Consider the following 57,671-nt stretch of genomic DNA (forward strand, 5'->3'; position numbering starts at 1 on the left):
TTGCGCGCGCGAAGGTGGATCAGGCTCAGGCACGCTATGACGCCGAACATTATTCCGATCCGGCCAAGGCCGCCATTTCCGGTCGCCAACTGGCCGAAGCGCAGGAGAGCCTGGAACGTGCGGAACTACGGCTGGCCAGGCTGACAGGCTACGCCGGAGATGATGGCGCACTGGTCGTCGCCACTGCGCAGGACATGCCAGGCCATTACTACAAGCAGGGTGAGCTACTCGGTTACGTGCTGCAGGAGCGCGAGCTGATCGTTCGTGCCGTCGTCCAGCAAGACGACATCGACCTGGTGCGCGGCCGTTTCTCCGGCGCACGATTGCATCTGGCCGGCTCGCTCGGCGATGCATGGACGACCAAGGTGATCCGCACCTTTCCCGGTGCTGTCGACGAGTTGCCCACTGCAGCGCTCGGCCTTACTGCGGGCGGCATCATTGCGACAAATCCCAACGACACGAACGGCGTCAAGACGATCCAGCGTGTCTTCATCGTTGATCTGGCCTTGCCCCCCGACGCCAGACCACGTTTCGGCGAACGGGCGCAGGTCCGCTTCGAGCACGGGAGCGAGCCACTTGCCATGCAGGGATGGCGGCGGCTCAGGCAGGTCTTCCTGAGTCATTTCGATGTCTGATGTACGCGCCGTGCTTGCCGCACGCCACATCGAGCTTGGTGATGGCCCGTATCTGGAGCGCGTTGATGCCAAGCGCTCGGTGTGGGAGGAGCGCCTGCGCACTTGGCTGGCGCGCGTGCCCCGCTTCAACCAGCGCGCCACGCACCGCTTCGTCGATGCGACCAATGCAAACGAAGGCGTCGCCAAAGCGCTTGACGACGACGCCTTGAGAGCACAACTGGCTGCCGAAGCACACCGCATGCGGCACGAGGGCTTTACCGACGAGCGACTGGCGATTTCCTTTGCGCTGATCCGCGAGGCTTCGCGACGCACCCTTGGCATGCGTCACCACGATGTACAGCTGATGGCTGGACGTGCCTTGCTACAGGGGCGCCTTGCAGAAATGTCGACGGGCGAAGGCAAGACGCTGGCGGCGACCCTGGCGGCATGCTCTGCTGCCGTCACCGGGGCTGCGACGCATGTAGTGACTGTCAACGACTATCTCGCCGAACGCGATGCCGAGCACAACACCGCGTTATTCGATTTTCTTGGCCTGTCGGTCGGCGTGGTATTGCAGGACATGTCGATTCCTGATCGACGCACCGCATACGCCTGCAATATCACGTATGTATCCAATAAAGAACTGACATTCGATTACCTCAAGGACATGATCGCACTTGGGGATGCCTCGCGCACCCAACAATGCCTGCGCGAGTTCGCCGGTGGCCGGGTGGCGGAAGCGCCGATTCTGCGCGGACTGCATATTGCCATCATCGACGAGGCGGACAGCGTCCTGATTGACGAGGCCAGCACACCGCTGATCATCTCCGAGACCCTCCCCGACGATCTCGATCCGACCGTGTATACCCGCGCCATCGAACTGGCACGTTCGCTGGAAGAGAACGTCCATTTCCGTCGCTCGCAACATCGTGATTTCTGGCTCACCCCGGCCGGGAAAACATATGCAAGGGAACTCGCATCTGAATGGGACGGGCTGTGGCGTTCGCCAATGTGGCGGGAAGAGTTCATCCAGAAGGCACTCTCGGCCATTCATGGTTTTCAGCGTGACCAGCATTACATCCTGGCCGAGGGAAAGGTGCAGATTGTGGATGAATCCACCGGCCGGGTGATGACCGACCGAACATGGGAACGTGGATTGCATCAGATGATCGAATGTAAGGAAAACTGCGAGATTACCGGCCAACGGCGCACACTTGCGCAGATCACCTATCAGCGTTTCTTCGGTCGCTATCTCATGCTGTGCGGCATGACCGGCACCGCGCAGGAAGTCGCCAGCGAAGTCAAAGGAAGCTACGACCTTTCGATAACGCGCATTCCTACGCACAAACCAACCCGGCGTCGTCGGCTTGCCGATACGCTTTGTCGCCATTCGGAAGAACGCTGGCAGGCAGTTGCATCTCGGGCAGTTGAAATGGCCTCGTTGGGACGCGCTGTTCTAGTTGGCACGCGCTCGGTGGAAGCGTCTGAAAAGCTGTCTGCTGTCTTTGAAGCCCAGGGCATCGCCCATGCTGTCTTGAATGCCAGACAGGACGAAGGCGAGGCAGATGCAGTCGCTGCGGCTGGTGCGGCTGGGCGAATCACGGTCGCCACCAACATGGCCGGCCGCGGTACGGACATCAAGCTGAGCAAGGAGGCCGAGGCCGCCGGTGGACTGCATGTCATCCTTACTGAATTCCACGAATCTGCCCGGGTGGATCGACAGTTGTTCGGGCGTTGCGCGCGCCAGGGAGATCCCGGAAGCACCGAGGCCATCGTCAGCGTGGAAGACGATCTGTTCCGACGTTTTGCCCCTGCCGCGCATCAACTCCTGCTCGGTCGCCTGGTACCTGCCCGGCTGGCAAACGAACAAGTCGTGCGCCGCTACGTCACCTGGTTACAGGATCGCGCCGAACGACATTATCGCCAGCAACGCGTTATGACGCAGAAGCGCGATGCGGAGTGGGTCAAATCGCTGGCCTTTGTGGGCAAGAGTCGGCGCTAATTTCCCTTAAGCTCCACCATCGCGGCCTGACCAAGAACACCGCGCAGGCGCTACCCCTATTTGCGTTATCGAACCTGTGGCTGAGGCGAAATCAGTGACTGCCTGCTGCGGGAAGCGGGCGCCTGTACCCGGGGTTTCCCAGCGAAAACGCTAGAAATGGCGCAAAATCCTGAAGATGCAGACGCGATTCACCGGAACGATCCCACATCCGGCGCTCTTAGACTTCGTTGCTCAGACCTTCCCTTAAAACATGCCTCAAGTTGCTTGATCGCAGACTGCGATCTGCGATGAAGTGGGCGCTTCCGCGGGTGCATTAACGAATTTTGCTTAAATGCAATCAATAAACGCCTCAACCCGCGATGGTAAAGACAGATCCCGAATCCACACGGATCCCGGCACCGTTGATAAAGCTGGCGCGCTCGGAGCACAGGAAGGCAACTGCCGAGGCCACTTCCTCGGGGCGGCCGCGTCGCTTGAGCACCATGCCGGGACGCTCTTCGTCCAGGAACGATTCGATCGCCTGCTCGAACGTGGTTCCGTTTTCGCTTGCGCGTTTGTGCATCATCTTGTCGGTCATCGGGGTTGCGATGAAGGCGGGCGACACCGTATTGACCAGCACGTTGTCCGCTCCGTAGGCCTTGGACAGGCCCTTGGCCAGGCTCAGGATTCCTGCCTTCGATGCGCAGTAGGCCAGCTCGTCCACGTAGGGCTGCACCGCGTCTTCCGACGCGAACAGCACGATCCGTCCCCATTGATTGCGGCGCATCGCGGGAATAGCCTGGCGGCACATGCGCACTGCGCCCATCAGGTTGATGTCCAGCGTTTCGAGCCAGCCGGCGTCGCTGACCTCCAGGAAGTCGCCGGTTGCGCCAGTCACGCCCGCTGCGTTGATGTAGATGTCGGGGTCGCCCAGTTGTTCGCGCACCTGTGCCCAGATGGCGGTGACGTCCTGCTCGCGGGTGACATCGCCCTCGATGGCGATGATCTGTCCCAGGCCCGACAGCTCCGCCACTGCCTGGTCGAGCGTGCCGTCCGGAAGATCGGTGATCGCCACGCGCACGCCGGCTTCGAGCAGCTGCCGCGCAGTCTCCTTGCCCATTCCCGAGTCGCCACCACTGATGAGGGCGATCCGATTGTTGATTCCGAGATCCATGCTGAACTCCTGGTGGTAGAGAGAGGTGGTGGTATGCGCGCAACTAGCGGGCGAGAAATCGCTCCGCCGTGCGCAGGCCAAGTGCCATCTGCGTCAGCGCGGGATTGGCTGCCAGTGCACTTGGAAAAATCGAGTTGTCGCAGATGTAGAGGTTGGCGATATCGAATGCGCGGCCGTCCGGGTCCACCACGGCCTGCTCCGGATCCGTGCCCATGCGGCAGGTGCCCAGCGTGTGTGCAGAGCGGGCGGTAGCGAAGATGCGTTGGGCGCCTGCCGCCTCCCAGATTGCGTGCAGCGATGTGCGCGCGTGGGCATCGATCGCGCGTTCGTTGGGCCCGTAGCTGAAGTCGATGCGCGCCTTGCGCTGGCCGAATGCATCGCGCTCGTCGGACAGGCTCAGCCGGTTGGCGTCCTGCGGCAGGCATTCGCCATTGATGCCGATGCCTGCCAGGCGGTTGTAGCGCGCCATGGTCGATACGAGTTCCCTGCCCCACATGCCCGCGCCACGCGCCAGGGTGTTGGCCAGGGTGATCGGCTGCACGCCCAGGCTCTGCACCAGGTAGCCCCCGATGAAATCGGCATTGGAAGGGCGCAGCATGTCCTCGGTGATCAGCGACGAGGGGTAGCCACGGTTCATGCGCATGTCAGCATCGAACTCCCCCCACACCTGGGTGGCTACATGCGCCATGAAATTGCGCCCCACCTGGCCGCTGGAGTTGGCCAGCCCCAGGTTGAGCAGCAAGCGCGGTGTTTCCACGCCGCCTGCGCACAGGAACACGCTTGTGCAACGCTGGCGCAGTTCGCGTCCGTCCTGCTGGTAGACCACCGCGCTGACCATGCCACGCGCATCGCGCTCGATATCGATGACCCGGCAACCGGGTCGCAATTGGGCACCGTGCGCGCGCGCCAGCGGCAGCCAGGTGGTATCGACGCTCACCTTGGCGCCATTGCTGCAACCTTGATGACAGGCGCCGCAGTTGTTGCAGGCCGCGCGCATGCCGTAGTGCGGCTGCGCGTGCGCCCTGGTCACCAATGCGGCAGGCGCATCGGTGGCGGTGATGCCGAGCGTGCGGCAACCGCGCTCCATCGCGTTGGCCGATGCATTGCGCTGCGGCGGCGGATAGGCGTAGCTGCGCTCGGGATCCCACGGATAGTGCACCGGCCCAGAGACACCGATGAAGTCCTCGACGCGGCGGATATAGGACAGCAATTCTTCATGCGCGATCGGCCAGTCCATGCCGCGCTGCCCGGTGTGCGTCGATATGTTCAGATCGCGCTTGTCCGGACGCGGGCAGAAGGCGCCCCAGTGCAAGGTGGAACCGCCCAATCCCGAGCCGGAATTGTTGGCGCCAAATGCGGTGGGCGTCTGCCCGCCGCTCAGGCGCTCTTCCATCCAGTAGATGCCGGTCGTCAGCTCATCGGGCAGATGGGACGCGGGGCTGAAAGCCTCACCTGCCTCAAGCACCACCACCGAGAGACCTCGCTGCGCGAGCCGTGCAGCCAATGGACCGCCGCCTGCCCCGCTCCCTACCACGACCACATCCACTGGAGCGTCGGGAGTGACCAGGCTCATCGAAGCCCCTTGGCAGGAAGCTGCCAGGCTTCCTGTTGATCGGCTGCAGTCTGTTGATAGCCCGCGCTGTCGATACCGGCACCGCCAACCGCGAAGCCGTCGTATCCCATTGCCGCCATCGTGGCGGGAAGGCTGATCCAGATCCGCGCGGCTTCGGCGCGGACGTCTTCGAACCAGTGCGCCAGCTGCGCTGCATCCAGCCCCTGCGCCGAGGGATCAACGGCTGTCGATTGCGACACCTCGCGCAGCCAACGATCCTGAGTCCCTGCGGGTAATCCAGCGAAGCCATTGCTCAGCGCGTCGAGCGTGTCGAGCCCCAGCGGCACTGCAAGCCGATCGGGTGGCAATGCGGCATGGCGCCAACCATCGCCCGCGCCTTCGGCAAGCTGGATATCGATCCGCCGTGCAATCTCGCGCGCATCGCTGGCCCCATCCAATACACGCGTAACGACTGCGCTGAGTAGTTCCAGTTGATGTTGGCTCAGCACGCCTTGCGCAGTCGCGGGCGGGCCCGCATGCCGGCTGAGCAACAGCTTGCGCATGCGCGGGGCGACCCTGTCTGCATTGAGCAACCTGACGAAGTCATCGGGCAGGCACTTGTCCACGCTGCGATCCACATGCGCCGCGATCAGCTGCGCGAGGTGTTCCGGCTGCTCATACGGAATCAAGTGCGCGGCATCGGCCACGACGGCGATACGCGCATCGTGATAATGCGGCGCGTTCAGCGTTGTCTGCGCGGCTTCGCCGAGGTCGCCATCTTCACTGCCGGCGATGATCAACGCCGGCACGTGCATGCAGCCGGCTTGCGCGCTGTAGTCCTCACGACTGGCGTGCGCAAGCCAGGCGATCCACGCTTTTGCACTGGTTCGCAGCACGTCGTTTACAGCCGCGTCCCTCAAAGGTGCAGGTAACCTCGCCGCACAGTTGTCGTCGATGAACTGCTCGGCCTCTTGCCGGATGGGATGGCCCTTTTCGAACCAGGCCAGCATGGTCTGTCGCCGTGACTCCTCCATCGGCTCGGGCGCCGGCGGCGACGCCGCGACCAGGATCACGCCGGCCAGGCCGGCAAGCCCGGCCACGCCATCGCGCGCCTGCGCCGCTGCCAAGGTGGCGATCTTTCCGCCCATGCTATGTCCGATCGCAAACCAGCAGGTCGGTTGCCGCCGAATCACCTGTTCAACAAACCAGGCAACCAGTGCGGCGGTGTCGACATGCTGCAGCGGCGGCGCGTCTCCGAAGCCTGGAATATCGAGCGCCACACAATCGAAACGCGCCTCCAATCGCTGGATCACACCAAACCACTCGTTGCTGCTGGACCCGAGGGCGTGCAGGAAAAACAGCGTCGGCTTCGCCATGTAACACCTCTATCCACCAGGCGCGCATGATGACCGGCGCGTCGTCCACGCATCGTGCAGATGAGTCCGACATCTTGTGATCCGGACACGCCGAGCCGGATCAAGGCCAGCGCGTTGTACTCGCCCATGTCGTAGTCTCGGCTGCGCAATGGAGGACTTGCCGCACCCCGTTAAACATTCGAGCGCGCGAGGCGGCTCTACCGATACTTATGACAGCGTGGTGCGCTGGCCGCTACGCAGCCTAGCCCGCACAAGCGGGACGCAGCGCCCTATCCCTTCAACACCAGCGACACATCCGGGTATCTGTCGCACATGAAGTCCACGAAGGCGCGCACCTTGGGTGCGGCCAGACGCCTGGAGGTGTGCAACACCCACAGCGCCGGCTCTGCGCCCGCGATCGTGCCCCACTGCACCAGTTCGCCGCGCGCGAGCTGGTTCCATGCGATCGACTGCGGAAGCAGCGCCACGCCACCGCCTGCAATCGCCGCGTCGCGGACCATCAGGAAGGAGGAAAACCGCAGCCGTGGAATGGGTTCCAGGACCAGGCGCCCGTCATCGAGATTCCATGTGGTCGGCTGGAAGCTCGACATCACCACAGCGGGAACTGACGCGACTGCGCCGCTGGTCGGCATGGCGATGCCGGGCGCAGCCACGACCACCAGCCGATCCTTGGCAAAACACCGCCCGACTAGGCTGCTGTCCGGGCTTGGGTTGATGCGGATGGCCACATCGAACTGCTCTTCCACCAGATCGACCGTGCGGTCCTCTGCCACCACCTCGAGCATGATCTCCGGATAGGCCGCGCAGAACTCCGCGCCAATACGTCCCATCGCCAGTTGCGAGAACAGCACCGGAGACGCCACTCGCAAGCGTCCGCGTGGTGTTGAGAGCCCTTCGCGTGCGGCGGCCATGGCCTCGGCCACCTCGCTCAACGGCACTTCGGTGCGGTCCATCAGCAACTGCCCGGCTTCGGTGAGCCTGAGGCCACGGGCGCTGCGCTCGACCAGTCGCACGCCCAACTGTTCCTCGAGATCGGCGATGCGACGCGACAAGGTCGCCTTGGATCTGCCACTGGCACGGCTCGCCTTTCCCAGGCCCTGATTCGCTGCGACCAGTGCGAAATCGATCAATGCATTGAGATCCATGGTGTTCCAGATTTGAAACCAGGCGTCCACATCTTGGCGTCTTCGTATTGACGATGCAACGGCATATCGTCTGGTCACCGCAACGTCAGTCGTGGCAGCGATGTCGCACTGACGCCTCTTCCATCCATAGCAGGAGATTCACATGAGCATTCTCGTCACCGGTGCCACCGGCACCATCGGTTCTCTCATCACCCAGGGCCTTGCCGATGCAGGCGCAGAGGTGAAGGCATTGGTTCGCCAACCCGGCAAGCGCGTTTTCCCGGCGGGTGTGACTGAAGTTGTCGCAGACCTCACCGATGTTGCATCGATGCGTGCCGCGTTGTCGTCGGCGCGCACGCTGTTCCTGTTGAATGCGGTCACTCCCGACGAAGTGACGCAGGCGCTGATCGCACTGAATCTGGCCAAGGAGGCAGGCATCGAGCGCATCGTGTACCTGTCGGTCATCCATGCCGATAAGTTCACCAACGTGCCCCACTTCACCGGCAAGCACACGGTGGAGCGCATGATCGAAAGCCTGAATATTCCTGCAACGATTCTGCGTCCTACGTACTTCATGCAGAACGAAGCGATGATCCAGCAGACGATTCAGGACTACGGTGTCTACCCGATGCCGATCGGCTCTGCAGGTGTGGCCATGATCGATGCGCGCGATATCGCAGACATCGCGGTTGTCGAGTTGCTGCGACGCGACCGTGCACCTGCCGCGCTTAAGCGTGTCACGCTCGAACTGGTTGGCCCGCATGCCGTCACGGGCAGCTCCGTTGCGAAGGTCTGGAGTGCAGCGCTTGGGCGCGAGATCGCCTACGCGGGCGACGACGTGGCCGCGTTCGAAGCGCAGATGGCGGCCTACGGCCCATCCTGGTTGGCCTACGACATGCGCCTGATGATGGCCAGTATCCAGAGATTCGGCATGCAGGCAGCCGACGGCACGGTGGAAAAATTGCAGGCCATGCTGGGGCGCCCGCTGCGTACCTATGAAGACTTCGTGCGCGAGGCGACGGCGCGGGCTTGATCGCATGCGACGCAACAAGCGTGGGAAACCCCGCTTGCTGCGTACAATCCTCTGCTGGAGGCGAACTGACCAGTGGTATCAGCATTCTCACGCACATAATCATTACGCTGCCAGTCGGTTTTTTCCTGACGTACGTGAACGAAAATGCAAGCTAAATGCAGCCTGGAGCGCGCGGTTCAAGTTTCCGATTTTCGCGTCGTTATCACGTTGCCGAGGCACTCACACGAACATCACGCGGCCTGCTAGCCGGTGCCACTTACTGGACATCAGGACGATTCGCATGACTGCCTATTTGCAACGCTATAACGTCGGTCGCCGTCTCGGCGTCGCTTTTGGAATTTTGATTCTATTGTCGAGCCTGCTGCTGGCGACCGGCTTGATCACCATGGCCAACGCACGACAACAGTTCGATTTCATCGTGCTCGATCGCATGGCCAAGATCCAGATCGGCAACGGCATGCTGGATGCCAATTCATCGATCCTGATCGCGCTGGGCACGTATGCCATGGCCACCAGCGATGAACTCAACAACGAAGCGCTCTCCACCATCAAGGCGCAACGTCAGCGTTACAACGAGTTGCGGGCCAAGCTGGACACATTGCCCAGCTCCGAGGAAGGCCGCAAGATTCGTGCAGAGATGGATGCGCGACGCGCCATCTCGGGAAAAATCAACGACCAGGTCATGGCGCTCGCGGCTCAAAACGACAACACGCCGGCGCAGGCGTTGCTCAGCGAAAAGGCGCGCCCGGCGACGATTGCATGGCAGGACAAAATCCGCGAGCTGGTGACGCGTCAGGAAGGTCAGAGCCAGCAAGCCTATGCCGATGCAGTGGCGTCGATGAATCGCGGCAAGCTATTGATCATCTCCGGTGGCATTGCCGTGGTGGTGATCAGCAGCTTGCTTGCCTGGCTCATCACCCGCAGCCTGACCCAGCCGCTCGCACGTGCAACGCAGGCTGCAGAGGCAATTGCCAACGGGCAGCTGGACAACAACGTGGAAAGCGACGCCAAGGATGAAACCGGCCGCCTGCTGCGTGCCATGCGTGGCATGCAGACGCAGCTGCAATCCTTGCTCACTGCACAAAGCGACATGGCCAAGCGCCACGATGATGGCCAGGTCAGTTTCCGTATCGATGCCACCGCGTTTCCCGGCGACTACGGCCGCATGGCCAAGGACACCAATACGCTGGTGGCCTCGCATCTGGCCGTGCAGACAAACCTGGCGCGCATCATGGGCCGCTATGCCATCGGCGACCTCAGCGAGAGCATGGACCGCCTACCAGGCGAGAAGGCGGTGCTGACGCAGACCATGGACGAGGTGAAGGCCAACCTGTCTGCAATGAACCACGAGATCAAACAGCTGGCGCAATCTGCGGCCAATGGCGACTTCACCGCACGCGGCGACGCCGACCGTTTCCAATACGATTTCCATGTGATGGTCGATAGCCTCAACCAGCTTATGGCCACGGCCGATGGCAACCTGCAATCGCTGTCGTCGCTGCTGCAATCCATCGCCGCAGGCGACCTGACCGCGCGGATGAGTGGCGAGTTCAAGGGCGTGTTCGCGCAGATGCGTGACGACGCCAATGCCACTGCTGCGCAACTTGCGGAGATTGTCGGCCGCATCCAGCACTCGGCGATCTCGATCAACTCGGCCGCCAGCGAAATCGCCGCCGGCAATCAGGACCTGTCGCAGCGTACCGAGCAACAAGCGGCCAACTTGGAAGAAACCGCCGCTTCGATGGAAGAGCTGACCTCCACCGTGCGCCAGAATGCCGAGCACGCCCGTCAAGCCAACCAGTTGGCGATCGGTGCGGCAAGCGTTGCGTCGCAGGGCGGTGAGATCGTGAGCAAGGTCGTGGGCACCATGTCTGGTATCGAGGCCTCGTCCAAGAAGATTGCCGACATCATCTCGGTCATCGACGGTATCTCGTTCCAGACCAATATCCTCGCGTTGAACGCGGCGGTGGAAGCGGCGCGTGCCGGCGAACAAGGCCGCGGCTTTGCGGTGGTGGCGTCGGAAGTGCGCACCCTCGCCCAGCGTTCCACTGCTGCGGCGAAGGAGATCAAGAGTCTGATCGACGATTCGGTCGAGCGGGTTGCCGAAGGCTCGACGCTGGTGCATACAGCGGGCTCCACGATGGCGGAAATCGTTGCCAGCGTGCAGCGCGTGACCGACATAATGGGCGAGATTTCTGCGGCATCGCAGGAACAGTCGGCCGGTATCGAACAAGTCAACACCACCGTGACGCAGATGGACGAAACCACCCAGCAAAACGCAGCACTGGTGGAAGAAGCCACCGCCGCCGCACGCTCGATGGAAGAACAGGCTGTGCAGCTGACGCAGGCAGTGTCCGTGTTCAAGATCAGCGACGACAGCACGCGCACCCCGCGTTCGACGACACCGGTTGCTGCAAAGCTCGGTGTGATTGCTGGACGAACTGTTGCCGCTGCCAAAAGCCCGGTACGCCCGGCGGCTGCACCGAAGCGCGCCGTGGCCGCAGGCGCCTCGCACGATGCAAGCGACTGGCAGGAGTTCTGATCTTGCGCGTCGCAAACGGCCCGGCTTGTCCGGGCCGTTTGCGTTTGAGAGGTGATCGAATCTGCAGATGGCCAACACGTTGAAGCGATCCGCAACGGCGCATACGCGCGTATGCACGATGCCTTAACTCGACCGGCCTATGCTGCGCCGGGCTGGACTGCTCGCGGCGCCCTGTTTCGCCAAGCCTTGATCGCCGCTGGCGTCCATGCACCCCGGAAGATCTAAAGACATCGCAAAGGAGATTGTATGAAAAAGCTGCACGCTCTTATGGTTGTTGCTGGCTTGTTGGGTATGAGTTCGCCGGCATTTGCCGAGGTCGCCAATCTGACCAACAGCGCCGACGGCGCCAATCGCGATGCTGGCATCGCGGCAGTCAAGAAGAAATTGCAGGATGCCTGCACGGGACGTCAGGGCAAGCCGGATCTGGATTCGTTCGAGGTGGTGTTCGAAAAGACCAGCAAGAATCCGGAGGTTCCCAAGCCTTATTACGTGGACGCGAAACTCAAGTGCGATCTTCCGTAAGGCTGACAGCGGCTGCTACGCCCTTGTGCGATTGGCGGCGATAACACCGCGATAGAGCCCCGCGCATGCGGGGCTTTTTGTGTCTGTTGCATCGTGCGCTAGCTCGCACTGCGACACGTTGTTGCACCACCACCACGCCATGCCTGGATGGGCAACGCCATAACGCCAGCGCGCTGCTGATATAGTGCGGCGAACGCGGTGGGCGCAACACCCATCATCAATATCTCGTCACCAATTACAGGGAGTTGTCATGGGTCTTTTGCAGGCGGTAGCAGGTGCGGTCGGTGGCGTGCTTGCTGATCAGTGGAAGGACTTCTACACCGTGCCGGCTGGCCTGCCATCCACCGCCGCGCTGTTCGCTGCGGTGCCGAGTGGAAGCAACGCCGGGCGCGGCGCCAACACCAACGCGTCTTCGAACATCATCAGCAACGGCTCGAAGATCATCGTGCCCGAGGGTTACGGGCTGCTGTTGTTGCAGGACGGTGCGATCACCGGGTTTGTCGCCGAGCCGGGTGGTTACGAGTGGCGCTCCGACGATGTCAATGCGCAGTCGATCTTCGCTGGCGATGGCCTGGTGACGCCGCTGATCCGGCAGAGCTGGGAGCGCTTCAAGTTCGGTGGCCAGCCGGGCGCGCAGCAGGCCGCGTTCTTCGTGTCACTGAAAGAGCTGCCAGATAACCGATTCGGCACGCAGTCGGAGATCTATTGGGACGATGGGTTTCTTGGGACGCAGGTCGGCGCAATCACGCGTGGCTCGTATACGTTGAAGATTGTCGACCCCATTTTGTTCGTGAAGAACTTCGTGCCTGCGCGCTACCTGCAGCCGGGCCAGGTGTTCGATTTCACCGACCTGGACAACGCTGCGGCCAGCCAACTGTTCAACGAGGTGGTGAGTGCGCTTGCGCCGGCCTTCAGCCTGTACACAAACGATCCGGGAAAAGGCAACCGCATCGCGTGGCTGCAGCAGGATTCGCTGGGCTTTGCCAAGAGTCTGTCCGATGCGGTCGAGCAGGCGTATCAGTGGAACTCCGAGCGTGGTCTGGCCATCGTCAAGACGGCCATCGTGTCGATCGAATACGACGCGAACACGCGGGAACTGCTCAAGACCGTACAGCGCGCCGACGCACTGGCGGGCGCACGCGGCAACTCCAATTTGCAGGCGAGCGTGGCGCAAGGCATCCAATCTGCGGGCGAACATGGCGGCGCTGCAGGTTTGGTGGGCGTGGGCATGGCGACCGGCATGGTGGGTGGCGTTGGCGGTCTGCAACAGCCGGTCGCGCCAGCTGCACCCGCTGCCGACGATGTAGTCGCCAAATTGAAGAAGGCCAAGGAAATGCTGGACCTCGGCCTGATCACGCAGGACGACTACAACGCGGCAAAAGCCAAGGCGTTGGGCCTGTAAGCGAGGCGCGCCGCCATCATGTCCGACTCTCGCATCCCGCCGCCATTGCCGGCGACACCTCCGCCGTTGCCGCCGCTGTCCGCAGCGCCTGCGACCGGCCCCGGGTCGCCGCAGGACGTACCGCCGTTGCCAGGTAGTTTCAAGCTCGACCCGGCCACCCTTCCCGCTCCGATCCGCAACGAGCTGCAGGCGCCCGACCCGCTGGCCATCGACACGGCGGCCGCCGAGCTCAAGGACGGCCTCAATCGCTGCCCCAAATGCGGCGCCAGCGATATCCGGCCCAAGCTCGGCACCGATCTGCTGGTGTGCCAGTTCTGTCGTCACGAATGGCACGGCGCGCGGGTTGAAGAGGTGTTCGGATTCGGCGAAGGCATCGGCCAATTGCGCGGCACGGTCATCGCTTCGGGCGCGCAGGATATCGCTGCAGACGCCGCCAGCCTGATGAGCTTCAAGTGCACAGGTTGCGGCGCCGAGGTGACCATCAACACGCAGAGCACGATGACGGCGCGGTGCCATTGGTGCCGGCATGTGTTCGGCGTCAACGAGCAGGTGGCCAACGGTGCGGTACCCGACGCAGTGCTGCCCTTCCACATCAACAAAGACGATGCCGTGGCGCGTATCCGTCAGTTCGTGGACAAGCGGCGCCTGTTTGCGCTCAAGGCCTTCAAGCAGCAGTTCACGCCCGAGAACGTGGTGGGCGTCTACCTGCCTTACATGATCGTCGATGGCAGCGCGAGCGCCAGCGTGAGCGGCACGGGCGAAATCAAGACGCGGCAGTACACGCAAGGCACCGAAAAGAACAAGCGCACCTATTACGACGCTGACGTGTACCAGGTGCAGCGGCAGGTGGAGTTCACGGTGGACGATCTGCCACTGGAATCGTCTGCCGAGCGCGGCAACCTGGATAGCCGGGTCAACACCAACAACATCATCAACACGATCCTGCCATTCGACACCAAGAATGCAGTGAAGTGGAACGCGTCGTATCTGGCGGGGTTCACCTCGGAAAAGCGCGACCGCGATGTCGAACAGCTGAGGCCGCGTCTGGAAGACCAGCTGCTGTCGATCGCCCGCGTACAAGTGGAAAGCTCGGTGCGCCGCTACGACCGCGGCGTGCGTTGGGAGGTGGAGCGGCTGGATGTCCATGGCACGCGCTGGGTGTCGATGTATCTGCCGGTGTGGCTGTACTCGTACCACCAGCCCGGACGTGGCGGCGGCATGCTGCACTACATCGCGGTGAATGGCCGTACCGGCGAGACCATGGGCAGCGTGCCGGTGCAGCAGTGGAAACTGTTGCTGGCCGCACTCACCGCCGGCACCGTCATCGAAGCAATTGCCCTCTGGATCGTGGCGGTGACCGCATGAGCGACAACAACGGACTGTGGTTACTGCTGGCCGGCCCGGTCGGTGCGTCTGCGCTGTATTGGGTGCTGTATCAGTACTACCGCAATACCGACCAGTCGCACGCCTTCGAACGGGAAACGACGGTCGATGCCAAGCCAGTGACCGGCTCGGACCGCAAGGTCGATACCATCACCGGCACGCAGGCCAAGCACATCGACGGCGAAAATGTGGCGGCCTACCGAACGCGCGTACGCCGGGATGCAGATTAAGAGCGGCTGTTTGAGGTCCTAAGCTGTGGTGCCAACGCCCAACTGCGCGCGCGCCACATCCAGGGTGGTCATGATCTGGACCACTTCGTCGAGTGGATGCAGTGGCGATTCCTTGCGCCCTTCGCCGATGTAGCGTGCGGCGGCGGTGGCTTGCCAGGACAGTCCGTCGTAGCTATTGATGCCGGTCGGGTCTTCCCATAGTGCTGGTGTGCTGGCGTAGTCGTTGCCGACCAGGCACAGGGTTGTGGGGTTATGGAAGTCGCCTGCAAGGTCGATGCGTCCTTTGGTGCCTGTGACATAGGCGACCGAGCTGCTGCGGGCCACGATGGAGCTGATCAGGGTGGATTGCGCCATTCCTGCATGCGACAGCACCAAGGTCGAAAACGCATCCACGCCGGTGTCGGTGAGCGCACCGGTTGCGGTGATGGCGGTGGGTGCGGCCAGGATCATGGACGAGAACTGCACGGTATACACACCCAGATCCAGCAACGCTCCGCCACCGAGCTCCGGTCGGCGTTGCCGATGCATTGGATCGCTGGGGCCGATTTGACTGAGGTCCGCAAAGACATGCCTGACCTCGCCGATCGCGCCATCGGCCAGCAGTTTGCGCAGCACCGAGGTGTGAGGCAGATACCGGCTCCACATGGCTTCCATCAGGAAAAGGCCGCGCGCGTGTGCTTCCTGCACCAGCATGCGTGCGTCGTCCGCGCAGGTGGTCATGGGTTTTTCGATCAACACATGTTTGCCGGCGCGCAGCGCCAACAGGCCATGTTCCAGATGCTCGCTGTGGGGCGTGGCAACGTAGACGATGTCGATCTCGGGGTCGTCGACCAATGCCTGGTAGCTGTCGTACGCACGCTCCATTGCCCAGGTTTTTGCGAAGGTGTCGGCACGCGCACGATTGCGTGAGGCGACCGCGAACGGCTGCTGCCTGGTGTGCTTGCGTAGCGCGCTGACGAATGCCGAAGCGATCAGCCCTGGACCCAAGATGCCCCATCGCAGCGATGGCTCGCCCTGCCCTGGCAAGAACAGGTCGGGCTCGGGAAATGTGGTTGGCGCCATGCTGTGGCCTTCGCAGTTTCAGGTGCTTGCATGCTAGCAAACGGCGCATGTCCATCAGGGTGGCAAGGCTCACACCAGATCGCGATAGTCCTGCAGGATCACCATCACCAGTTGACTGCGCGAGCGCACATCCAGTTTGTTGAACAGTTGCTGGAAGGTGGCCTTGATGGCGCTTTCCGAGCTGCCGAGTTGGCGGGCGATCAACTTGTTGGATTGGCCGCGCAACAGACCACGCAGCACTTCGCGCTCGCGTTCGGTAAAGCTGGGGCGGCTTTCCTGGGTGTCCTGGGCGACCAGCGATTGCAGGTAGCGCTGGTCGATCAACACACGGCCCATCGCAACCGCATGGATGCTGTCGATCAGCTCGTCGGTGGAGACGTCCTTGCGGCAGATGCCCGACACGCCCAGGCGTATCAATGCCAGCGCATCGCGCTCGGGAAGCCCGGCGGTGACCACCAGGGTTGCCGGGCGCTTGGCCTGGTCGGCCTGCCGGCGCATGTAGTCCAGCGCGTTGTATTCGCCGATGTCGTAATCGAGGATGACCACGTCCGGTGCCAGCGATGCGATCTGCACGATCGCCTGCGCCAGGTTGCCGGATTGCCCGACCACATCGAACCGTGCGTCGGCACCGAGCAGGCGCAGCAGGCCTTCACGGAACAGCGTGTGGTCATCGAGCAGATACAGACGCACCGGATTACGCCGCGACTCATCCATCCAGCGTCTCCGCCAGTGGTGCATGGGCCAGCGGCATGTGCAGCTCGAAGCAGGCGCCCTCGCCTCCCGGTGCGTAGCGCAGCGCGCCCTCCTGATTGCTCATCAAGGCGCGCGAGATGTAGAGCCCCAATCCAGACCCATCGCTATCGCTGCGAAACGGCTGGAACAAGCGCCCGGGCTCGGCGATGCCCGGGCCGGTATCACGCACGCTCAATACGGCACTGCCCTGCTCCATGCGAGCACTGACGATCAGCTGGCGCCGCGGCTGCGGCAACGGCTGCACCGCACGCAGCGCGTTGCGTGCCAGGTTGAGCAGCACCTGTAACAGCGCATGACGGTCGCCGTGCACCGCCGGGAAGTCCGCCGGGATCTGGATGACCAGCTGGCCATCGATGTCGTCCCAGTCCGAGCGGATGATCACGTCCAACTCGCTGCACAGGGTCTGCAGGCGGGTCTCGTGCGCCGCATGCGGGGTCTGCCGACGCAGGTTGAACGAGGCCAGTTCCATCAATGCGGCGACCAGGCTTTGCAATGCGGCCAGGTCCGGATCGGCGCGGATGGCCGGATGACGGGCAAGATTGGAGGTCACCACGCCCGCGGCCGAGCACAGGTTGCGGATCTCATGCGAGACGGCGCCGGCGAGTAAGCGATTGTTCTTGAGCAGGTCATCGAAGTGCGCCGATTCGCGCGCGCGCACTTCTTCGCTGGTGTCGACCAGGATCGCGGCCAGATGGCGCTCCTCGCTGTCTTCGTAGACCGAGAACCAGGTGGTTGCAGGAAAGGTACTGCCATCGTCGCGCCGGCCCCAGGTGCTGGCCGAGGTGCGCATGCCGTCGAGGTTGGCGCTCATGCTGAGCGCGTCGTCGAGCAGGGGCAGGAAGTCACGCACGGCGCGCCCTTGCAGCCCGCCCTCCTCGGCCATGTCGAGAATTTCGTGGGCGGCGCGGTTTGCCGCGACGATACGGCCATCGCCGGCCACGGTCAGCAGCGCGGCGGGGCTGCTCTCGGCAAGCAGGCGCAGTTGCCGCTCCAGCCGCCGGCGCAGGCGTTGTTCGGCACGCAGCTGCACGTAGTGCGAGAGGATCACCCGGCGGGTGCGGCTGATCTCGGCCACCAGCAGGCCGCAGCCGGCGTAGGCAATGGTCGCCATGAAGAAGCGCAAGGCCTGCTCGACCAACGATTCTTCGGTGACGAACAGACCGCGTAGCGCCGCACAGGCGACGGCGGCAATGACGATGTTTCGCCGCGACAGCACGGTTGCGGCCAGCACCACCGGCAGGATGTACAGCAGCCCGAGCGACACGCCCAGGTGTGAGTACCACTCGGCCAGCACCAGCAGCGCCAGCATGGCCAGCGACGCCCACAGCGTGGGAGCGCGATTGAGCCTGACCACCTGCCCGCGCCATTTGAACGGCAATCTCAGTCTGTCCATCGCTTCACCACGTTCCCAATCATCGACCAGCGTTGCGCATGTCACAGCATTGCGGCGGCGCCCGCTTATTGCATCCTATCGAAAGATAGCTGGACGGCATCGTTGGACGGCGCAGTGCCCGTCCAACGCTGGCGCAAGGATGGCAGACACATCCGTGGAGGCTGGGTGTAATGGCGGCACCCACGTCGATGCCGCCTCCCATGATTCTTCGCGATACGTTTCCGCTGCGCCGTATCTGGCCAAAGACCTACAAGCGCTTGCTGGTGCTGCTGGCCTTCGATTGCGCGGTGGCCGGGCTCTACACCTTTGTCGATTGGCATTGGCTGTCGATCGAGGCGTTGCCGCTTGCACAACTGGGATCGGCGCTGACGATCTTCCTCGCGTTCCGCGCCAATGCCGCGTATGGCCGTTGGTGGGAGGCGCGTCAGCTGTGGGGGTCGCTGGTGAACACTTCGCGTGCGATCGCCCGGCAGGCGCTGACCGCACTGGATGTGGACACAGCCGATCCAGATCAGGTCACACTGCGCGACGACATCGTGGTGCATCAGGTAGCCTTCGTCCATGCGCTGCGCTGCCATCTGCGCAAGCAGAATCCGTTTCCGGAACTGGCCGGCCTGCTCGGCGCAGAGCAGGCCGACGCACTCCGTGTCTATGCCAACATCCCCAATGCCCTGACCTTGCGCCTGGGGCAACAGCTGCAGCAGGCGCGTGCCTCGGGCATGCTCGACAGCCTGCGCTGGTCGTCGCTGGATGCGAACCTGACCACGCTTGCCAATATCCAGGGTGCCTGCGAGCGCATCAAGAACACGCCGCTGCCACGCCAGTTCTCGTCGCTGCCGCGCGCCCTGGTGAACCTGTATTGCTGGCTGGTGCCGCTCGGCCTGATCGCCGGCATGGGCCTGGCGATGCCGATCGCCTCGGTGCTGATCAGCTTCACGTTGATCGCGATCGACAGCGCCAGCAGCGCGATCGAGGACCCGTTCGAAAACACCGTGCACGACACCCCGATGACCGCGTTGTCGCGCGGGATCGAATTGACCTTGCGCGAAATGCTTGGCCAGCGCGTGCCGCTGCGCGAGGTGCGCGCCATCGACGGTTTCATCTACTGACCAGGGACACAGCCATGCAGACCACGCCCACCCAGCTGATCTTTGCCACCAACTTTTCCGAGACCTGCCATGCCGCGATCCCGACGGTGGCGCAATTGGTCGACCGCCTGCGTGCACGCCTGACCATCCTGCATGTGCATGCCAAGGGCAAGCGTGCGCAGGCGCAACAATCGCTGGACTCCTTCTTTGCCGAAGCGTCCAACTACCCGGGCTGCGAACGTGCGCTGAGCAGCGGCCCGGCCGCCGCCGGTATCGTCTCGTTCTGCCGCAGCCGCAACGATGCGCTGCTGATCATGCCGCCCTCCGAACGCACCGGCCTGCCGCGGCCGTTGCATGTCTCCCTGCGTGCGCGGGTGCTGCAGCGCGTGGCCACGCCGATGCTGACCCTGCCCTACGCCGAGGCGCTGCCGCGCGATGGTGCAGTGGGTGGGCATGTGGCCTGCTGGATCACCGGCCGCGAAACCAGCCTGGACTCCTTGCGCGATGCGGCAGCGCTGGCTCGTCGTCGCGGCGCAGACCTGCACCTGCTGCATGTGATGCCAGACATCAGCGAGGGCTTGCTGATGGACAGCCTGTTCAACGACCAACCCTTGACCGAATCGGCAGCCAGCCATTGGCTGAGCGAGCTTGCCGCGCAGTTGCAGGACGACGACTTACGCGTGCGCATCCACGTGGCGGTCGGCAACCCACGGCGCGAAATCGCCAGCTTGCTCAAACGTGCCCGCGCCGATGTGCTGGTGGTCGAACACGATGCCGTGGTGCGTCGCGGTGTCTGGCGCTCCTCGCTGCATGCCGCATTGGCGAAGACGCCGTGCGTGTTGATCTGCCTGCCACCCGGCCGGCTGCGCGCTCCGGCATTGCGGGTCACGGTGGGGCCGTCGCTTGAGGGACAAGCGACCGGTCTGGCGAGCCGGCTGCTTGCGCGCGTGCAGCGTCTTCAGCTGCATGGGTGAGGATCGCAACAGGCCAGCTGTTTTGTTGTTCCAGACACGCAAACGCCCGGCTCCTTGCGGAACCGGGCATTGGCAGTGAGTCGCTGTGTCGCTTAGTTTGGTGAAGCGGGCGCCGCAGCGGGCGCCGCCTCAGGTGCGGGATTCGGCACGGCGTTGGGCGCGGCATCGGGCGTGACCCGCCAGATGGTATTGGCCAGGTCGTCAGCAACGATCAGCGCACCACGTGGGTCGACGGTGACGCCGACCGGACGGCCGCGAGTCAGGCCATCGTCGCCATGGAAGCCGGAGACGAAGTCGATCGCATCGCCTGCCGGGCGACCATCGCGGAAGGGGACGAACACCACTTTGTAGCCAACCGGCGGGTCGCGGTTCCAGCTGCCGTGTTCGCCAACGAACACACCGTCGGCAAACTGCGTCCCCATCGCTGCAGATGAAAATGCAACGCCGAGTGCAGCGACATGCGAGCCCAACGCGTAGTCAGGAGTGATGGCCGATGCGACCTTTTGCGGATCCTGCGGCATCACCCGTGTGTCCACATGCTTGCCCCAATAGCTGTAAGGCCAGCCGTAGAAGCCGCCTTCGCGCACCGAAGTCAGATAATCGGGAACTAGGTTCGGGCCGATTTCATCGCGCTCGTTCACCACGGCCCACAACACACCGCTGCCCGGCTGGATCGCCAGTGCGGTGGGGTTGCGGATGCCGGTGGCGTAAGGCTTGTGCGCACCGGTTGCCGGATCCACCTGCCAGATCTGCGCGCGATCGATCTCCACCGCCATGCCGCGCTCGGTGATGTTGCTGTTGGAGCCGATCGCCACATACAGGTAACGCCCGTCTGCACTGGCGGTCAGCGCCTTGGTCCAGTGATGGTTGATGGCCGAGGGCAAGTCGGTGACCTTGGCTGGCGCGCCGCTCGCCTTGGTCTGCCCTTCGCGATAGTCGAAGCGCACCAACGCATCCTGGTTGGCGACATAGAGCGCGTCGCCGATCAGCGCGAGCCCGTAAGGCGCGTTGAGGTTTTCGGCGAACACGGTCTTCAGTTCATAGGTGCCGTCGCCATTGGCATCGCGCAACAAGGTCAGCCGGTTGCCGCTTTTTACCGATGTATTGCCCTTGGCCTTGATCGCGCCGGCAATCACGTCCTTGGGCTTGAGATTGGGCGCGCCGCCACCGCGACCTTCGGCCACCAGAATGTCGCCATTGGGCAACACCAGGGTCTGGCGCGGAATGCCCAGGTCGGTGGCGATCGCAGCGATGCGGTAGCCGGATGGCACGGTCGGACGCCGGTCGCCCCACGCGGTGGGCTTGGCGATGGTCATGTCGGGCATCAGGCCGCGGTCGGGCTCCGGCAGCTCCGGAGTGGCGCCACGCTGATTGAGCTCGGGCGCCTTGTTGCAGGCGGCCAGTGCTGCAGCGAGTACGGACACTGCAATGATCGTGATGGTTTGACGCTTCATCGTGCACCTCCTACGCGCAGGCCGGACAATCCCGCCCAGGTTGCGACCAACGCAAACGCGGTTGCGATCGCTGAAAACACCAGTGCCGCCGGCATCACTGCCCAGGCGTCACGCGCATGATGCAAGGCATCGAAAAAGCCCACGATCCACGCCGCGCCGAGCGCGATGATGTAGATGACGTTGCGGCTTCCACGCGCGAATCCGACGATCGCGCACACCAGCGCAATGCTGGTCAGCACCATCGCCGCGACCAGCAGCCAGGAAGCAAAGTTGCTCCACTGGATCTGGTAAGTGCTCCAGTAAGTGTAGTCGCTCAGTAGCGCGCCGAGAAACAGTGGCCACACGCCACCGAGCACGGCGGCATGGAATGGATGGATCGCCCAGGACCGGGCGGGAAGCGCAGTTGAATTCATGGCGGACTCATTTAGGACGAGGTCTGGACGTGGCTTGATGCTGCCAGCAGGCATGTGATGAGAAGCGCAATGTGGATGCTAGCGGCTGGCGTCTTTGTTGGTCTGGGCACGCGCAAGCGCGCTTGCCGCTGCGATGAGCTCTGGCAGTTCCTGCCGGAAGGAATCCGCGTATCCGGGCAACAGAGTCGCCTTGAAGCTGGCGTGGTCGAACACCGGCTTGTCCTGCAGGTATGCGATCTCCCGGCCTTGCAGGACAAAGTTGAAGCAGGCACGCCAGCGCGGATCCGGGCTGCTGGACAGATGCACTTCGATAAGACTGCTGGCATCGCTCGCGGTGTTCTTGGGTGCAGCGGAAAATGCGCGCACCGAGATCTGGCTACTGCTGTTCATGCGCGCCATGATCGTCTGTGGACCGTCGCGGTGTTGTGAGTCGATGGCAGCTCACGCTTTGCGTGCCGGTTGGGTGGCGTCAGGCTTGCACCTAGCTGGCTCTGCAAGTTTCAAGGGTTTGATGCCAGCCATCTCACAGAACGTGCACACGCCTCAAATCCGGATTCACGTCAGCAATGATGCGTAGTGAGTAGTTTTTGTTGATCGAGGTCCGCTGCGTGTTGCGATTTTATTTGCGGTGGATTGCTTTCGGAACACCATTTGATTGATCAATTTCTAATCGCCACCGCTGGCTGTATCGAGTAACAAGCCCGGCAATGAAATCGTTCCGCTGCTTTATGAATCCTTTTATCTAAGAGCGACCTGTGCAGCATGCGATCTGCCGTGTTTAAAGCTTCATTGCAAATAGCAGCAATGAATCCCGTTGATTCCTTGCAAGTTGCAAAATTATCGCCCAATCTGGAATCGACAACTTCTTGCTGGGCAAGCCTTACTGGTTCAAGCCGCTCAATGCAGGCACTGAGGTGTGTATGGGGCTCACCATGATCCGGAACATCGGTCACTACCGATTGACGGCGCACACGGCGCCGGCAGGTGCCTTGTACGCTCCGGAAATTCTTGTTTCTTTCGAAGATGGCATCACCCTGCGCGGTTATAAACCGCCGGATGTCAGATTCGATACCCAACTTGCTGCGAGGCATTACGCCAGGCAATGGATGGGCAGATGCAAGCTCTCGGCGTTGGGCATTCTTGAAGACAGCTGACATGGGTGCGCCGTTCGAGGCGCCGTGTCGATCGATGAAGACCTACCCAAGCTCGATTCTGCAGATGTACGGGAGTCTTGTCCGGTAGCGATGCCTCAACCTGGCCAGAACAGTCGAACTGCAGGGAACCCCAATGTGAAGCACGCGCCCTGCCCGGGCCCGGATGCCACATCGATGAACCCATTGGCCTGTCTCACTGCGCCGTCGACTTGCGCCAAGCCCAAGCCGGTGCCCTTCCCCGCCGGCTTCGTTGTGAAGTAGGCGTCGAACAAATGCTCACGTACCTCGGGCGTAATGCCGCTGCCGTTGTCGCTGACAGCGATGGTGACGTAGTCGCCACTGCGGCGAGCGCTTATCTTGTCGGCATCGGCAAGCGTGCACTGTGCCACGGCAATACCGACCTTGCCGTGCTCGCCACAGACATCGCGTGCATTGATTATCAGATTCAAAAGCGCGCGTTCCAATGTGTGCGGATCGACCAACACCACGCTCCTGGTCGCTGCCGGTGTCCACTCGATAGACACCTTGTTACCCGCTGCCTGTTGCAGCAAGGGCAGCAGCCGTGCGACCAGCTCATTCAGATCCACCTCTTCGGGTGCGTACGGGTGATTGCGCGCGAACACCAGCAGCCGCTGCGCCATGATCGAGCCCTGCTGCAAAGCGCAATCGGCCATGCGCAGAATCTTCCTGTCTTCGGCGATAACAGCGCCGCGAGACTGAACCACTTCGATGGCAGCGCCCGCGGTTTGCAGCACGTTATTGAGGTCGTGGACCACCCCTGCCAGCAATTGCCCAACGGCCTCTCCCTCCTGCGCCCGCTCGGCAACGGTCTCGGCCAGTCGCTGGGCTGCGCGCGCAATATCGAGTTCACCTTCCACATCGCGCCCGCTACTGTCGTTGCTGTTGAGCTCGTAGCCAATGGCGTTGGACAGTTCGCTTTGCCTGATCAACGGGTCGTTGCGTGCGCTCAGCGTCTGGTTGAGTGTGCGTAGCGCTTGCTGCGATTGCCGGCGCTCGGTGATGTCGCGATTGACCGCCAGCACGCCTTCGATGTTGCCGTATGCATCGCGCAGCGGGCTGGTGGACACCAGCCAGAACTGGCGTTGGCCATCGGCGCCGGTGCACTCGGTTTCGAATTGCTGGGACAATCCTTGACCAGCAGCTGCAAGCGCATCTTCCACGCGCTGTCTGAATTCTTCCGGCCACAACGACGACCAGCGCTCGCCCACGATGGACCTGGCATGCTCTGCCGCCACACGTGCCAGACCATGCGCATTGACGAATTTTACGCGCCCATCCAGCGAAATTTCCTTGATGGAATCCAGCGAGAGTTCCACCACTTGCCGGTAACGATGATCGGGGAAATCTTGCGTCGTGTTCATCGTGCTCAAATCGATCACATGCCTTTCGCGTGGGAAACGTAGTGTGGTGCGGGCATCCTCAGAACACCTGCTTTATGGAATTCAAGAACGAAAAACTGATCCTCGTGGTCGACGACGATGTTGACACCCTTGAGGTCGCTGCGCTGTTGCTGTCGGATATTGGATATGCGGTTGTGACTGCTGTAGACGCCCAGGAAGCACTCGAACACATCGACAACCATCCGGGCATCGACCTGCTCTTTACCGACCTTCAGATGCCGGGCCTGCTGGACGGCTATGGTCTCATCTCTTACCTGCGCTCCAATGGCAACAATGTGCCTGCCATCCTCACCTCCGGTCTGGGCCGCTCGCCCAACGGGCTGCCCGAGCGCACCATCTTCCTGAGCAAACCCTACACGCGCCGTGGTCTGGTGCAACAGATTGAGGCGTTCGTCGGTCACTAGAAACAGAGCGGCTGCAGCGCGGCCCCCAATTGCACGGCCCGCTTCACAGCGATGTCATCGGTTGAGCGCCTCACACGCTTTGCACCACTCGCTGCTTAGCTTCCTTGCGATGAGCGCACGCATCACATCCAACGATTCAGTTTTTTCATCGCCTGACGATCTCGCCGCAAAGAACGGACTCAACCAATCAATGCTGCAACGCTGGTTGCGCGATCACCCTGTGCTTCCTCTGCCGGGGCGCGGCCGAACTGCCGAACGCTGGCAGCTGCTCGCCGATATCGCTGCGGAAGACCTGTGTGGCGCCAAATTTCTGGAAGCGCATTACGACGCGCAGGCCATCTGCGCCGATCTGGCTGTCGAACTGATCGAACCGGGGCAGCGCTGGGCTGTGTGGGCGGCGGAGCCACCTGGTTCGGACATGCGATTTACCGGCAGTACGCTCGAAGGAACCAAGGCGTGGTGCTCTGGTGCAGCCCATGTCACGCACGCGTTGGTGACCACGCAGCATGCCGGTGCCAGCTGTCTGTTTGCGGTGGCGTTGAATCAACCCGGTATGCAGATCGATGCAAGTGGCTGGCAGGCGATCGGCATGCGCGACATCGAGACCGCCAATGTCACCTTCACCAAGGTTCCCGCGCAGCAGGTTGGAGCGAGCGATGCGTATCTGACACGGCCAGGGTTCTGGCATGGTGGTGCCGGCATCGCCGCATGCTGGTTTGGCGCAACCATCGCTGTTGCCGATGTGCTACGCACAGCGTCTCGCGTACGCCGCGATCCGCACGCCGCCGCGCACCTGGGCGCCATCGACGCAGGCCTGGCCGCTGCTGGTGCGTTGTTGCGTCAGCTCGCGCAACAGATTGACGCACAACCGCAGGATCCGCAGATGCGCGGCGTGCTGCAGGTACGCAGTGTTGTCGAGGCAGTGGCGCGCGACACGCTCGATCGGGTCAGCCGTGCCCTGGGCCCGGGTCCACTTTGCGGCGACCGCGTGCATGCACAGCGCTGCGCCGACTTGTCGGTCTTCATCCGACAACACCACGGCGAACGCGATCTGCAAGCCTTGGGTGAGCTCTGCCATCAACAGGATCTCGCATGGAAGATTTGACCGGCCAGCCAATCGAAGGCGCAGGCACACCCGAGTCGGTGTGGCGCGATGCAGCGTGTCTGAGTGGTATGCCGCGCAGCTCGCTATCGCAACTGCTGCAAGGCAGCGGTAGGCTGGTCGTGGTCGCGCCCCACCCCGACGATGAAGTGCTTGGCTGCGGTGGGCTCATCGCAGCTGCACGCGCGGCTGGTGTACCTGTGCTGATCATTGTGCTCACCGATGGCGAGCTGGCGTATCCCGACGAACCGGGCTGGGCGCCGCATGTGCTTGGCCCTGCGCGTCGGCTGGAGCTCGACACAGCCGTTCAACATCTGGGTCTGTTGCCAGGCGCGTTGATCCATCTTGCGTTGGGTGACGGCGCACTGGCTGCGTGCGAGGTGCGGATCGCTGAGGCTGTGGGCGGCTTGCTCGATGCAAACGATACGGTGCTGGTGACCTGGCAACGCGACGGCCATCCCGATCACGAAGCCGCATCGCGCGCCACCAAGGCTGCCTGCGACACCTGCGGTGCGCGCTTGCTGCAATACCCGGTCTGGGCCTGGCATTGGTCGCAACCGGACGACGGCGTCTTTACCGACGAGCGCGCGACCCGATTCGAGTTGTCTCCTACGGTGATGGAGGCGAAGCGGCAGGCCATCCAGTGTTTCGCAACGCAGATCGGTCAGTGCACGCCGGCGGTTGCGGCGCCGATTCTGCCGCTGCATGTGTTGGAACGGTTCGATCGCTCTTTTGAGGTGTTCATCCGATGACGGCCTTGAGCGTCGCGCATTTCGAGCAGCTGTATGCCGATGACGACCCGTTCGGCTATCGCTCGCGTTGGTACGAGCAGCGCAAACGCGAGATCCTGCTCGGCACCCTGCCCTATCGGCGCTTTGCAAAAGGCTGGGAATTTGGATGTTCCAACGGAGAACTCACTGCAGCACTTGGGCAACGTTGCGACGCGTTGCTAGCCACCGATCTCTCTCAGCAGGCGGTCGATCTGGCGAGTGCGCGCGTCGACCAGATGCGCCATGTGACCCTGCAACAAGCGGCGCATCCTGCGGATTGGCCGGATGGCAGCTTCGATCTGATCGTGTTTAGCGAGGTCGGCTATTACCTGGAAGATGCCGCATTCGAAAAAACCGCTGCACTGTTTGCGCAATCGCTCAGCGAGCGCGGTTGCCTTGTCGCCTGTCACTGGCGTCACGACTTCCAGGGCGCGCTGCGCACTGCAGAGCGGGTACATGAAGGACTGAACGATGCATTGGCGCTGGAAACGCTGTGCACGTATCAAGACCCTGATTTCGTGCTGCAGGCGTGGATGGCCGGCCCATCGATTGCGCAACAAGAGCGCCTGCGATGATTGCGGTGACCATTCCGGCGCACAACGAAGCAGCGCTGATCGGGCAATGCCTGCAGTCCATTCTGGTTGCAGCCCGGCATCCGCAGTTGTATGGCGAGCGCGTGGAAATCCATGTCGCGCTCGACCGCTGCACCGACCTCACTGGCAGCATTGCCCGTTCGCATGGCGCCATGACGCTCAAGACCAGCGGCGGCGTCGGCATTGCGCGTGCGGCAGCGGCTTCTGCGGCAATCTCCCGCGGTGCGCGCTGGCTTGCCTTCACCGATGCCGACACCCGCGTGCCACCGGACTGGCTGTCGGCACAGCTCGGCTGCGCGGCCGATGTGTTCTGCGGCGTCGTGGAGGTCGGCGATTGGCGCGACTTTCGGCCGGAGACGCGCAAAGCCTTCATGGACACGGAAATCCGCTGTGACGGCCATCCGCATGTGCACGGCGCCAATCTGGGGATGAGCGCAGCCGCCTATCTGGCCGCCGGCGGTTTTTCCACGCGCACCTCCAGCGAAGACGTCGCCCTGGTCTGCGCACTGGAAGATGCCGGCATGCACATCGCGCGCCTGATCACCCCGGTCGTCAATACCAGCGCCCGCCGCGACGCCCGCGCCACCGGCGGATTCAGCGATTACCTGATCCGTCTGGAAGCCGCCGTCATGGCGATGAGCCCTGTGCCCAGCAAGAACGCGTAGCAAAACAGCCATCGGTTCAACGGCGACACGTGATCAAGCAACGACAGATCGAACATGCAGGCACAGGTCTTGCGGTCTCCACCATCGTCATTCATGACAGGCGGTTGCCAATCGTCAGTGGGTGTAAAATGCACCCATTGGACGCAAGGCACTGCCCTGATGAAGAAAACCGAAGACACGCCTGAAGGTGCACGACTGCGTGAGCTGCATGGCGCGCTGCTTGAGATCGTTGGCGTCATGAACCAACCGCAGCGCGATGTAGCGATGATTCTGGAGGCTGGGATCACCCTGGAGCGCGCGCAATTTCCGTTGCTGGTATTGGTGGAACGGTTCGGGCCGATCGGCGTGGTCGAACTTGCCGATCGCGTGGGTCGCGACTACACCACCGTCAGCCGGCAAGTTGCAAAGCTGGAAGAACAAGGCCTGGTCAGCCGACGCGAGAGCGCTGCCGACCGTCGCGTGCGCGAAGCGGTGATCACCAGGAAGGGAAAGACGATGACCGACAAGGTCGATGAAGCGCGCAAGAAGATCGGGTTCTCCATCTTTTCCGAATGGAAAGAGCGCGACCTCGATGCACTGGTGCGGCTGATGCGCAAGTTTGCGGACGACCTCAAACGCGGCGTTCCATAAGACGCCCAGTCATCTCTGCGACCTGAAGGACAAGTGCGCGGGAGCTTCACACTTGTCGATTCGAATGATCACATCAACTCGAATTCGGCATGCTCTGTCGCAACAACACCCGTCGTGTGCAGGTAGTCGGTGATGCGCTGCGTTGCCTCGATGCGGCCGGTGAGGGCAACGTAGCCGTCCGGTCGCACCAGCACCAGATCGCCCGCTACCAGCCCATAGGCGCGTTCGATCTGCTGGCCCGGATCCTGCAGATCGCCGTTGCTACCGATCGAATAGCTGCGAACACCCGGATAACACGGCAGCGTGTGTGCAGCGATCTGGTAAGCCAACAACGTCCAGTGCGGTCCCTTGAACAGCTCGAACAGGCGCGTTGCCTGCCCTGCCGCGCCAAGCAAGGGTGCATCCGGTGCGCGCCAACCGGAGGCGATGGCGGTCGTAGAGGTGGTCGGCCACACCAATGCAGAGGCGTCGTAGTGCAGGTCCAGTTGCTGCGTCTGCCGACCGCGGCGCAAGTCGCCCTGTTTGGCAGCATCGAGCAACTTGACCGACAGTCCCAGCATTGCGGCAGCGATTGGCCGGCGTTCCTGCTCGTAGCTGTCGAGCAGGCTCTCGGACGCACCGCGCACCACCGCAGCCAGTTTCCAACCCAGGTTGTAGGCATCCTGCACGCTGGTATTGAGCCCCTGCCCGCCGGTCGGTGGATGGATATGTGCGGCGTCGCCAGCCAGCAAAATACGTCCAACGCGATAACGGTCTGCCAGTCGCGCGTTCATCGCATATGCCGATGCCCAGAACACCTGCTCGACACGGATGGCGGTGTCGCCGATGCGCTCGGCGATCATCGCGTTGAGGCCGCCGACCGACAGATCGATTTCGCCTTCCAGCGGCACCGGTGCCTGGATCTGGAACCAATCGGTCCCGGCCAGCGGGCAGAACGAAATCTGGATTTGCATCGACGCCTGGCTGAAGCGGTGCCAATACGCTCGATCCAGACCACGGATGACCACGTCGGCCACGATTGCGCGCACGCCCAGCGTCTTGCCGGGAAACTCGATGGCAAGTGCGTGTCGCACAACGCTGCGGCCGCCATCGGTTGCCACCAGGTAGCGGCTGCGGATCATTTGCGCGCCGCCGCCATCGCGCAGCTGCACGCTCACGCCGGCGGCGTCCTGCTCCAGTCCGACCAGCTCGCATCCATAGTGCGGGGCATGCCCAAACTCGGCGAGACGCTCGCGTAACACGCGCTCGGTCAGGAATTGCGGAGCCATCAATGGCTGCGCAAACGGCTCGGTCATGGTCGGCTCCGCACGATCGGGTTCGGCGTCCGTGTAGCTGCCGTCCTGAGCATAACTGCGTTCAGGCGGATACGGGCCGCCCACGGTTACCAGTCGGTTTGCGATGCCCAGGTCTTCGAAAATCTCCAGCGTTCTCGGTTGGATGCCCTTGCCGCGCGAGCCACCGAACGGCTCGCTGATCTTGTCGATCAAGCGGAACTTCACGCCCCGGCGCGCCAGCTCCAGCGCCAGGGTCAGGCCGGCGGCACCGGCGCCGCAGATCAGCACATCGAGGTCTCTGTCGTCGTTCATGGCCATCCATATATGTGCAATATGCACTTAATTTGACGGCAGCTTAGGCCCATCGAAAAAAGAGTGCAAGTAGCACATATTCAGCCGGCGCTGCCGGCTTGGCCCGGCCGGTGCGCAAGGCCGCGCTCTGCATCCTTTTCAGTCGCGTTCGCCGCGCAGAACCGACTGCAGAAACCTGACGACCTGGGCGGAATGACCTCGCGCGGCGAGTTCGGCTGCCGTCTTACCTCCCAGCTCGCGAATCGGGTCGTGATGAAACCAGGCGGCCGCTTCGGCAACAGGAACAATCTTCAGCGCCAACGTCAGGATCGTCGCCTCATCTCGCATACGGCGGTATCGGCGATGAAGACGACAGGCAACTACAGAAAGCGGTCATGGCGAACTCCATAGGCGAAGCAGCGTGGTGGCAAGCAAGACGGCGTAGGACGCAGTGCGATTGCGCTGCACGTTGCCACGCCGATGTCGGTGGAACGTCGCAAGCACCACTGCTGCACTGCCGACATTTGGCCGACATGCATGACGCACGCTGTTGCCGCGCCATCGCTCCCTGCTCGACCGCGGGTCGGCACAGCGGCGGCGCTGCCCTCTCCCACTGAAGCCTCCCCATGACGCATTCCCGTTTCTTCCTCGCCACCCTGTTGGCACTCCCCTCTCTCGCCGCAGCGCAGACCACACCGCAAGCGGACCCATCGCTGGCCGAACAATCGCCTTATCGCTGGGGCCTGGGCCTGGGCGCGATTGCCTCGGATAGCCCGTTCGCCGGTGAGGGCACGCGGATCAACCCGGTGCCATTGATCCTGTTCGAGGGCGAGCGGGTGTTCTTGCGCGGTATCACCGGCGGATACCACATCGTCAAAAGCGAGACCTTCAGCCTGGATGCGATTGCCGCGCTACGCATGGATGGCGTGGCGGCAGACGATCTGGGTAGCGAGGAATTGGCGCGCAACGGCATCGATCGCACGTTGCTGGAAGATCGCGACGACAGTCTGGACCTGGGTCTGGTCGGTACATGGGAAGGCGCGGCAGGCGAATTCGAATTCACGGCCAAAGCCGACGTGACCGGCACCAGCGAAGGCTACGAATTGACTGCGCGTTACGGCTATCCCATCACTGTGGGACGCGGCCGGTTGACGCCCAGCGTCAGCATCAGCCATCTCTCCAAGGACATGGCCAATTACTACTACGGCACGCTGGACGAAGAAGTCGCGCGCGGTGTGGTGGATTACAAGCCGGATTCGGCCACCGTGCCGACCGTGGGTGTCAGTTACGTACGACCGATCGGCAAGCGCTGGCAGTTCATGACGCGCCTGCAATACAGCGTGTTGCCTAGCAAGCTCAGCGATAGCCCGCTGCTCGAACCCGATACCGACGGCGTCGGCACGGTGTTGATCGGTTTTTCCAGGGGCTTTTGATGACACCGGGCCATACCGCCGCCATGCAGCGGCAATGTAAGCGATGCCTGGGCGCGAGCGCAGCATGATCGCCTGGACCTTGCTGTGCCTGGTGGCGAGCTGGATCGCAGCGATGACCTACGTCTACCGGTATCGCGGTCGAGCGCGCTATGCCAGCCTGAAGCAATACCTGCGCAAGAGCTGGCCGGTGTTCGCCCTGCCGAACGTGATTCTCTACACCTTCACCAAACGCGCAGCGCGTGGCCCGTTCGTCGCGCTGGACGCCTATCCAACGCTGGCATCGCTCGCGCAACACTGGGAAGTGATGCGCGACGAGGCACTGGCGATCCAGGCCGGCGGCAGTTTTGAGGAGGCGCGCCGGGAAGGCTCGGTGGCGTCGTTCGATGTGGGATTTCGCACGTTCTACAAATATGGCTGGAGCCGCTATTACCTGCGCTGGTATGGCTACACGCATGCATCGGCGCGTGCCAGCTGCCCGCAGACGCTGCGGATCCTGGCGCAGTATCCGCAGATCAAGGCCGCCATGTTCGCGATCCTGCCGCCGCATTCGGGGCTCACACCGCATGCCGATCCGCTGGGCTGCTCGTTGCGCTACCACCTGGGCCTGGCCACGCCCAATGCCGCGCAATGCTTCATCGACGTCGATGGCCAGACGCGTGCCTGGCACGACGGCCAGGCGTTCATCTTCGATGAAACCTATCTGCATTTCGTCCGCAACGACACCGATGCTGCGCGCCTGATCCTCATGTGCGACGTCGCCAGGCCGATGCGCTGGCCGGGAAGGCTGTTCAACCTGCTGTACTGCCAGCTCGCACGTGCCGCGATGACACCCAACGACACGCGCGACAAGCGCGGCCCGGCGAGCGCCTTGTTCACCTGGATCAGCCCGCTGATGGCGCGTGGAAAGCAGCTGCGTGCGCGGCATCGGCCGACCTACAACGCCATCAAGTGGGCGATCAATCTGCTGTTGCTCAGCGTTGCGCTGGCAAGCCTTGCCGGCGTGATCGGTGCCGGGCGCTGGCTACTGCATGTTTGAGCATTTCCCTGCCCTGCTGGCATCGATCGGCCGCCTGTTGCGCGAGCTGGTCGAGTGCATGGAGACGATGCTGCGTATGATGTTTCCCACCCTGAAAAACACCGATGCGATGACCTCCAGCTCGATCCAGCCTGCGCAGGTATTGCAGGTGCTCATCATCGAAGACAACCGTGCGCTGGCGGCCAATATCTTCGATTATCTGGAGGCATGCGGACATCAACCCGACGCTGCGCCCGACGGCAACTCCGGCCTGAATCTGGCGATCAGCAATCGCTACGACGCCATCATTCTGGATTGGATGCTGCCGCGCATGGATGGCATGAGCGTGCTGCGCACGTTGCGCGAAGACCATGGCTGCCGCACGCCGATCATCATGCTCACTGCCAAGGATCAGCTGGAGGGCAAGCTGCTCGGGTTCGAAAACGGCGCCGACGATTATCTGGTCAAACCGGTCGCGCTGCCGGAGCTGGAAATGCGCTTGCGCGTGATGGTGGGCAGAGCCAGCGCGAATGCAGCAACAGCGAGTCACTTGCTGCAGGTCGACGATTTGCGCTTCGACCTGGATAGCCTGAAGGTCTCGCGCGGCGAGCGCAGCGTGGTGCTCTCCAGCACCTTGCGCAACGTGCTGGAATTGCTGATGCGCGAATCCCCGAGAATCGTGCGTCGCGATCGACTGGAAAGCCTGATCTGGGGCGACGCCTTGCCCGAGGGCGATCTGCTGCGTTCCCACATGCATGTGTTGCGGCGCGCCCTGGACCAGGGCGGCGAACACAAACTGCTGCACACCGTCACCGGTGTCGGCTATCGCCTGGGTGGTGGGACGCGATGAGATTGGGCGGGCGCCTGGGAAGTCTGCAGTGGCTGATCAGCAGCAGCCTGATCGTGTCCGGCGCGATGCTTGCCCTGGGGTTGGCGGTTCAAGGGTTTTTGAGCCAGGAGTTGATCGAAGCTCCGATCTGGAAACAGCTGCTCACCTCGAGCACGCAAAGCATTGCGCACCTGCCTGTGGCCGAGTTGCAAAGCGCGCTTCCTACCGATGGCCCGGTGCAGGGCTGGCTAGTGTCAGATCCTGCCCGACTCCCCGCAGGAATGCCGGCCTTCTTCGCCGCGCTGGCGCCTGGCTACTACGGCGAAGGTGATCTTGAAGCCGCCAAGGGAGCCCCGTTCCTGACCAGGAAGTTCATCAACATCCTGCAACCGCATTGGGGGCCGTTCGCTGAACCCCCGGGCCAGACACGGCCCGATCGCAGTTACTCGGTGTTGATCACCACGTTGCCGCAAGGGCGGTTGGTCATGAGCATCGACATGACCGAGCTCGAAGACAAGCAGAACGAAAGCGTTCAAGTGAGCGTGCTGTTCATGCTGTTGAATCTGGCGATGATCGCGTTGGTGATCTGGTGGCTCTTTATCAGTCTGACCCGGCCGGTCACCGACCTGGCACGGCGCATGCGGCAGCTGGACCCGCTGCAACCCGCGCAACGGCTGCCCACCGACTACCGCAAGAGCGAGCTCAATACGATTGCGCGTGAGGTGAACGCGCACCTGGAACGTGTAGCGCGCGCGATCGAACGCGAGCGCAGTCTGCTGGACCAGGCCAGCCACGAATTCCGCACGCCGCTGGCCGTCATCTCCGGCGCGGCCGATGTGCTGCACAAGCAACAGTTGCCGGAGCGCGCGCAGCGGCCGTTGCATCGCATCGACGAAGCCGTGGGCAACCTCAAGCAGATCATGGAAGCGCTGCTGTATCTTTCGCGCGAACCAACCCCTGCCGAGCGCGAGGAGATCACCGTCCTGCACGGCCTGCTTCCCGATCTGGTCCAGGACCATCTGTATCTGGTTTCGGCAAAGCCGGTGCAGTTCCACATCGATGCGCTAGAGCCGCTGATCTTGCATGCATCCGAATCGATGGTGCGTATTGCCGTGGGCAACCTGCTGCGCAATGCGGCCGACCATACCTATGCCGGCGATATCCGCGTCTCGCTGATCAAGCACACGCTCTGCATCCGCGACTCGGGCGAAGGCTTCGATACCGCGCTGGCGGCAGAGCGTTACACCGCCTCATTGAAACACTCGGTCAAGCAAGGCGGCGGTTCGGGGCTGGGCCTGTTCCTGACCCAGCGCATCTGCGAGCGCTTCGGCTGGCGCCTGCATTTGGAGTCGACCATCGCCGAGGGAACCCTGGCGATGATCGATTTCAATCCGTAACCGAGAGCCGCTGCAGACCTCGCGTTCGTGCGCTGTCAGCGACGCATTGAACTGATGGTCTGCCAGGCGACGCTGCTACCGCGATTCCCCGATAGCCGGGAAGCCGGTGCAGGCGCTTACCAGATCGCCACGCGGTCCTTGTCCGATGCGCTCCACCGATTGCGCTCGTCACTGCCTTGCAGGCATCATGCGCCACGTTTTTCGTCCCCCACCCCAGAGGCCTGCTCCTTGGACAGTCATAGTCGATTGCGTCGCGGCACCTGCGCCGACGGATCCTGACCCAAGGTCGGCTCCGTCCGCACAGGGCGGGGCTCATCGCGTGCGCTTGCGCCCACGCATTGCCTGCATTACCCACACAATCCAGCTAGACCCAAAGCGCGGTCTTTGGCGCTCCGACCCTGGAGAGTGCCGATGTCCCTGAAGCTGTTCCCCGCCCTGCTGCTGGCAGCTGCGTCCGTGCTTGCGTTCCGTGCGCAGGCCGCCGCCAGCCTGACCACCGACGATGCCGCCCTGACCCCGGAAGGACGCTGCCAGGTGGAAACCTGGCTACGTGGCTCCCGCCTGGGGCGCGAACTGACCGCCGTGCCTGCCTGCACCTGGGCCGGCAACGAAGTCAGCCTGGGGCTGTCGACATTCAGCGACCAACCCCGGGCCGATATCGCCGCTCTGGGCGTGAAGCGGCTGTTTCGCGACCTGGACCAGCAGCGCTGGGGCGTGGGTGCCTCGCTGGGGGCGAACTGGGACATGCGCCGGCAGCGGCTGGATGGGCTGATCCTCAATGTGCCGGTGAGCATTGCGCTGGATGCGGACCGGCGCAGCCTGCTGCATCTGAACGTGGGCGCAAACACGCCCCGCGGCGCGGCGATGGCGCTGACGGCAAGTGTGGGCGTGGAGCACACGCTCGGCCCCGCCTGGACGGTGCTGGCCGAGGCGTTTGGCGACGACCGTGGCGGTTTCGGCAAGCAGGCTGGGCTGCGGCGCCTGTTTGGCGACCGTTCCAGCGTGGATCTGCTGGCCGGATATCAGCATGGTGCAGACCACACGCCGTGGGTGACGCTGGGCTTTAACCTTTTATTGCCCGATTGATCGCTGGACTAAAAAAGCGCCTATTCGCTAGCAGCAACGGCGTTTTTCCTGCCTGAAGAGACTCGGCTTCTATCGAGCAAACACTCGAATCACCCTGGCTGCCCATACAGAAATCTAGGCTGATTGACATGCCAAAACCATTGAATTTTGCACAATCGATTCCATTGGTTGTGGCTGCTTAGTATAAATTCGAATGGATATAATAATTTAAACATTGATCGGCGATAAATATCCTGCTGCTTTTATATCCCGGGAAAAATCATTCGCCGCTCATACGGCAGAGTCCGTTAGATTCACTAACTTACGGTAGAATCCGCTACAGCACGTGAGGGATTTACCGACAGCTTGAGGTATATCCCTGATTCACTGCGATAGCAATCGCATTTAGGATTGCCGCCCCTTGAGAAATGTGATGTTTTACGGTCGCGTTCGCTCCGACTTTCCTCTGTACTAGAGCTCGCTAGCGGCGTTCTAATCATTTCTGGCTATGGATTAACTCGCAAATGTCTATCGACTCGGTTTTTCTCTGAATTGCAACTGACCATTCAGGTTTTAGAGTTTCTGGATAGCGCCGTTAAACAATCTCGCAAGCACACGATTGGATGCATCACTGCATTCCCCGTGTTCTAAGCGGCGCTTATCCGAAGGGACGGATCGGCGACGAATAAAGTGAATAACCCGTGAAATTAAATGCCTCCGTCGGCACGACCGCTGACGTGGGAAACCTTTGCGCCAAATTCAGATATTCAGCAGTAGCGGCGCGCCAAATGACCGGATTAAACAAACTATGAATCGCTCGCTACTCGCAACGACCATCGCATCCTGCCTCGTCCTGACCGCCTGTGGCGGCGGTGGCGGTGGCGGCAACGTCCGCAGCGACCCGCCGCAGACCACCGTCGTGGCCCCGACGCCGTCCACGCCTGCACCTGCGACTCCGACGACACCGGCACCGGCTCCGACGCCCATGCCGACGGCGCCTGCCACCCCGACGCCCCCCACAACGCCGGCGCCGCCGGAAACCTCCACGGCCGACCCGCTGCCCAAGACCGCTCCCGCTCCGACACCGGCGCCCTCGCCTGCTCCTGCACCGGCGCGTTACCAGGGCCTGGGCAGCAACCTGCTGGTGCCGACCAACGCGGATCTGGCACAGCAAGCCGGTGCCCGCGGCCAGGGCGTGAAGTTGGCCGTGCTGGACGACAACCTGGTGCCGAGCTACGCGCCGATCAGCGGCAAGGTCGACAGCTTCAATGACTACACCGCCAGCCCCGGCACGCCGGAGTCGTCCGCGAACGCGTTGCGCGGCCACGGCACGGTCATCTCGGCGCTGGTGCTGGGGTCGGCGCAGGACGGCTTTGCCGGCGGTATCGCACCGGATGCAGACCTGTTCTATGCGCGCATCTGCGCCGAAAATTCCTGCGGCACCCAGCAGGCTCGCCGCGCCGCGGTGGATCTGGCGGCTGCCGGCGTGCGGATTGCCAACCTTTCGATCGGTGCCTCGTATGCAGATGCTGCCAGCAGCGCGAACGCCGCGCTGGCCTGGAAGTTCGCACTGGCCCCGCTGGTGCAGGCCGATGCGCTGATCGTGGCATCGACCGGCAACGAAGGTGCGTCCGAAGCGTCCTACCCGGCGGCCACCCCGGTGCAGGAAGCCAGCCTGCGCAACAATTGGCTGGCAGTGGGCGCAATCAATATCGACAGCGCCGGCAATGCCGCCGGCCTGACCAGCTATTCCAACCATTGCGGCGCCGCTGCGCAGTGGTGCCTGGTGGCACCGGGCAGCTACTTCGCCCCGGCCCTGGCCGGCACCGAGTTGCAGGGCCAGATCGCCGGCACCTCGTTCTCCACCGCTGCGGTCACCGGCGTGGCGGCGCAGGTGCTGGGCGTGTACCCGTGGATGAGCGCCTCCAACCTGCAGCAGACCTTGTTGACCACTGCTACCGACCTGGGCGACCCGGGCGTGGATGCGTTGTACGGCTATGGCCTGGTCAATGCTGCAAAGGCGATCAACGGCCCGGCGCAGTTCGTCAACAACTGGTCGGCGAACGTGACCTCCGGCTACGACAGCACCTTCAGCAACGACATTTCCGGCGCGGGCAACCTGACCAAGAACGGCGCCGGCAAGCTCACGCTCAGCGGCAACAACACCTACACCGGCGGCACCAGCGTCAGCGACGGCGTGCTCGCACTGTCCGGCAGCCTGCGCTCGGATGTGATCGTGCTCAACTCGGCTACGTTCGAATCGCACGGCGGTGTGATCAACGGTAACTACAGCCTGGTCAACAACACCGGCACCACCGCACTCGAATTGGGCAAGGGCTTGACCGTCACCGGCCAGGCCAGCCTGAAGGGCAATCTGCTGTTGCTGCCGGAAGCGGCTGGCTACACCGTCGGCAGCAGCGAAAAGATCGTCCAGGCGGGCAACCTGCAGGGCACCTTCGATCGCGTGCAGTACGCCAACAATTTCTTCTGGACCGCCTCACTCGCCTACGACCCCACCACCGTCACCGCCACGCTGACGCGTAATGCCTCCGCTGCCAGCGCGCAAGCGGCCGGTTCGCCGCAACCGGTGGTCAACGGTGCTGCGCAGGCCGATACGCTGGTCAAGGTGCTGGATACGCGTGTGGCTTCGGGCGACACCGGCAATCTGGGTGGTTTGATCAGCGCCACCGGCTCGCTGCTGGCGGCCACCGATGCGCAGGTTGCCGCATCGCTGCCGACCCTGGCTGGCCAGGTACACGGCATCGAGCGCACGCTGGGCTTCCAGTCCGCGCTCAACGATGCGCGCGTAGCTGCCGATCGCCTTCCCTACCTGGCCGACACCACCACGCTGACCACCTGGATGCAGGGCAGCTATCTGGACGGCAACCTGGGCGGCAACGGTTTCGACTCGGCCGATTACACCCAGCAGTCCACCACCTTCGGTGTGGATCTGCCGATGGGCAGCGCCGGCACGGTCGTGGGTGCGGCGGTGAGCTCGGGTCAGGATCGCGCAAACATCGATGCCTCGGCCAGCCGTCTGCGCTCGGACCGTTATGCGATGACGGCGTATCTGTATCAGCCGATCGGCCAGGCCTACCTCTCGGGCATCGGTTCGTATGGCATGAGCAATGTGGAAACCGAGCGTACCGTGCAGGCCGGCAGCATCGGCGAGCGTCTGCAGGATCGTCGCCACGACACCAATTGGTCGCTGCGCGCCGAACTCGGCCTGCTGCCGCACGCGGGTTTGTCGCCGTTCGTCGCCGTCGGTGTGGTCAGCCAGAAGCAGGATGCCTTCAGCGAAGCATCGGCCACCGGCCTGGGCTTGAGTGCCAATAGCGACACGCTGCGCGCGGGCTACGGCGAAGTGGGCGTGCGTGGCCATCTGACGCGCGGCAAGTGGGGCTTCGATGGTCTGGTTGCCTACCGCTCGCTGTTCGGCAACCCGAACTCCGACTTCACCGCATGGTTCACCGATTTGCCGGAAGCGCGCTTCAACGTCGCCGGCGAGCCGGTGTCCAAGCAATCGCTACGTGCCTCGGTCGGTGTGCGTTACCAGGTGAACGATGCGTTCTCCATCTACGGCAACGTGGGTGCCGAGCGTGGTCGGTCGGATGCCAACAGCATCAACGCCAATGTCGGCCTGCGCTGGCAGTTCTAAGCGCCGGCTGCAGACCGGCAGTGTGGCCGCAAGGCTGCATGGCCGGTACGCGGAGTCGGCATGCACGACGCCCACGCTGCGGTTGCCGACGCGGCCGACCAGCGATTGCGGGTGCGCTGCAAGTGCAAGTGCAAGCATGACGCTGTACGTGCGTGCCTTGGTATCGGCCAAAAAAAAGCCCCGGCAGTGCCGGGGCTTTTTGGTCTGCAGTGAATCAGAAGTTCCAGCCCCAGGTGACCTGGCCGCCGTACGCGGTCTGGCCATCGCCGTTGAGTCCTTGCAACGACAACGACAGGCGACTGGCAGGCGAGGTGATCAGGCTCACGCCCAATTCGCCGACCACCGCATTCTTCGCCAGGGTGACGCTCTGCACCGAGAACTGCGAGCCGGTGCCGATGAAACCAGCCGAACGTTCCACAGCGCGGTCGCCGAACGCGTGCCGCCAACCTACCGACGCATACAACCCTGCCGCTTGGCCCAGCTGCCAACGCCCACGCACACCCACCGTGCTGGTGGTGTACTCGTCCTTGGCGCTGTCCACCGACAGCCCGGCAATACCGCCGCGCTCGTTGAAACCATCGGTCTTCAGATGCGTGTAGTCGGCTGCGATGAAGGGGGTGTACACCGCGTTGCCGGTGCGCAGATTCCATGCTGCTTCCAGCGACACGGTGATGGCCTTCGCATCGTAATTGCTGCTCAGCCGCTCTTCGAGCACGCCGGGCAGCATCACCCGACGCGTGCTGTCCACGCTGTAATCGGCATAGTCGACCGAGGCTTGCAGCGCGAACGCGGACCAATCGGCCTGGCCGTAGATGCCGGCATGGGTGCCATCGATATCGGAGCGATCGAAGGACTCGCGCGAGCGGGTTTCGATGTCCTGATTACCGACCGCGATACCGAGCACGCTGCGCTCGCCGATGCGCCGTTCTGCACCGGCCATGATGCCGTTGTCCTCGCGCCGTACCGAGGCCGCATTGGCATTGCCATCGACACGATTGGGCAGGCTGCGACCGGTGATCCATACCGTGGTGTCGCCCACGCGCGCGTCCTGGCTATCGCCACGCAGATGGTTGCCGACGCCACTCAGCAGGAAGCGGCTATCCAGCAACGCGGTGGCCGTGCTGGCATGGCTTTCGCCAGACAGCGAGGCAAACGCGGTGCTGATCGCCTGCGGATCGTCGGGCAAGCGCACCACAGCCTGATAGACCGGGTTGGTGGTCGGCAAGCCATCCACGGCAGCTGCGGCAGCCTGCTGGTTTGGCACCGTGACCGCATCGACCATGGCCACGGTGTTGCGCCCAAACGAGACCGACAACGCCGTGGCGCTGGTGCTGACGTTCGGCTCGACGAAGGCGTAGTCGGAAACAACGTTGCTGAACTGCCCGCTGAGCCCGCCAGCGGCGTTGATGACCGGAATTTCGGTAAACAACGGCAGATCCGTCGCACGCACCAGTTGCAAAGTGCTGCCAGGTGCCAGCGTGGCCGCACCGCCCACGCTGATGGGTGTGACCGCGCCACCTGCGCCAGGCGTGACCTGCAAGGTGGAGCCATTGCCGAGCGTGGCATTGCCGCCGACACTGATCGTGCCGGCGGTGCCGCCGATCACCACGGTGCCGCCCGAGCTCAGGCTACCGACGCTACCGCTACCGGTAAGCGTGCCGCCCGGGCCTACCGTGACCGGCCCGCCCAACGCAGCGCCCGGATTGGCCGGGTTGCCTACACTCAAGGTGCCTGCGGCGACCGTGGTCGGCCCGGTGAAGCCACTGCTGTTTGCGGTGACCAGCAAGGTACCAACACCATCCTTGAGCAGGCTGCCAGTGCCCGACAACGTCCCTGCGTAGGTGCCATTGCTGGTCTGCTGGAACACCAGCGCGCTGTTATTGGCGATGTTGCCCTGCAGGCTGTCAGTATCGCCGACCAGCGTGCCAGCAGCGATGGTGGTGCCACCGAGATAGGCGTTGACGCCATCCAGCGTGAGTGCACCGGCCCCGGTCTTGATCAACGCACCGCTACCGGTGATGTTGCCGGCAAACGTACCGGCGCCAGCCTGATCGAACACCAGCACCGCGTTGTCGAGGATGTTGCCTTGCAGACTGGTGGTGTTGCCGATCAGGCTGCCGCTGGCAATCGTGGTACCACCGCTATAGGTGTTGGGAGCGACCAGCGTCAACGCGCCCGTACCTTGCTTGATCACGCTCCCGGTGCCACTGACGGCGCCAGCAAACACGCCATCGGTGGCCTGATCGAACACCAGCGTGCCGTTGTCCACCACGTTGCCCTGCAGGCTGGTGGTGTTGCCGATCAACGTGCCGGCACTGACCACCGTGCCGCCGGTGTAGCTGTTGGGACCGATCAACTGCAACACCCCAGTGCCGGCCTTTTCCAGCGAACCGGTGCCGCTGACTGTGCCTGCATACACGCCGCCGGTGGCTTGGTTGAAGACCAAGGCCGCGTTGTTGGCGATGTCGCCCTGCAGGCTGGTGGTGTCGCCGATCAACGTCCCTGCAGCGATCGTGGTGCCACCGGTGTAACCATTCGCACCGTTGAGCAACAGAGCGCCGGCACCATCCTTGATCACGGTGCCAGTGCCGGTGATCGAGCCGGTGAACACACCATCGCCCACCTGATTGAATGCCAGGGTCGCGTTGTCGACGATCGCGCCTTGCAAACTTGCGCTATCGCCTACCAGCGTGCCGGAGTTGAGCGTGGTGCCACCGGTGTAGCTGTTGTTGCCATCGAGCGTCAGCGTGGATGCACCGTTCTTGATCAAACCACCAGCGCCCGTGATCGGGCCGGTCAGCGCGAGATCGTTGCTGCCTGCCAGCGCAAGTGCACCTGCACCTGTCAGATTGACTGCATTGCTCACCGTCAATACCTGATCGGTATCCAAGGTGGTGCCTGCTGCCGCAGTCAAGCTGCCGGTACCCAATGCCTGCGCATCGCCAAGCACCAGCGTGCCGCTGGCAAGCGTGGTGCCACCGGCATGGCTGTTGGCGACGTCGAGCGTCAGCGCGCCAGCGCCCTGCTTGATCACGCTCCCCGTGCCGCTGACTGCACCTGCAAACACGCCATCAGTAGCCTGATCGAACACCAGCGTGCCGTTGTCCACCACGTTGCCCTGCAGGCTGGTGGTGTTGCCGATCAACGTGCCGGCACTGACCACCGTGCCGCCGGTGTAGCTGTTGGGACCGATCAACTGCAACACGCCTGTGCCGGCCTTTTCCAGCGAACCAGTGCCGCTGACTGTGCCTGCATACACGCCGCCTGTAGCCTGATTGAAGACCAGGGCCGCGTTGTTGGCGATGTCGCCCTGCAGGCTGATGGTGTCGCCGATCAACGTCCCTGCAACGATCGTAGTGCCACCGGTGTAACCATTCGCACCGTTGAGCAGCAGAGCGCCGGCGCCATCCTTGATCACCGTGCCAGTGCCGGTGATCGAGCCGGTGAACACACCATCGGCCACCTGGTTGAACGCCAGGGTCGCGTTGTCGACGATCGCGCCTTGCAAGCTTGCGCTATCGCCTACCAGCGTGCCTGCGTTGAGCGTGGTGCCGCCGGTATAGCTGTTGCTGCCATCGAGCGTCAGCGTGCCGTTGTTGGTCTTGATCAGCGCACCGCTGCCGTTGATGTCGCCGGCCAGGATCAGATCCGCCGGATTATCGACAGTGAGCGCAGCGCCCAGCGTGACCGCGTTGCCCAGTGTTGCTGCAGCCGCATTACTCAACACCGCATCGCCCGTCACCGACAAACCGCCGCTACCCAGCGCGGTGTTGCTGCCGACCGCCAGGGTGCCATCGCTGAGCACGGTGCCGCCGGCATAGCTGTTGTTGCCGCTGAGCGTCAGCGTGGTCGCACCGTTCTTGATCAAGCCACCGGCACCGCCAATCGCACCGGTCAGGGTGAGATCGTTGCTGCCCGCCAGCGTGAGTGCACCGCTCAGATCCAGCGCATTGGCGACCGTCAGTGCCTGATCGGTATCCAGCGTGGTGCCCGCTGCCGCCGTCAGCGTACCGGTACCCAATGCCTGTGCATCGCCCAACACCAGCGTGCCGCCACCGAGTGCGGTGCCGCCGGTGTAGGTGTTGGCGGCGCCCAGGATCAATGTACCGGTATCGAGTTTCTGCAGCGTGCCGGTGCCACCGATGCTCACATCGATGGTGCCGGTGGCGCCCGGATCGACGCGTACGATGGTGGTGGCCGCATTGGCGCTCAGCGCACCGGCGCCGGCATCGCTCAGCACGTAGCCGTCGCTGGCGAACTGGATCCCGGTGATGCCTTGTGTGCCCTGCACGCCAACGTTGCCCGCCGGGCCGGCGAAGACGGCGAAGCTGTTTTGCCAGTCGCTGTTGAGCAAGCCATCGGCCGTGGTCCAGTTGGTCGGACCCGCTGTCCACACGCCTGCGCCGCCATCGATGCTGCCGTTGGCCAGCGTCTGCGCACCATCCCAGAACTGCACGTTGGTGCCGGGTGCGGAGACCACCACGTTGACCTGCTGCGACAACCCGGTTTGCAGCGTCAACTGGGTGAGATCGATCGTGCCCGGAATGGTGCCGAAGCCCAGCCCGTTATTGGTCAGTGCGCCGGTGTAATCGATCAGGCGATACACGCCATTTCCAAAACCACCGATGTCGGTGATGTTGAGCGTGCCGTCCAGGGTGAGATCGCCGTTGACCGCCAACACACCCGTGGTGCTGGGCGTACCGAGGAACGCATCGATGCTGGCGTTGGGCGCAAGGTCAACGTGCCCGTGGTCAACACCGCACCGCTGGTCACCACCAGACGGCCGCCATCGTTGACGGTGACCGGTGCAGCGACTTCGCCGCTACCGCTCAGCGTGCCGCCCGTTGCGACGGTCACACCGCCAGTGCTGGCCAGAACGCCATCCACATCCAGCGTGCCTGCAGTGATCTGCGTTGCGCCGCCGAGCGTGCTGGTGCCGGTGAGCTGCATCGTGCCTGCGCCCACCTTCTCCAGATTGCCGGCATCGCTGAGGCTACCTGCAAAGGTGCTAGTAACGTTGTTGACGCCCAGCTGCAGCGTATTGCCGCCAAGAATCGCGACATTCCCCTGCCCGGTCACTGCACCCAACGCCGTGTTGCTGCCCAACGAGAGCCCGGCGCCTGCCGCGACATCCACTGCGCTGGCATTCCCCAACGCACCCGGTACAGCGGTCGCCAGCACGCCGGCCTGCACCGCCACCGGGCCGGTGAAGCTGTTGGGGCCGGACAAGGTCAGTGTGCCCAACCCGTTTTTGGTCAACGCACCGGCACCGCTGATGGCGCCGGTCAGTGCCAGATCGTCTGCACTGGCAATGGTCAGATCGGCACCCAGATTGACTGCATTGCCCAAGGCCAGCGCAATCGCGTTGCTCAAGGTGGAATTGCCCAGCACAGACAGGCTGCCGGCACCCAACGCGCTGTTGCTGCCAACTGCCAACGTGCCTGCGTTCAATACGCTGCCGCCGACATAGCTGTTGGCGCCATCGAGCGTAAGCGTGGACGCACCATTCTTGATCAAGCTGCCCGCGCCGCTGATCGGGCCCGACAAGGTCAGATCGTTACTGCCAACCAGATTGAGCGCACCGCCGAGCACTACCGCATTGCCTACTGCCACTGCTTGATTGCTATCGAGGTTGGTGCCGGCTGCCGCAGTCAACGTGCCGGTGCCGAGTGCCTGCGCGTCGCCGAGCACCAGGGTGCCGCCGCTGAGTGCCGTACCGCCGGTGTAGCTATTGGCCGCGTCGAGCACCAGCGTGCCAGTGTCGAGTTTCTCCACGCCACCAACGCCGGAAATCGCGACGTCGATCGTGGCAGTTGCACCCGGGTCCACACGCACTGCGGTCAACGGGGCGACCACGTCCAGCGCACCTGCGCCGGCGTCGGTCAACTGATAGCCGTCGGCGACGAACTGCAGGCCACCGATGCTCTGCGTGCCCTGCACGCCCACCGCACCTGCGGTACCGGCAAACACCGCAAAATCGCCCTGCCAGGTGCTGTTGGCGGTGCCGTCCTGGCTGGTCCAATTGGTGGCCGCGCCCCAGGTGCCGGCGCCGCCATCGACGGTGCCATTGGCCGTGGTCTGCACGCCGTCCCAGAACTGCACGATGCTGCCCGGCGCGGTGACCACCAGATTGAGCTGCTGGCCGATGGCGGTCTGCAAGGCGAGCTGGCTCAGATCCACGCTGCCGGGAATCACGCCGAATGCCAACCCGTTATTGGTGAGCAGGCCGGTGTAATCGATCAAGCGATACACGCCGGTGCCGAAGCCACCGATGTCGGTGATGTTGAGTGTGCCGTCCAGGGTGAGATCGCCATTGACTGCAAGCAGACGCGTGTTGCTCGGCGCGGCCAGTGCGACATCGAGAAATGCGCCCGGTGCCAGCGACAAGCCACCCACGCTCAGCGAGGAGCCACTGGTCAACGCAAGCCGGCCGCCATCACCGATGGTGACGCCACTGGCCACACTGCCGTTCGTGCCGGTGCCCGTCAGCGTGCCGCCGAGCGCAACGTTCAACGCGCTGGTGCCGAGACTGCCGATCACATCCAAGGTGCCGCCACTGACTTGCGTGGCACCACCGATCGCACTGGTGCCGAGCAAGCGCACTGTGCCCACGCCGACCTTGTCCAGATTGCCGCCACCGCCCAGGCTGCCGGCAAAATCGCCGCCGCCCAATTGCAGCGTGCCGCCTGCATCGGTATCGACATTGCCGGCACCACTGAGTGCGGTGATCAGGCCACCGTTGGTCAGATTCAACACCGCGCCCGCCGCGACATCGACGTTGCTCGCATTGCCCAGCGCCGCACCGGTGCTGGCCACCAGCGTGCCGGCCTGAATCGCCAACGGGCCGGTGTAGCTGTTGCTGCCATTCAAGGTCAGGGTCCCGGCGCCGGTCTTGATCAAATCGCCTGCACCGCTGATGTTGCCACTGACCAGCATGTCTGCGCCGTTGTCCACGGTGAGCGCTGCGCCAAGTGCGATGTCGTTGCCCAAAGCCACCGCGATCGCATTGCTCAACGCCGCGTTGCCGACGACCGACAGGCTGCCGGTACCGAGTGCATCGTTTGCACCGACTGCAATGGTGCCCGCAGCCAATGTGGTGCCGCCTGCGTACGTGTTGCCTGCATTGAGCGACAACGTGGTGGCGCCATTCTTGATCAGGCTACCGGTGCCGCTGATGGCACCGTTCAAGGTCAGATCGTTGCTGCCGATCAGGGTGAGCTGATCATTCAACTGCACCGTGTTGCCCAGCGTCAGCGCTGCATTGGTATCCAGTTCCGCAGCGCCGCCGACCAGCAGGCCACCTACCCCCAACGCAGTGTCGTTACCCAGCACCACACGCCCTGCATCCAGCGCAACGCCGCCGCTGAAGCTGTTGGCGTTGTTCAAGGTCAGCGTGGCCGCGCCTTGTTTATCCAGACTGCCGATGCCGCTGATCACGCCATTGAGCGTGGTGTCCTGCGTGCCGGGCAGCGTCAACGCGCCGTTCAATGCGAGCGCATTGCCCAGTGTCACTGCGGTGGTGGCATCCAGCGTGGTGCCAGCCGCCGCAGTCAGCGTGCCTAGTCCCAGTGCGGTATCGCTGCCGACCAGCAACGCGCCGCCCTGCAATTGCAGGCCGCCCACCCAGGTATTGTTGCCAGTGAGGGTGAGCGTCTGGGGGCCGTTCTTGATCAAGCTGCCGGCGCCATCGATCACGCCATCGAGCGTAAGGTCCTGGCCATCGATGCCGAGTTGACCGGCAACGTTGAGCGCGTTCTGCAACGTCACTGCAGTGCTGGCAGTGAGTTGCGTCCCATCGGCAGCAGTGAGTGCGCCGGTGCCCAGTGCAGTGTTGCTGCCGACCACCAAGGTGCCGGTGTCCAGCACAGTTCCACCGGTGTAGAGATTGTTGCCGGAGAGCGTAAGCGCACCAGCACCCTGCTTGATCAGGCTACCTGCGCCACTGACGATACCGGTCACGCCAAGATCGTTGTTGCCGGTAAGCGAGAGCGCGCCGTTCAAGGCGACATCGTTGCCGATCGTGGTTGCGGTGGTGGCTTGCAGCTGCGTGCCATCGGCTGCTGTCAGCACGCCGCTGCCCAGTGCAGTGGCGTTGCCGATCAGCAACGCGCCTGCATTGAGATCCACGCCGCCGGCAAAGCTGTTTGGTCCACCCAGGGTGAGTGTGGCGCCGCCGTCCTTGATCACCCCACCCACGCCGCTGACAACGCCGTTGAGCGCAAGATCCTGGCTGCCGCCAAGTTGCAGATCCGCTTCCAGTGCCACGTTGTTATCGACGATGCGTGCTGCGGTGCTGTCGAGCAGACCGCCGCCGATGGTGAGGGTGCCTGTGCCCAACGCCGTATCGCTGCCCAGTAGCAGACTGCCTGCAGACAAGCGCGTACCACCGGCATAGGTGTTGTTGCCGGCCAATGTCAGACTGGCCGGACCGAGCTTGTCGAGACTGCCGGCGCCGGTGATCGCACCATTGAGCGTCAGCGCATTGCTGCCACCCACATTGACTAGGCCCGCCAGTGCGATGGCATTGGCGAGCGTGCTCACCGTGGCGTTGTCCAAGGTGGTGCCGGCGGCAGCGCTGAGTGCACCAACGCCGAGTGCGGTGTCGCTGCCCACCGTGAGGCGACCGGCACCGAGCGTGGTGCCGCCGGTGTACAGACTGTTGCCGCTCAACGTCAGGTCGCCGCTGCCGGATTTGATCAGGCTGCCTGCTCCGCTGATATCGCCACTCAGGGTCAGTGCCTGCGTGCCATCGAGGCTGAGCGCGCCGGTGGTCAGCGCAATATCGTTGGCCACCGTGGTAGGCACCGTGCCCTGCAGACTGGCATTACCGGTAACGGTCAATGCACCGCTGCCGAGTGATCCGTCATTGGTCACCTGCAGGACGCCGGCATTGAGCAGCGTGCCGCCGGCATAGGTATTAAGCCCACCGAGCGTGAGTGTGCCGGTGCCGAGTTTGTTCAACGTACCGCTGCCGCCAATCGTGCCCGTCAAGTTCAAGGCAGTGCCGTTGCTGCCCACGCCCATGGTGTCGTTCAACGTAATGGCATTGCCTAGCGTTGCCGCTGTGGTCGCATCGAGTACGCCGCCACTGGCGGTCAGCGTGCCGGTGCCCAGCGCCGCGTTGGAGCCGACCACTAGCCGCCCGGTGCTCAGCGTGGTACCGCCGGTATAGGCATTACTGTTGGTCAGCGTGAGGTCGCCCGCACCGCTCTTGATCAAACTGCCGCCGCCAGTGATGGCACCGCTGAGCGTGAGCGCCTGCGCGCCGGTCCAGTTCAACGGACCTGCGAGGTTGATGCCGTTGGCCACCGTCAACGCAGCGCCGGTGCTCAGGTTGGCCGGGCCAGTGACATTTAATGCGCCCGTTCCCAATGCGGAGGCCGTGCCGAGCTGCAACGCGCCCGACGCCAACGTGGTGCCGCCGGTATACGTGTTGGTGCCGTTGAGCGCGAGCGTGCCGGTGCCGGTCTTGTTGATGCCACCGGCACCGGCAAGCGTGCCGCTCAAGGTCAGCGCGTTGCTGCTGGCACCAAGGCCCAGGGTGTTGGTCAGCGCAAATGCATTGTTTAATGTCAGCGGAGCAGTGGTATCCAGTAGCCCGCCCGCTGCGGTCACCGTGCCGGTGCCGAGCGCACCGGAGGTTTCCAGCAGCACGGTGCCGGCGCCCAGCGAGGTACCACCGGCGTAGGTATTGGTGCCGCCAAGGGTCAGCGTGCCGGTGCCGATCTTGTTCAGCGCCCCGGCACCGCTGATACCGCCGCCAAGCCGCAGGTTGTTGGCACCGCCGATGCCGATGAAATCGTTGAGTACGAACGCGTTCGGCAAGTTGACTGCAGCACTTGAAAGTAGGCTGCCAGCAGATGCGTTGACGGTGCCGGTTCCCAGCGCGCCGTTGTTGCCGACGGTCAGCGCGCCACCGAGCAGGTTCACGCCGCCGCTGAAGGTATTGGCACCGGTCAAACCCAAGGCACCGGTGCCGGTCTTGGTCAGCGCACCGGTGCCGGTGATTGGGCTGGCGACGGTCAGGCCGTTGGCGCCTTGCAGGGTCAAGCCGCCCGCACCCAGCGCGATGCCGCCGGTGGGATTCAGCGTCAACCCTGCGGCGGTGGCCTCCAGTGCACCGCCATTGGCAGCGATGCTGGTGCCGAGCTGGGCAGGGTTTGCGAACTGCAGCACGCCGCCATTGAGCGCGCTGCTGCCGAAGTTGCTGCCGCCACCGACTGACCAGGTACCGCTGTTGACGCGCAGGCTGCCGAAATTGATGTACTGCGCCGTGCTGAGCGATCCAACACCGGTACTGCCAGTGCCGGTGCCGGTTGGCGAATTCTGCAGGATCAACGTATTGGTGCCGCCTGCACCGCCATCCACCACGCCGGTCTGCGCGAAGCTCAGCAAGCCGCCGGGACCCAGCAGTTCGAGCGCCAGTCCGCCAGCTGCGTTGACGCTGCCGCTGGTGACCGCAGTGAAGCTGTTGGTGCTGCCAGCACCCATCGACACACTGCCGTTGATGGTGCCGGAGTTGACGAAGGTATTGCCGGTGGCCGAACTCTGAAAGCCCACGCGTCCGTTGATGGTGCCGGTATTGACGGCGTTGACCGTGCCGCCACCGCTGACCGCGATGACCGGTGTGTCCGAGCCCAGGACCGACAAACCCAGCAACGCACGGCTATCGATCAGGCCAGCGTTGTTGATCTGCACCACACCATTGCTGGCCGAGGTGATGCCCAGCGCCATGCCGTCGAGATTGAGCAGGTTGGCACCGAGCAAACCGCCGGTACCGTAAATCGTGCCGGTAGCAAGATTGTTGGCGATCACCGATGTGGAGGTGGCATTGCCCATGGTGACGCCGGTGCTTAGTACCGACAGCAAGCCAAGCACCGACGGATCGACCGTGCCGCCGTTGTTGAGCGTGGCGTTGGTGCCGCTGAGCGCGATGGCGGTGCCGCCGAGCAACCCGGCGGTCATTTGCGAGCCGGCCGCGACGTTGACGGTCAGGTTATTTGCACTGCTGGCGAAGCTATTGCTGGTGATCGGCAATCCCGAGCAGGTAACCGTTGCGCCCGCTGCAGGTAATGCAGGTGTGCATGCTCCCCAGGCCAGACCGGGTGCGGCGGCCCCCACCGCCAGCACAACCAGGCTCGACAGACAACGGCGGGTTGCCCCGGACTTGCGCCGCCGCCGCACCAACTCATGCGTGACGACCCAATTGCCAATAGCTGCGTTCCAGACCAGCGCAAATGCACGATTCATTTCATTGCCCCCTGATTGCCGTGCCAAGACCGACGCGTGCCCATGCACGCGCCTTCAAAGACGCGAGTTGATTAATGGTTGAGCCGGTTTAAAGCAGCGCTCGCTACTCCATCCCGGATAGTTCAAACGCGACGGAGATTAATACCAATCCCGATACCGAACCTGATGCGATTAATAGGCGAAGCCGCACAACTGAAACTGTGCTGAATATCACTAACCATAAACTCATCCGTTACACACATACAAACTGTCGACTGGTTTGCTCCGGCTCGCTGACGGAAACTGCGTGGCTCATCCGGAACAGCGCACGTTCCTTGCTCCGTCAACCTCAACTTCAAAACGGGCAGTTCTCCACGTTCTGCGCGGCATTCGATTGGATGAGCCTGGATATTCGAAGCGGACTGATGCAGTGGTTCAGCGCGTATAGCGGGCCGAACAGTAAATTTCTCGTTTATCTCCAGATGCTGCACTGCAAGGTTCTGCTTATATCGCACCAGTGATCGGATTTTTTGTCATGCAATCGTTTGTGCGATTAATACCACTGCATTACGGACGGCACAGGTCGCTGGAATGGAGTATTTGTATGCCCCAGATAACTGCCAAATGATGATGCCGAGCTCGCTGCCGTGTTACCGTTTTTTCCAGGCATCACGTTGGATATCCGATGAGGCGTGGATTCCAGTTCTTCGTCACCTACCGATGACTCCCGTTTGTTACTAGTAGCCATGCAGTGTGTGATCTTCAACACGGACTCTGATGACATGACGCTTGCTCTGGACAACAAAACGCAGGAACGGCATGCCGACTGGTCAGGAGTGCCGATCGACCTGGGCGGGATGGAGCCGCTCGATCAAATCGCACGCCTGGTCTGCCATGCATTGGTAGCGCCCGCTGCTGCGCTGACCATTACCGAAGGCGGCCGCTTGCGTGTACTGGCGGCGCGCGGCATCAGCATCGGCCATGTCGAACAGGCCATCGCGTCGTGTTGCCAGGTCAATGCCGCCGCCAACGGCGTTTCGGAGTTGATCGGCCATTCTGCGCTGGCACCGATTCAGCTCGGCGATGCAGCCTTCCCGGGGTTGCCGGCGCGCTTCATCGCCTGTGTGCCGGTCGGCACGCCGCAAACCGGCGTCTCCGGCACGCTGTGCGTGATCGATACGCGTGAGCGCCATCTGGCCAGCCAGGAGCATCAGCAACTGTTGATGTTCGCCAACGTGGCCGCCGCGCAACTTGAATTGCAATTCGGCGCCGGCCGTCGCGAGCCGCATAGCGGCCTGCTCAATGCGCGTCAGCTGCAATCGGATCTGGATGCCCTCGCCTTCGGCAGCCACTGCGTGCCGACCATCGCCTCGTTCATCGAGGTCTACGACACGCAGGCCGCCAACGAAGCACGCCAGGCGCTGGGCATGCAACCGTTGGAAGAGTTGATACGGCACGCCAGCTACGTGCTGACCCGCGCACTGCGTGGCAAGGCCACCGTGTATCACGTGGCACCGATGCGGTTTGCGTTCTTTTTGTTGAACTCTGCGCCCGACGAAATGGAAGACCTGTTGCTCGATCTGCGGGACATGCTGCATCAGCCGATGGATGCGGCCGGCGTGCCGATGTCGTTGACCTTTCACGCCGGCGTTGTGCGCTTTGCGCCGCAGCAACCCGACACCAACGATGTCATGCGCAAGGGGCTGGTGGCGTTGGGCGATGCGATCAACAACCACGCCATCGTGTGCTGGTACAGCGCCCTGCACGACGATGCGATTCAACGCTCTTACCGCCTGGCATTGGACGCAGAACGTGCATTGGACGCCGGCGATTTCCGGCTGGTGTTTCAGCCGCGCATCGACCTTGCCGACCTGTCGGTGACCGGCTTCGAAGCGCTGCTGCGCTGGCACCACGCCAGTCTTGGCCCGATCGGCCCGGACGAATTCATTCCGCTGTTCGAAAAGACCGCCTTGATGTGCACCGTCACCAACTGGGTGATCGAAACCGCGCTGGTGCAGCTGGCCAAGTGGCGGGCGCAAGGGCTGGATTTCTCGATCTCGATCAATCTGTCTTCACGCGATTTCGGCAACCTCAATCTGGCTGCGGATGTCATCAATCGCTGCAGGGAACTGGCGATCCCCACCTCGCGGATCGAATTGGAAATCACCGAAGGCCGCTGGTTGCGCAGCAATGTGGAAGCAGTTCCTCGGCTACGCGCACTGCGCGATGCCGGCGTCAGCGTGGCCATCGACGATTTCGGCACCGGCTACAGCAACTTCGGTTACCTCACCGAGTTGCCGGTCAACGTGCTCAAGCTCGATCGCTCGCTGGTCACCGGCATTGCCACCAAGGCCGGCATGCAGATGCGCGCCGAGGCGGTGGTGCGGCTGGCCAATGCGCTGGGCTACCGCACCGTGGCCGAAGGCATCGAACATGCCGACGAAATCGCGCTGTTGCGTAGCTGGGGATGCGACGAAGCGCAGGGCTATCTGCTCTCCCGCCCGATGGAAGCGCACCTGGTGGCCGCTTACGTTGCGCAGGCGCTGGCCGCGCAGCGACTGCCGTGACCGCAGCGTTCAACTCAGATCGTGCAGCGCCTTGCCCAATGGTGGACCCAGCGTCCAGTCGGAGAAGCGCACCTTCAACCCCGCGCGCTCCGGCGTGCAGCACATCGGCCCGACCCGATAGGCGTCGGCCACCGGGAACGGGCAAAGCCTGATCAGCGGCCAGCTGCGTCCATCGGCAGAGACCTGCAGGCGCAACACACCCTCGGCAATGGTGGCGCGGATCCAGAAATCCTTCGGATCGGCTTCGTAGGGACCGGTGGCCCAGTCCGACACCGGATTGGTCAGCACGCTGCTGAGCATTGCGCGCCCGTCGCTGAGTTCGATGCCCGCCTTGACCCAGCGCTGCTCGTCCAGGCGCACCATGATGCCAGCCTGGTCGTAGAGCGATGCGTATTGAGCGCGCACGCGCAGCTGCGCGGTGAAGCCCGCTGCAGCCGTGACGCCCAGAAAATGCCCGCTATCGCGGGTAAATCCGTAATGGGTCTGGCGCCAGAAGTCGGTGGCCTGGTCGGTCACCACCTCCAAGGTGTCGCCATCGATCTCCACTGTCTTCGGCCGATTGAGCCAGATACCACCGTGCCAGGCCGTGTCATGCGGCATGCTGATCTCCGAATTCGTTGTGACCTGCTTTTCCCGGCTCCGCGTCTTCACGCATGTGCCAGCGCGTAATCCAGTGCCGCACAGATCGCCGCCACCTGCGCCGCATTGCATTGCGCAGGCGTTGCACGCGGGCTGTCCGGATACACCTCGGTGGTGGTGCAATAGCGCGCCTGCGTCACGCCGGCGCACAAGCCCAGACGCCGCACCGGATAGCTGATGACACCATGGCCAACCACAGGTGCGCCGATGAGTTGGCCCTGCGCGTCGGCAGGCGCAATGTGGGTGATCTGCGCCACCGCCGCAATCACGGCCTGCTGAAATTCCGGCTGCGGATCTTCGCTGTCACCGACCAGATAGAAACCATCCGGAATAGTGCCCGGCACGTACGCAACACCGTCGCGCGCGGCCAACGCCGGGCGGAATTCGGTTTCGTCGCTGTCGGTGGTTTCGTGCAGATCGATATGCACGTGCATCTGACCAGGCAGTGCGGCGAGTAGCTGCATCAACGCGGCCGATTCTGCTGCAGGGCTGTCCTGGCGAAAGGAACGATTCGGATCGATTGCGTCGGCATTCCAGCGCTGGATGCGCTCATACCCCCACGGATTGATACAGGGTGCCACCAGCAGGTTGATCCGGCCCGCGTAGTGGCCGGCGCGTTGCTGCAGGAACTGCAGTGCGCCCTGCACGCCACTGGTTTCGTAACCATGCACACCGCCGGTGACCAGTGCACACGGCAGCGCAGGGTCCCAGTCGGCAGTGCGCAGTGCGATCAACCGATAGTGTTCGGTTGCCGCGCCGATCGTTGCGTAGTGCACGCGTTCAAAGCGCGCATCCATGCGCTTGATGGGCTGCACGACATCGTCGGCATAACTGCGCTGGCGCAGCTGGCGTGCACGCCATGCACTGCGCTCTGCCTCACCCCAGGGGTGCCCTGCACTGCCGATCGGATAAGCCGTGTGCTCTGTCATCACTGCAACCGTTTGTCGAAAGACCGACAAGGGTAAGCGTTGCGAAGAAGCCGGTCCATGGCAGTGCCAGATCGCGCATGCTGCCGCATCCAAGCCTGTCTCGGAACAACAAAGGCCCTGCATCGCAGGGCCTTTTGTGTTTACCAGTCCACGGCGCGGCGGCCCGCGTTGCGGCTCACTTCTTCGCAATGACGCCCGGGGTTGCATCCCGCACCAGGAATTCTTCGGTCAGCTGCGGCAGATAGTCCAGCAGCCAGTCGGCCATTGCATGTTCCTGCTCCAGTATCTGCTCGCACACGCGCTGGGTCTGCACATCGCCTACCGTCCTGGCTGCACCCAGCAACGCGGTATAGGTGGCGATCTCCAGATTCTCGAACACATAGCCGGCCATCGCACCCTTGACGATTTCGTCGGAGGTGGTCATGCCGCCCATGGCCTGGCCGAACGCGGCCATCTTGCCCATGGTGTCCTTGATCACCGACGGCGCACCGCCAAGGCGCTCGATACAGGAATCGACCAGGCGCTGCTGGCCCAGCGTCTCTTCCAGGTGCTGCTCGAGACGTGCCTTGAGCTGGGGATAATGCTCGATGCGCGCCGCCTGGGCCTTGAGCATCTGCTCGGCCTGCTGCTCCATGGCATGCGCATCGCGCAACCAGTCCATCAAATTTTCTTGGGGTTCGGCCATGCGACATCTCCTGTTGTGTGCGAGGACTCCAGCGTGGCGCGCACCGCATGAAAGACACGGCTGCACCAGGTGAGCGCGCAGTGGGACGTCCACATGTAATTGACATCACGACCCAGCGAATTGGCCGGGACGAGAGAATCAGGGGTCTGGCCAGCTCTGCAAATCCTGCAGACACTGTGAGAGGTGCGACAGGGAGGGTGAAGAATTTCCCTGCAATCGATAGCAGCGCCGCACAAGGTGTGCAAAATTTTCCTCACCCCTGCCGATGCATTGCGCACCAACAGGTTCAAGACCACACCTTTGCAATCCAATCGCCATCAGGCGACCTCAAGCGACGGTGTGCTGCAATCGTTTGTGCCTGCAGACCTAGAATGACATCGCGAAGTGCCTTCCCAAAACGTAACAGGCCCTGCATCCAGCTGACGCAGAGCCTGTCGTGCTGCAACCCGCACCGGCACGCCATCGGCGCGCCGAACGGCGGATTTAGACTGCTTCTTCCTGCGGCTTGGCCTGCTTGGAACGGCCACCCTTGCTGCCGATACGCGACATATGATCGCGGTCGCGGCTGACTGCCTGGCCGCCCTTGCGACCCGCTTCACGTGCTTCGTCGCTGGTGAATTCATGTGCATTGCCGCTGGCGTGGGCGGCTTTTCCACCGCTGCTGGCCAACACGCGGCGCTTTTCAGGATCCAATGCGGCAAAGCCGCGCCGGCTACGAGTAACGTTCTGTCCGTCTTCCACTGTGCCTCCTCTCGATGCTTCGTTGGTACGCCATTGGGTAATGGGGCCAACGCAACAATCGTGCCAACCCGCAAACGCAGGCCACACGGTGTACGTGCATGGGGTGTCGGAAAAAACGGCTGCGCTCGCTGTGCAAATCTTGCACTCCTGTCAGCAGGACGTGGCTGCCGCTTGCGGTGATGCGTGGGTAGCGCTACCAGTGCTGGCCTGCAATGGGCGATCTTCCAGCAACGCGGCCACGTGCGCCGCGATGCTCAGGCAGCAGGTCAAGCCCGGCGATTCGATGCCGAACAGATTCACCAGCCCGGCGATGCCGTGCAGGCCTGGCCCATCGATACGAAAATCGGCGGCCGCCTCACCGGGCCCGCTGATCTTCGGCCGTACGCCGCAATAGCCAGGCTGCAATGCGCCCTCCGGCAAGCCAGGCCAGTAACGCCGTATCGCCGCAACAAAGCTGTCTGCCCGCGTTGGCTCGCAGCGGTAATCGGGCGCACTTACCCACTCCACATCAGGGCCGAAGCGTGCACGCCCGTGCAGGTCCAGGGTGAGATGCACGCCCAGGCCGCCAGGTTCGGGCAGCGGATAGATCAATTGACCAAACGGTGAGCGGCCGGCCAACGTGAAGTAGCTGCCCTTGGCGAAGTAGGCCCGCACCTGTGCACGCGCGGGCAAACCATCGGTGCGGGCAGCCAGGGGTGGCGCGCCATGGCCGGCCGCATTCACCAGCCAGTTGCAGGTGAGCGACACCGGCGCATGGCCGTCACCTGCAATCGAAAGACGGAATCCCGCTGCACTTGGCTCGACGTGTTCCACCCTCGTGCGCAGCGCCACGGTGGCGCCGTGCGCTTCGGCATCGCCCTGCAATGCCAGCATCAATGCAAGGCTGTCGATGATGCCGGTGGCGGTGGACTCCAGAGCGGCAACGCAACGCAGCTGCGGCGCGCGCTCCCGCACCTGCGCCTGACTGAGCGGCACAACACCGTGCGCCCCACTGGTCACCGCGTTGTGATGCAGCCGGTCGAGTTGTTCGCGTTGCGCGTGATCACACGCAATGATCAATTTGCCGCAACGCCGATACGGCACGTGACGTCGCTCGCAATAGGCATACAA

Annotated in this window: 44 protein-coding genes (2 of these 44 only partly in view); 24 read left to right on the forward strand and 20 right to left on the reverse strand. The window is 63.1% G+C overall.

The genetic code is table 11. From position 1 onward, the window contains the following. Together AC1PLU_RS11250 and AC1PLU_RS11255 are read left to right on the forward strand one after the other, a co-directional pair. On the forward strand, window positions 1-635 hold the 3' portion of the coding sequence (locus tag AC1PLU_RS11250) for a hypothetical protein (RefSeq protein WP_481106262.1). Its footprint begins 1,450 nt before the window's first position; the window shows 635 of its 2,085 coding nt (coding positions 1,451-2,085); its start codon lies off the left edge, out of view; it ends in the stop codon at window positions 633-635. After that, complete coding sequence (locus AC1PLU_RS11255) at window positions 628-2,616, forward strand: preprotein translocase subunit SecA (RefSeq protein ID WP_481093234.1); 1,989 nt, start codon at window positions 628-630, stop codon at window positions 2,614-2,616. The genes AC1PLU_RS11250 and AC1PLU_RS11255 overlap by 8 nt, the downstream gene beginning before the upstream one ends. 349 nt (window positions 2,617-2,965) lie before the next feature. Here the strand turns inward: AC1PLU_RS11255 and AC1PLU_RS11260 are convergent, their stop codons facing one another. The 4 genes from AC1PLU_RS11260 to AC1PLU_RS11275 form a co-directional block, all read right to left on the reverse strand. Next, window positions 2,966-3,769: an SDR family NAD(P)-dependent oxidoreductase gene (locus AC1PLU_RS11260; RefSeq protein ID WP_481106263.1), complete on the reverse strand. Its 804-nt coding sequence runs from the start codon at window positions 3,767-3,769 to the stop codon at window positions 2,966-2,968. Window positions 3,770-3,812: 43 nt separating this feature from the next. Beyond that, complete coding sequence (locus tag AC1PLU_RS11265) at window positions 3,813-5,342, reverse strand: GMC family oxidoreductase (RefSeq protein WP_481106264.1); 1,530 nt, start codon at window positions 5,340-5,342, stop codon at window positions 3,813-3,815. Further along, the gene (locus AC1PLU_RS11270; RefSeq protein ID WP_481106265.1) at window positions 5,339-6,697 is read right to left on the reverse strand and encodes an alpha/beta hydrolase; all 1,359 of its coding nucleotides are present in this window, start codon (window positions 6,695-6,697) and stop codon (window positions 5,339-5,341) included. The genes AC1PLU_RS11265 and AC1PLU_RS11270 overlap by 4 nt, the downstream gene beginning before the upstream one ends. Window positions 6,698-6,966: 269 nt before the next feature. Further along, entirely contained in the window at window positions 6,967-7,842 is an 876-nt protein-coding gene (locus tag AC1PLU_RS11275) for a LysR family transcriptional regulator (protein ID WP_481108513.1), read from the reverse strand. A 142-nt stretch (window positions 7,843-7,984) separates the two neighbouring features. On the opposite strand from AC1PLU_RS11275, the gene AC1PLU_RS11280 reads away from it, so the two are divergent. From AC1PLU_RS11280 to AC1PLU_RS11305, 6 genes are all read left to right on the forward strand, one after another. Beyond that, complete coding sequence (locus tag AC1PLU_RS11280; RefSeq protein WP_481106266.1) at window positions 7,985-8,854, forward strand: NmrA/HSCARG family protein; 870 nt, start codon at window positions 7,985-7,987, stop codon at window positions 8,852-8,854. Between the two features lie 280 nt (window positions 8,855-9,134). Next, window positions 9,135-11,396 (forward strand): methyl-accepting chemotaxis protein, encoded by a 2,262-nt coding sequence (locus AC1PLU_RS11285; RefSeq protein ID WP_481106267.1) that lies wholly within the window; start codon window positions 9,135-9,137, stop codon window positions 11,394-11,396. A 246-nt stretch (window positions 11,397-11,642) separates the two neighbouring features. Next, a complete protein-coding gene (locus tag AC1PLU_RS11290; protein WP_023904049.1) occupies window positions 11,643-11,918 on the forward strand; it encodes a hypothetical protein in 276 nt (91 codons plus the stop codon). 250 nt (window positions 11,919-12,168) lie between these two features. Further along, the gene (locus tag AC1PLU_RS11295; protein ID WP_481106268.1) at window positions 12,169-13,320 is read left to right on the forward strand and encodes an SPFH domain-containing protein; all 1,152 of its coding nucleotides are present in this window, start codon (window positions 12,169-12,171) and stop codon (window positions 13,318-13,320) included. Between the two features lie 18 nt (window positions 13,321-13,338). After that, complete coding sequence (locus tag AC1PLU_RS11300; RefSeq protein ID WP_481106269.1) at window positions 13,339-14,685, forward strand: TFIIB-type zinc ribbon-containing protein; 1,347 nt, start codon at window positions 13,339-13,341, stop codon at window positions 14,683-14,685. Continuing rightward, complete coding sequence (locus tag AC1PLU_RS11305) at window positions 14,682-14,933, forward strand: hypothetical protein (RefSeq protein ID WP_481106270.1); 252 nt, start codon at window positions 14,682-14,684, stop codon at window positions 14,931-14,933. Before AC1PLU_RS11300 ends, AC1PLU_RS11305 begins: the two co-directional genes overlap by 4 nt. Window positions 14,934-14,951: 18 nt before the next feature. Here AC1PLU_RS11305 and AC1PLU_RS11310 read toward each other — a convergent pair whose 3' ends face one another. The 3 genes from AC1PLU_RS11310 to AC1PLU_RS11320 form a co-directional block, all read right to left on the reverse strand. Further along, the gene (locus AC1PLU_RS11310) at window positions 14,952-15,995 is read right to left on the reverse strand and encodes a Gfo/Idh/MocA family protein (RefSeq protein WP_481106271.1); all 1,044 of its coding nucleotides are present in this window, start codon (window positions 15,993-15,995) and stop codon (window positions 14,952-14,954) included. A 69-nt stretch (window positions 15,996-16,064) separates the two neighbouring features. Continuing rightward, entirely contained in the window at window positions 16,065-16,709 is a 645-nt protein-coding gene (locus AC1PLU_RS11315) for a LuxR C-terminal-related transcriptional regulator (RefSeq protein WP_006448782.1), read from the reverse strand. After that, a complete protein-coding gene (locus AC1PLU_RS11320; RefSeq protein ID WP_043889221.1) occupies window positions 16,702-18,141 on the reverse strand; it encodes an ATP-binding protein in 1,440 nt (479 codons plus the stop codon). The genes AC1PLU_RS11315 and AC1PLU_RS11320 overlap by 8 nt, the downstream gene beginning before the upstream one ends. Before the next feature lie 200 nt (window positions 18,142-18,341). Here AC1PLU_RS11320 and AC1PLU_RS11325 point away from each other — a divergent pair, with 200 nt between their 5' ends. Together AC1PLU_RS11325 and AC1PLU_RS11330 are read left to right on the forward strand one after the other, a co-directional pair. Beyond that, window positions 18,342-19,250 carry a bestrophin family protein gene (locus AC1PLU_RS11325; protein WP_481106272.1) on the forward strand — a complete coding sequence of 303 codons (909 nt, stop codon included), beginning with the start codon at window positions 18,342-18,344 and terminating at the stop codon, window positions 19,248-19,250. 14 nt (window positions 19,251-19,264) lie between these two features. Then, window positions 19,265-20,203, forward strand: a complete 939-nt coding sequence (locus AC1PLU_RS11330) for a universal stress protein (protein ID WP_023904041.1) — start codon at window positions 19,265-19,267, stop codon at window positions 20,201-20,203. A 92-nt stretch (window positions 20,204-20,295) separates the two neighbouring features. Here the strand turns inward: AC1PLU_RS11330 and AC1PLU_RS11335 are convergent, their stop codons facing one another. The 3 genes from AC1PLU_RS11335 to AC1PLU_RS11345 form a co-directional block, all read right to left on the reverse strand. Continuing rightward, complete coding sequence (locus AC1PLU_RS11335) at window positions 20,296-21,657, reverse strand: PQQ-dependent sugar dehydrogenase (protein WP_481106273.1); 1,362 nt, start codon at window positions 21,655-21,657, stop codon at window positions 20,296-20,298. Further along, a complete protein-coding gene (locus AC1PLU_RS11340) occupies window positions 21,654-22,070 on the reverse strand; it encodes a hypothetical protein (RefSeq protein WP_481106274.1) in 417 nt (138 codons plus the stop codon). Before AC1PLU_RS11340 ends, AC1PLU_RS11335 begins: the two co-directional genes overlap by 4 nt. Before the next feature lie 78 nt (window positions 22,071-22,148). Further along, window positions 22,149-22,460 carry a hypothetical protein gene (locus AC1PLU_RS11345; RefSeq protein ID WP_023904038.1) on the reverse strand — a complete coding sequence of 104 codons (312 nt, stop codon included), beginning with the start codon at window positions 22,458-22,460 and terminating at the stop codon, window positions 22,149-22,151. A 476-nt stretch (window positions 22,461-22,936) separates the two neighbouring features. Between AC1PLU_RS11345 and AC1PLU_RS11350 the strand changes: the two genes are divergently transcribed. Further along, window positions 22,937-23,224 (forward strand): hypothetical protein, encoded by a 288-nt coding sequence (locus AC1PLU_RS11350; RefSeq protein ID WP_043907281.1) that lies wholly within the window; start codon window positions 22,937-22,939, stop codon window positions 23,222-23,224. Between the two features lie 95 nt (window positions 23,225-23,319). On the opposite strand, the gene AC1PLU_RS11355 is transcribed toward AC1PLU_RS11350, so the two are convergent. Next, window positions 23,320-24,606 carry a two-component system sensor histidine kinase NtrB gene (locus AC1PLU_RS11355; RefSeq protein WP_481106275.1) on the reverse strand — a complete coding sequence of 429 codons (1,287 nt, stop codon included), beginning with the start codon at window positions 24,604-24,606 and terminating at the stop codon, window positions 23,320-23,322. Between the two features lie 74 nt (window positions 24,607-24,680). On the opposite strand from AC1PLU_RS11355, the gene AC1PLU_RS11360 reads away from it, so the two are divergent. The 6 genes from AC1PLU_RS11360 to AC1PLU_RS11385 all read left to right on the forward strand — a co-directional run bounded on the left by AC1PLU_RS11360 (window position 24,681) and on the right by AC1PLU_RS11385 (window position 28,809). Next, entirely contained in the window at window positions 24,681-25,049 is a 369-nt protein-coding gene (locus AC1PLU_RS11360; protein WP_006448791.1) for a response regulator, read from the forward strand. A gap of 109 nt (window positions 25,050-25,158) precedes the next feature. Further along, on the forward strand, window positions 25,159-26,154 hold the full coding sequence (locus AC1PLU_RS11365; RefSeq protein WP_481106276.1) for an acyl-CoA dehydrogenase middle domain-containing protein: 996 nt from the start codon (window positions 25,159-25,161) through the stop codon (window positions 26,152-26,154). Then, a complete protein-coding gene (locus AC1PLU_RS11370; RefSeq protein ID WP_481106277.1) occupies window positions 26,142-26,903 on the forward strand; it encodes a PIG-L deacetylase family protein in 762 nt (253 codons plus the stop codon). The genes AC1PLU_RS11365 and AC1PLU_RS11370 overlap by 13 nt, the downstream gene beginning before the upstream one ends. Continuing rightward, window positions 26,900-27,496, forward strand: a complete 597-nt coding sequence (locus AC1PLU_RS11375) for a class I SAM-dependent DNA methyltransferase (RefSeq protein ID WP_481106278.1) — start codon at window positions 26,900-26,902, stop codon at window positions 27,494-27,496. Before AC1PLU_RS11370 ends, AC1PLU_RS11375 begins: the two co-directional genes overlap by 4 nt. Next, entirely contained in the window at window positions 27,493-28,179 is a 687-nt protein-coding gene (locus AC1PLU_RS11380; RefSeq protein WP_481093218.1) for a glycosyltransferase family 2 protein, read from the forward strand. Before AC1PLU_RS11375 ends, AC1PLU_RS11380 begins: the two co-directional genes overlap by 4 nt. Window positions 28,180-28,338: 159 nt before the next feature. Beyond that, window positions 28,339-28,809: a MarR family winged helix-turn-helix transcriptional regulator gene (locus tag AC1PLU_RS11385; protein ID WP_481106279.1), complete on the forward strand. Its 471-nt coding sequence runs from the start codon at window positions 28,339-28,341 to the stop codon at window positions 28,807-28,809. Between the two features lie 68 nt (window positions 28,810-28,877). On the opposite strand, the gene AC1PLU_RS11390 is transcribed toward AC1PLU_RS11385, so the two are convergent. Further along, entirely contained in the window at window positions 28,878-30,395 is a 1,518-nt protein-coding gene (locus AC1PLU_RS11390; protein WP_481106280.1) for an FAD-dependent oxidoreductase, read from the reverse strand. Window positions 30,396-30,533: 138 nt separating this feature from the next. Next, complete coding sequence (locus AC1PLU_RS11395) at window positions 30,534-30,695, reverse strand: hypothetical protein (RefSeq protein WP_229015252.1); 162 nt, start codon at window positions 30,693-30,695, stop codon at window positions 30,534-30,536. Between the two features lie 305 nt (window positions 30,696-31,000). On the opposite strand from AC1PLU_RS11395, the gene AC1PLU_RS11400 reads away from it, so the two are divergent. The 6 genes from AC1PLU_RS11400 to AC1PLU_RS11425 all read left to right on the forward strand — a co-directional run bounded on the left by AC1PLU_RS11400 (window position 31,001) and on the right by AC1PLU_RS11425 (window position 39,771). Continuing rightward, complete coding sequence (locus AC1PLU_RS11400; RefSeq protein ID WP_481106281.1) at window positions 31,001-31,807, forward strand: MipA/OmpV family protein; 807 nt, start codon at window positions 31,001-31,003, stop codon at window positions 31,805-31,807. A gap of 64 nt (window positions 31,808-31,871) precedes the next feature. Next, entirely contained in the window at window positions 31,872-32,843 is a 972-nt protein-coding gene (locus AC1PLU_RS11405) for an aspartyl/asparaginyl beta-hydroxylase domain-containing protein (protein ID WP_481106282.1), read from the forward strand. Window positions 32,844-32,985: 142 nt separating this feature from the next. Next, a complete protein-coding gene (locus tag AC1PLU_RS11410; protein WP_481108514.1) occupies window positions 32,986-33,672 on the forward strand; it encodes a response regulator transcription factor in 687 nt (228 codons plus the stop codon). Further along, the gene (locus AC1PLU_RS11415) at window positions 33,669-35,048 is read left to right on the forward strand and encodes a sensor histidine kinase (RefSeq protein ID WP_481106283.1); all 1,380 of its coding nucleotides are present in this window, start codon (window positions 33,669-33,671) and stop codon (window positions 35,046-35,048) included. The genes AC1PLU_RS11410 and AC1PLU_RS11415 overlap by 4 nt, the downstream gene beginning before the upstream one ends. Before the next feature lie 411 nt (window positions 35,049-35,459). Further along, window positions 35,460-36,134: a hypothetical protein gene (locus AC1PLU_RS11420; RefSeq protein ID WP_481106284.1), complete on the forward strand. Its 675-nt coding sequence runs from the start codon at window positions 35,460-35,462 to the stop codon at window positions 36,132-36,134. A gap of 787 nt (window positions 36,135-36,921) precedes the next feature. Further along, the gene (locus tag AC1PLU_RS11425) at window positions 36,922-39,771 is read left to right on the forward strand and encodes a S8 family serine peptidase (RefSeq protein WP_481106285.1); all 2,850 of its coding nucleotides are present in this window, start codon (window positions 36,922-36,924) and stop codon (window positions 39,769-39,771) included. 214 nt (window positions 39,772-39,985) lie between these two features. On the opposite strand, the gene AC1PLU_RS11430 is transcribed toward AC1PLU_RS11425, so the two are convergent. Beyond that, window positions 39,986-44,452, reverse strand: coding sequence for an autotransporter-associated beta strand repeat-containing protein (locus AC1PLU_RS11430; protein ID WP_481106286.1), 4,467 nt, complete (start codon window positions 44,450-44,452; stop codon window positions 39,986-39,988). After that, window positions 44,365-51,021 carry an autotransporter-associated beta strand repeat-containing protein gene (locus AC1PLU_RS11435; protein WP_481106287.1) on the reverse strand — a complete coding sequence of 2,219 codons (6,657 nt, stop codon included), beginning with the start codon at window positions 51,019-51,021 and terminating at the stop codon, window positions 44,365-44,367. Before AC1PLU_RS11435 ends, AC1PLU_RS11430 begins: the two co-directional genes overlap by 88 nt. A 734-nt stretch (window positions 51,022-51,755) precedes the next feature. Here AC1PLU_RS11435 and AC1PLU_RS11440 point away from each other — a divergent pair. Further along, the gene (locus AC1PLU_RS11440; RefSeq protein WP_176340966.1) at window positions 51,756-53,567 is read left to right on the forward strand and encodes an EAL domain-containing protein; all 1,812 of its coding nucleotides are present in this window, start codon (window positions 51,756-51,758) and stop codon (window positions 53,565-53,567) included. Window positions 53,568-53,576: 9 nt separating this feature from the next. On the opposite strand, the gene AC1PLU_RS11445 is transcribed toward AC1PLU_RS11440, so the two are convergent. The 5 genes from AC1PLU_RS11445 to AC1PLU_RS11465 all read right to left on the reverse strand — a co-directional run. Further along, a complete protein-coding gene (locus tag AC1PLU_RS11445) occupies window positions 53,577-54,167 on the reverse strand; it encodes a DUF1349 domain-containing protein (protein ID WP_481106288.1) in 591 nt (196 codons plus the stop codon). Between the two features lie 47 nt (window positions 54,168-54,214). Beyond that, window positions 54,215-55,135 (reverse strand): M14 family metallopeptidase, encoded by a 921-nt coding sequence (locus AC1PLU_RS11450; RefSeq protein WP_481106289.1) that lies wholly within the window; start codon window positions 55,133-55,135, stop codon window positions 54,215-54,217. A gap of 175 nt (window positions 55,136-55,310) precedes the next feature. Further along, a complete protein-coding gene (locus AC1PLU_RS11455; RefSeq protein WP_104551946.1) occupies window positions 55,311-55,820 on the reverse strand; it encodes a ferritin-like domain-containing protein in 510 nt (169 codons plus the stop codon). 483 nt (window positions 55,821-56,303) lie between these two features. Further along, entirely contained in the window at window positions 56,304-56,561 is a 258-nt protein-coding gene (locus AC1PLU_RS11460) for a KGG domain-containing protein (RefSeq protein WP_023904015.1), read from the reverse strand. 150 nt (window positions 56,562-56,711) lie between these two features. Beyond that, window positions 56,712-57,671, reverse strand: partial view of an NAD(P)/FAD-dependent oxidoreductase gene (locus AC1PLU_RS11465; RefSeq protein ID WP_481106290.1) — the 3' portion only. 216 nt of this gene lie beyond the right edge of the window; 960 of the gene's 1,176 nt are visible here — the last part of the coding sequence; its start codon lies off the right edge, out of view; it ends in the stop codon at window positions 56,712-56,714.

The sequence above is a fragment of the Xanthomonas sp. NCPPB 2933 genome, assembly GCF_056725225.1.

What these genes read in the sequence shown, in the direction of transcription:
- AC1PLU_RS11255 (WP_481093234.1), top strand. Translation starts at nt 628, where the DNA reads ATGTCTGATGTACGCGCCGTGCTTGCCGCACGCCACATCGAGCTTGGT.
- AC1PLU_RS11260 (WP_481106263.1), bottom strand. Translation starts at nt 3,769, where the DNA reads ATGGATCTCGGAATCAACAATCGGATCGCCCTCATCAGTGGTGGCGAC.
- AC1PLU_RS11265 (WP_481106264.1), bottom strand. Translation starts at nt 5,342, where the DNA reads ATGAGCCTGGTCACTCCCGACGCTCCAGTGGATGTGGTCGTGGTAGGG.
- AC1PLU_RS11270 (WP_481106265.1), bottom strand. Translation starts at nt 6,697, where the DNA reads ATGGCGAAGCCGACGCTGTTTTTCCTGCACGCCCTCGGGTCCAGCAGC.
- AC1PLU_RS11275 (WP_481108513.1), bottom strand. Translation starts at nt 7,842, where the DNA reads ATGGATCTCAATGCATTGATCGATTTCGCACTGGTCGCAGCGAATCAG.
- AC1PLU_RS11280 (WP_481106266.1), top strand. Translation starts at nt 7,985, where the DNA reads ATGAGCATTCTCGTCACCGGTGCCACCGGCACCATCGGTTCTCTCATC.
- AC1PLU_RS11285 (WP_481106267.1), top strand. Translation starts at nt 9,135, where the DNA reads ATGACTGCCTATTTGCAACGCTATAACGTCGGTCGCCGTCTCGGCGTC.
- AC1PLU_RS11290 (WP_023904049.1), top strand. Translation starts at nt 11,643, where the DNA reads ATGAAAAAGCTGCACGCTCTTATGGTTGTTGCTGGCTTGTTGGGTATG.
- AC1PLU_RS11295 (WP_481106268.1), top strand. Translation starts at nt 12,169, where the DNA reads ATGGGTCTTTTGCAGGCGGTAGCAGGTGCGGTCGGTGGCGTGCTTGCT.
- AC1PLU_RS11300 (WP_481106269.1), top strand. Translation starts at nt 13,339, where the DNA reads ATGTCCGACTCTCGCATCCCGCCGCCATTGCCGGCGACACCTCCGCCG.
- AC1PLU_RS11305 (WP_481106270.1), top strand. Translation starts at nt 14,682, where the DNA reads ATGAGCGACAACAACGGACTGTGGTTACTGCTGGCCGGCCCGGTCGGT.
- AC1PLU_RS11310 (WP_481106271.1), bottom strand. Translation starts at nt 15,995, where the DNA reads ATGGCGCCAACCACATTTCCCGAGCCCGACCTGTTCTTGCCAGGGCAG.
- AC1PLU_RS11315 (WP_006448782.1), bottom strand. Translation starts at nt 16,709, where the DNA reads ATGGATGAGTCGCGGCGTAATCCGGTGCGTCTGTATCTGCTCGATGAC.
- AC1PLU_RS11320 (WP_043889221.1), bottom strand. Translation starts at nt 18,141, where the DNA reads ATGGACAGACTGAGATTGCCGTTCAAATGGCGCGGGCAGGTGGTCAGG.
- AC1PLU_RS11325 (WP_481106272.1), top strand. Translation starts at nt 18,342, where the DNA reads ATGATTCTTCGCGATACGTTTCCGCTGCGCCGTATCTGGCCAAAGACC.
- AC1PLU_RS11330 (WP_023904041.1), top strand. Translation starts at nt 19,265, where the DNA reads ATGCAGACCACGCCCACCCAGCTGATCTTTGCCACCAACTTTTCCGAG.
- AC1PLU_RS11335 (WP_481106273.1), bottom strand. Translation starts at nt 21,657, where the DNA reads ATGAAGCGTCAAACCATCACGATCATTGCAGTGTCCGTACTCGCTGCA.
- AC1PLU_RS11340 (WP_481106274.1), bottom strand. Translation starts at nt 22,070, where the DNA reads ATGAATTCAACTGCGCTTCCCGCCCGGTCCTGGGCGATCCATCCATTC.
- AC1PLU_RS11345 (WP_023904038.1), bottom strand. Translation starts at nt 22,460, where the DNA reads ATGAACAGCAGTAGCCAGATCTCGGTGCGCGCATTTTCCGCTGCACCC.
- AC1PLU_RS11355 (WP_481106275.1), bottom strand. Translation starts at nt 24,606, where the DNA reads ATGAACACGACGCAAGATTTCCCCGATCATCGTTACCGGCAAGTGGTG.
- AC1PLU_RS11360 (WP_006448791.1), top strand. Translation starts at nt 24,681, where the DNA reads ATGGAATTCAAGAACGAAAAACTGATCCTCGTGGTCGACGACGATGTT.
- AC1PLU_RS11365 (WP_481106276.1), top strand. Translation starts at nt 25,159, where the DNA reads ATGAGCGCACGCATCACATCCAACGATTCAGTTTTTTCATCGCCTGAC.
- AC1PLU_RS11370 (WP_481106277.1), top strand. Translation starts at nt 26,142, where the DNA reads ATGGAAGATTTGACCGGCCAGCCAATCGAAGGCGCAGGCACACCCGAG.
- AC1PLU_RS11375 (WP_481106278.1), top strand. Translation starts at nt 26,900, where the DNA reads ATGACGGCCTTGAGCGTCGCGCATTTCGAGCAGCTGTATGCCGATGAC.
- AC1PLU_RS11380 (WP_481093218.1), top strand. Translation starts at nt 27,493, where the DNA reads ATGATTGCGGTGACCATTCCGGCGCACAACGAAGCAGCGCTGATCGGG.
- AC1PLU_RS11385 (WP_481106279.1), top strand. Translation starts at nt 28,339, where the DNA reads ATGAAGAAAACCGAAGACACGCCTGAAGGTGCACGACTGCGTGAGCTG.
- AC1PLU_RS11390 (WP_481106280.1), bottom strand. Translation starts at nt 30,395, where the DNA reads ATGAACGACGACAGAGACCTCGATGTGCTGATCTGCGGCGCCGGTGCC.
- AC1PLU_RS11400 (WP_481106281.1), top strand. Translation starts at nt 31,001, where the DNA reads ATGACGCATTCCCGTTTCTTCCTCGCCACCCTGTTGGCACTCCCCTCT.
- AC1PLU_RS11405 (WP_481106282.1), top strand. Translation starts at nt 31,872, where the DNA reads ATGATCGCCTGGACCTTGCTGTGCCTGGTGGCGAGCTGGATCGCAGCG.
- AC1PLU_RS11415 (WP_481106283.1), top strand. Translation starts at nt 33,669, where the DNA reads ATGAGATTGGGCGGGCGCCTGGGAAGTCTGCAGTGGCTGATCAGCAGC.
- AC1PLU_RS11420 (WP_481106284.1), top strand. Translation starts at nt 35,460, where the DNA reads ATGTCCCTGAAGCTGTTCCCCGCCCTGCTGCTGGCAGCTGCGTCCGTG.
- AC1PLU_RS11425 (WP_481106285.1), top strand. Translation starts at nt 36,922, where the DNA reads ATGAATCGCTCGCTACTCGCAACGACCATCGCATCCTGCCTCGTCCTG.
- AC1PLU_RS11435 (WP_481106287.1), bottom strand. Translation starts at nt 51,021, where the DNA reads ATGAATCGTGCATTTGCGCTGGTCTGGAACGCAGCTATTGGCAATTGG.
- AC1PLU_RS11445 (WP_481106288.1), bottom strand. Translation starts at nt 54,167, where the DNA reads ATGCCGCATGACACGGCCTGGCACGGTGGTATCTGGCTCAATCGGCCG.
- AC1PLU_RS11450 (WP_481106289.1), bottom strand. Translation starts at nt 55,135, where the DNA reads ATGACAGAGCACACGGCTTATCCGATCGGCAGTGCAGGGCACCCCTGG.
- AC1PLU_RS11455 (WP_104551946.1), bottom strand. Translation starts at nt 55,820, where the DNA reads ATGGCCGAACCCCAAGAAAATTTGATGGACTGGTTGCGCGATGCGCAT.